The following is a 57,333-nucleotide window of genomic DNA, read 5'->3' on the forward strand; positions in this document are numbered from 1 at the left end:
TGATACTGTATCATATATCTTTTATTATGGCTCATCATATAATAAATAAAAAGCCAAAGGGAAAGGGTAAGAAAAAACAGTATTCTTATGCGATAAACAAAAAAATGGCGATACATCATTGTCGCTATTTTATCCAGCATTATAAAAGAAAAGGCGGTCACCCGCCTGATCTTGAAACTCTCATTTCACAAGATATCTTACCAATCCGCCAAAATCGAAAATGTAAGAGGCTTATGAAATCACAAACGCTAGTATGTTTCAACTACCGCTTTTCTTAATACGATATAATTATAACTCAAAAGTTTATAAATTGCTTGAAAAATCTTCTTTTTGTCATGCATTTTTTTCAGAATACTCTTAATCCTATCAGAATGAGATAAAATAAAACCGCATCCTGTTTGTTTTCATCCTCTTAACTTAATGACATTGTCCGCTGAGGTGGCTTTCATATGGAAAAAGAAGCTTAGACCGTCACTTATATAATATATAGGAAAGGCATCTGTTTTCAGAAGGTAAATTGCCGTGGATGCTCACTTGCTTTTGGGGTTAATCGTAAAAAACGTCCCGGCTGCTTCCGCATGTTTCCTGGAATGTGTGCGCTGTTACGGATACAGCGGGAATCAAGACGAGGCTTCATGACTGCTCAGGGACGGCAGGCGGAATCAAGCTGTATATGCTCACACAGCAAGGTGTGCTATCGATGCGTTATGCGAACGTGCGAAACGAATGAGTGTTTTCGAAGATTTTGTCAGGATTATGTGAAACTGTAGAGAAATGTTACGAAAATGGGATCAGAAGCTACTTTATAATTGATAAAAACGAGCGATTATGCTATATTAGTGTATGTTTAGTCGTAAAGGAGAAACCATGGATACTTATTATGAGGATATTCTAAAAAAGGTGGAAACTCTGATGAAGGATGCGCAGTTTGCCGAAGCATATGCCATTCTGGATGAGGAACTCTCCATGCCGTATATTCCAAGGGAATATGAGGAACCATTGATCGCATACTATAACCAGTGTCGCAGTGAGTGTAAATGGAAAGATACCGCAGTTCGGGAAGAGGACATTGAAACTCTGCTGAAAGGTTCTCTGGAGGAAGCGTTTCTTGCGATTGAACAGCTGAAAAAAAGTAATATTCGTAATCACATGGATGCTGTGGCGGACTATCTGTCTCAAAACCCGCACTATCTGGTTCGTTCTCTGATGATCGAAGCCATGATGGAACAAAACATTACCGATGAGGTCAGTGTGGATATCGACGGTCTTGAGGTTACCTTCTCTCCGTGCAGTCTGGATGCGCCTATGGAAAGCGAGGGGGCACTGGAAGCGGTGAATTATCTGAAGGACTGGTTTGAAAACGACAATCCGACATTTACGATGATGTGTGTGGAAACTTTGGTGAAGGAGGCGTATCTACGTCTGCCCTTCAATATTGAAGAGGATGAGGCACTGCCGCTGGCTGCTGCTGTGACTGCCTATGTGTTTCATGCCTATGAGGAACATGAGGCATGGATGCTCTTTGAGGAAGAAAAAGGTCTTGCACAATACAGGGGTTATGAATTATTATTAAGGAAGCATGAAATGTAATGCTGTGTGCGAAGAGATTGATACGTAGGAGGTATGAACAATGAGTTCAACATGGGAATTAAAAGAAAAATCAACAGGTGAATTAACAGCGACTGTCGAAGGTGATACCTGGAAGGATGCTCAGAAAAAAGCATTCAGAAAACTGGCAAAGAAAGTAAATCTGCCGGGATTCCGTCCGGGTCAGGCTCCTGAGAAACTGGTAAGAAAGCAGATCAGCTCTCAGAATATATTGATGGAAGCAATCGATGAGGTTGCAGGAGATGCATTAAGTGCAGGAATCAAGGAACATGATTTGTGGGTGATTTCCCGTCCGGCACTGGATATCGAAAGCATCGATGAGGATAAGGTAACATTCAAATTCAACGTAACAGTAAAGCCGGAGGTGAAGCTGGGAGCATACAAGGGCCTGGATATCACAAAGGAAGCTGTTGAAGTAAGCGATGCGGATGTTGAAGAGGAAATCACACGTCTGCAGGAGCGTTTTGCGGATCTTGTAGTGAAAGAAGAAGGCAAGGTTGAAAACGGAGATACTGCTGTGATTGACTTTGAAGGCTTCAAGGAAGGTGTTGCATTCGAAGGCGGTAAGGGAGAAGCATACCCGCTCGTAATTGGAAGCGGAAGCTTTATTCCGGGCTTTGAAGAACAGGTTCTGGGCATGGGAATTGAAGAAACAAAGGATATCAATGTAACCTTCCCGGAAGATTATCAGGCAGAGGAGCTTGCAGGTCAGCCGGTTGTCTTTAAGGTGACTGTTCACGAAATCAAATCCAAGGTACTTCCGGAAGCAGATGATGAACTGGTAAAACAGGCAGAAATCGAAAATGTGGAAACACTGGAAGCATTCAAGGAATATTCCCGTAAAAACCTTGAAGAAAGCAAGAAAAACCAGGCGGAGCAGAAATTTGAAAATGAAATTCTGACAGCCGTTACAGAAAATGCCGAGGTGGAAATTCCACAGGTTATGATCGAAGAGGAAACAGACAGCCTTGTGCGTGATTTCGAACAGCGTCTGCAGTCTCAGGGATTCGGTCTGGAGCAGTTCAAGCAGGTAACTGGGCAGACAGATGAAATGATTCGTGAGGAAATGGGCAAGGATGCCTTCAATAAAGTAAAAGTGCGTTTAGTTCTGGAAGCTATTGCAGCGGAAGAAAAGATTGAAATAAGTGAAGAGGATGTCAACAATGAGCTGGAAAATATCGCCAATATGTATCAAATGCCGGTTGAGCAGGTAAAACAGTTGATTTCCAACGATGCGGTGTCGTATGATTTACGTATCCGCAAAGCATTAGAGCTTGTCAAAGAAGCAACGGGCAAGTAATCATGCTGCAAAAGACGCTGGAGCGCGTCTTTTTTGCCTATGGAAAGGAGTGTAGGAATCATGAATGAAAACGATGCAAATCCAATTGTACAGCTTCCTTTGGTCTGTACGCGCGGTGTTGTAGTGTTTCCGAATCAGGAAGTCATCATCGATGTCGGTAGAGAAAAGTCTACGCGTGCAGTAGAAGAAGCACAGGAAAAATACGAAAGTCAGGTCGTTCTGGTAGCACAGCGGGATCTGGCACTGGAAGAGCCTGATGTGAATGACGTATATTCCTATGGTACTCTTTGTCAGATCAAGCATATCCGCAGAATGGATGGTTATCTGCGTGTGAAGTTCAGAGGTATGCAGCGTGTGGAGCTGCATACGATCATCAACGATGATACACTGATGAGTGTAACGGCGGAAGTCAAAACCGATATTGCGCAGGATCCGATGGAAGAGGTTGCTCTGGTAAGAAAAATCGCCAAGCAGTTTGAAGAAATCGAGGCGGTTTCCCAGACCATTCCGAAAGAAATGATCAATGAACTGGCAAAGGGCGTTTCCGCACCTGTGCTTTCTGATCAGATAGCACAGCTGTTTCCTTTTACGCTTGAAAAGCGACAGGAGCTGCTGGAAACATTAGGTGTGAATGAGCGTCTGTACCTGATTCTTCAGGAAATCGAGAGTGAAAAGGAATTATCACAGATTGAGAATAAAATCAATGACAAGGTAAAAACAAGAATTGAGGAAAGTCAGAAGGAATACTACCTGCGGGAGAAGATGCGTGCCATCAAGGAAGAGCTTGGTGATGTGCCGGATACCGATAAGGATGTGGATGCGATTCGCAAGCGTCTGGAAGAAAATCCGTACCCTGACAGCATTAAGGATAAGATCAGAGATGAACTGTCCCGCTATGAAATGCTGCCAGCCGCAAGTGGAGAAACCGGTGTTATCAAAACGTATATCGACTGGATGATGGATCTGCCGTGGTGGCAGGAATCCAGGGACAACGAGGATCTGAATCTGGCAAGTGAGATTCTGGATGCGGATCATTACGGTCTGGAAAAAATCAAGGAGCGTATTCTGGAGTATCTGGCTGTCAAGCAGATGACGAATTCTCTTCGTGCACCGATTATCTGTCTGGTTGGTCCTCCCGGTGTCGGTAAAACATCCCTTGCGAAATCCGTCGCAAGAGCACTCGACCGCAAATTTGTGAAAATATCACTGGGTGGTGTGAAGGATGAATCTGAAATCAGAGGACACCGCAGAACCTATCTGGGAAGTATGCCGGGAAGATTTATTCAGGCAATGAAAAAAGCAGGGACAGTGAATCCTGTCTTCCTGATTGATGAAATCGACAAGATGGCAAGTGATTACAAGGGCGATCCTGCGAGTGCCATGCTGGAGGTATTGGATCCGGAACAGAACTCTCTTTTCTCCGATCACTATATCGAAGAGCCGTATGACTTAAGCAAGGTACTCTTTATCGCAACGGCAAATTATCTGGAGAATATACCAAATGCATTGCGTGACCGTCTGGAAATCATCGAGCTCAGCTCCTATACCGAGCTGGAGAAAATCGAGATTGCCAAGCGTCATCTGGTGCCGAAGCAGATCAAGGAAAACGGTTTGAAAACATCGCAGCTGAAAATCGATGATGAAATGATCAGCTTCCTGATTCGATATTATACAAGAGAAAGCGGTGTTCGACAGCTGGAGCGTGTGATTGCAACCGTCTGCCGTAAGAGTGTGCTGGCAATCCTGAAGGACAATAAGCGCAGTATCAAGGTAACCAAAAAGTTGGTGAAGGAATGGCTCGGTCATGAGAAATTCGAATACGGCAAGCGGGAAACAAAGGATCAGATCGGTACGGTTACCGGCCTGGCATATACCTCCTTCGGAGGCGATGTGCTGCAGGTTGAGGTCAATCATTTTGAAGGTAAGGGAAAACTGGTCATCACCGGTCAGCTAGGGGATGTCATGAAGGAATCCGCAACCATTGCCTATGATTATGTACGCGCCAATGCCAAAAAATACAAAATCCAGCCGGAGGTGTTCGAAAAGAACGATATTCATATCCACGTACCGGAAGGGGCCGTTCCAAAGGATGGACCAAGCGCCGGTGTAACGCTGACAACCGCTCTGGTATCCTCTTTGAGCGATACGCCGGTCAAAGCCAATCTGGCAATGACTGGAGAGGTCACACTGCGTGGAAATGTCCTGCCAATCGGCGGTCTGAAGGAAAAATCCATGGCGGCACATCGTTGTGGAATTACGACAATCGTCATTCCAAAGGCCAATGTCAAGGATTTGGATGATGTACCGGCAACGGTAAAGGAAAGTGTCAACTTCGTACCTGTGGAACGTGTGTCTCAGGTGCTGGATGTTGCCCTGGTTAAATAGCATGATACAATTTCAGAAAGCGGAGCTGGTCATTTCCGCACCGGATAAGAAATCATGGCCGGATACGACACTGCCGGAAATTGTTCTGGCTGGCCGAAGCAATGTCGGCAAAAGCAGCTTCATCAATGCCATGTGCGGACGCAAAAAGCTGGCCTATGTCGGGAATACGCCCGGCAAGACCAGACTGCTGAATTTCTTCAATCTGGATGACAAGTATATGTTTGTAGATGTTCCCGGATACGGCTATGCGAATATCTCGAAAGCACAGCTGATCAAATTCGGACAGATGATGGAGGATTATTTCTCTGAGCGAACGCAGAAAAAAGGTGTTGTGATTCTTGTGGATGCCAGACATAAGCCGACGGATGATGATATGACGATGCTGGAATTTGCCCGTTATTATGAAATCCCTGTTGCAGTTGTGGCAACTAAGTGCGATAAGGTGCCGCCGACCAAGCGCGCCCATCATTTCGCAAACATCCGTAAGACACTGAAGCTGAATGCGGATGAGCCCCTGTTTCCTTTCTCAGCTGTTGAAAAGCAGGGAATGGAGGAAATCTGGAGCTATCTCATACCGCTGTTCACTTCCTGATAAGAAGCACCCGGAGTCTTCTCTAACTAGAGGAGGCTCTTTTTTTAACAGCGTAAAAAAGGAAAGTAAGCGTTGGATATCGAAATTCGCGTAAGATGCGCAAAATCCTATAATAAGTTGTAACTGTAAAGGGAATGTCATATAATGAAGTTAACCATAAATAGGAGCGACCCATGGAGGAGTGCTTATGTATACAGATGATAGCAAAATCTGTCATACTGCCTTGTGATGTGTATGCGGATGGGAAATATGCTGCCCATCATAGAAGGTCCGGTATGCTCCTGCTATGCTATTTTGATCAGGATAGCATACGGGTTGAACATTTCTTGCAGCAACATAGAAATGAAAGCAGTCTGTGTATACCCTATTGTGACATTGATCATATTGATGTGCCAATTTCTCGAATACCTTACGGCAGTCTGTATGGAGTCCGATATCATATCACCTTGAATTTCATCGTATAGCAAACAGATGGGGGAAGCTGCGAGATAGAATCCACTGCATTTTCTTTAATCGACGATTTGCAAACGCTGCTGCGTGAGAAAGGAATACCTCTCTTCGATATCATTGCAATGACAGATATCCTATACGTGCTGTCTCTATTGAAGAACTTCAGGTATAACTGAATGAAAACTATGAACTGTATATGAAAAAGTATGGGATTGGCAATATGAGAATCACAACGAAGTGGAAAGCCTGATACATGCAGATGTACGGTAAAAATATGAAGAAGGAGGAGATGCCATGGAAACGCTACTGGAAATTATTATGGAAATCGTAATGGAAGGAACATTGTATACTGCAGGAAACAAGAAAATTTCTCTCTGGATTCGCGTACCGCTGATCTTGGTATTGCTGCTGTTTTTCGGCTTTATCATTGCGGGCAGCTTTCTGACAGGCATAATCATTGTGAAGAAAGAGGGGTTTTTCAAGGGTCTGATCATGCTTGGTATCTCCGTTCTGATGCTGGGAGCCCTGATAAAACTGATTGTTGATCATAGAAAAAATTGGAAGTAGTCTTTAAAACACCCTAACAGGGGCAAGAAATGTTTTGAAGTGCAAAGGCATGTGATAGCACGCTTTGCGCCTTTTTTGTAGGGATAGTATTTAAAAAATATGAATATATTTGTATATCCATGTAAGGGACATTGGCAGGCAGCTATGCTGCATGGACTTGATAGCCGAAGACAGGAAGCAGGATGTAAGTGTTTGCGTGTGTTCGGGACATCCTTTTGTTGCTGTCACAGTTTTTCAGAATAAAAGAAATATCGCATTTGTTAGAAAGCAGGTTCTTTCTTACTTTAGGGTGTTTGCGAAAGGGAGACTTCAACTTCTATTGATAACTACAATCGTATGGATGTCTCCCTATGTTAAGTTTACCCACAATCGAGAAAGAACCAGAAAGCGATACGATACGTTCTTTTACATTTGCATCGTAGTCTGATTGTTAACAGGTGAATTTTACAGGTATGCACTTGCCGTGAATTGTGAAGACTCTGTATTGATTTAGATTTGCTTGGTTTAGATTTGTTCTGCCAGCTATTGACAGTTTACTGGAATCATATTATTATATATTTAACTAATTAGTTAAATAAAGAAACAGGAGGAATTCTTATGGTGTTCTTGAAAAAATACGGTGCTTATGGTATTCCGGTGTGCTTACTGCTTGTTTCCCTGCTGTTGTATCCACGCCTGCCAAATGAGCTTCCGATGCAGTTCAGCTTGAGCGGTGAGGTAAATCGAACCATGAATAAGGAATTCGCAATTTGGTGTATTCCTGTACTGGAGGCTGTTATTCTTCTGTATACCGATTGCACGGATAACCGTATTGCAGGACTTGCGATTGCAATTCTGCTGACAATCATTCAGCTGGGCATTATGCTGCTGGTTATGAGGTAAGTATATGGATATGTTTAAAGCGATGGCAGATCCGACAAGACGGCGGATTCTGCAGCTGCTGAGTGAAAAAAATCTAAGTGCCGGAGAGATTGCTGAAGAATTCACAATGTCAAAGCCGGCCATATCCAAGCATCTGGATATATTGAAGACCAGTGAGCTAATCACCTGTGAAAAACAGGGACAGTATGTAATTTATGCGATCAACACATCTGCTGTGGAACAGATGTACTGCCGCTTTCTGGATGTGTTTGATGGAATGTCCTTTCATGGAAAGGCGCAGAAGCATGAAAAATGATCGCTGGATGATGCTTTGCTGTGGAGGTATTCTGCTCTGCGTGTGTGTCTCACCATGGCTTCCCTATACGGAATGGGGAATTCTGCTATTCTCTGTCCTCAGTGCTCTTCGGCTGTATTTTGCGAATGATGTGATAACCGGACTCGATCAGGCAAATCCGAAGAACCGTACCGTACAGGAAATGGCTGTGGTATGCATGTTTTTTATTATGATGATGGCGGTAATCGCTGCTTTATATGCATGCGGACAGCTACAGGAAGCTGTAAAAGATAAACTGCAGTTTTCCATGGTGCTGTTTCTGGTACTGGTATATGGAAACGCTGCACCAAAGCTTCCCTTTAATCGTCATCTTGGTCTTCGGCTGCCATGGACGACGGCAGATGAAAATACGTGGCGGTATGCACATCGCATCTGCGGCTATATGAGCTTTCCGACAGCTTTTTTCATGCTGTGCGGATTTGCAATGCACCATACCGGTGTTCAGGCAACTGCTTTTGGGTTTGGCTTTGTCGGGATTCCGGCATTCCTATCCTATCGTTATGATCAGAAACAGAAAAAAGACAGAATCTAAACGGTTTGCAGGTCGGCGAACTGTTTTAGGATTCTGTCATTTCTATATTATTTTTCTTCTACCGCAAGAATCAGCTCTTTCGCATAGGGCAGTGATGCGATCCAGTCGCACACGGTATGCCATTCATCCAGCTTGTGGTTTCTTCTTGCATAATAAATGTTCATCAGCGTTTCATAATTCAGCGTACAGGTACGCATCTGATGGTAGCTGCTCGGCAGCAGCTGAATCATACTGTACCAGGTTTCCTTATCCTTTGTTTCCAGATAGTCTTTCCGCAGATCCTCCAGGACGGAAACGGTATGTGCCAGCGCCTCCTGTGCCTGTGTATTCATACGCTCATGGGAAAAATCATCCAGCGTAAAGGGCTTGCTGGCAATCTTGTGCATGGTGGAGGTGGAGTTGGCCACGGTTGCCACCTTGTATGTATCGTATTCCTTCCACCAGTACAGCGGGGCAGTAAAATCGACAGAAACAAATATCTGACGGATGAATTTACGGTGATCACTGCCTGCACGTGCCAGACGCTGTGCCAGATTCAGATCGTTTGGTCCCATAATGAAGTTTCCCTGTTCATCATAAAAGCTATCCATGCGATTCCAGCTGTTCATCGGATTACGGGCACCGCGAATGGCATTTTCAAAATTCATTACACTTGTTCTTTCAATGGTAATCATGTTAACATCCTCATTTCTTTCCAATCCATTCTATCATATTTTGTCACTTGTGGACAGAAAAAGACCAAGAATTTAAAAACGGCAGTCAGGCTGGCGGAAGCAGTGCAGCCTGGCAAAGAGCAGACCTGCAAGGAATCTGTACAGGCAGGCATACTTTGTGTTTCTGCGGCATACATAATGATAGGAGGCTACGCTATGAAAACAATGAAAATAGAAAAAGAGCTGCAGTTCGCAGATCAGGTCAAGGAGCCGCGTTCCCTGCAGGTACGGGAATCACTGGAATACCATAAGGAAGCAGAGGGCATTCGTGCAGTAGGTCCCCTGCGTGTACAGGGAAGCTATGTGAATGATGAGGGTGAGCTGCAGGAATATGAGGAAGTATTGGATATGGATGTACTTGCACCGAATCACAAGCTGTCACAGGAGCGTTTTTATCTTGATATACAGGAATATCAGAGTGTTCCTGCCAATGGCGGTTTGAATTTGACGATTCTTATGGGAATTCACGGATTGCAGGAGCAGCCGGCACCTGTTCAACAGACGGTTGTTGAACAAGACAATGTGCAGCCGGAGTTTTCAGCATCCCGGCAGCCGGCACCTGCTCAGCCAGAGATGCAGGACAATACCCTGCATACACTTGAACAGCTGTCTGCTACAGGCTCGCAGGAAAATGAAGAAGTGGCACAGGAGGAAGAGACACCACAGGAATCGGACACCACAGCGATGTCGGAATTTGAAGATTTGTTCGAAGACGATGAAACAACGTATACATCCTACCGTATGGTCGTCGCCAGAGGGAATGACTCCTATGGAACCATAGCACAGCGCTATGATGTGAAGGAAGATGCTTTGCGTCTGGCCAATAACAATAAGGAAGTAAACGAACGTACGCTGGTGATTCTTCCCTCTGTCTGAATTTGGCGGACGCATGAGTATATGAAATATGCAAGCAGTTTATGCGGGGACAAAAGCATCAATATAAATGGTGCTTTTGTTTTTTTTTGTATATCTGCGGTTTTCACCAGATGTCTGCCTTCTTTCACGCTCAGGAATATGTGAGGGAATGACTTTGTCGCCGGAATCGTGTGTGCAGTTGGGATATATGGATAGCATAAGCAGCCCCTGTGTATAGGACTTGACAGATTTTCTGTACAGGTTGTGAATGTTTCATTATCGTTAACTCATCCCCATTTTGCGCGCGGAAACACACGGCATGAATGCTGTCTTAAATTTCTTGTTTTATCATAAATTGGATGTTCTTTCACACTACCTGTCACGACATGCCGGTCAAGAGCCTTTACAGGAAGGAAACAGCTCCTTGATCCGATAATCAGCAAGAGATGCCTGTGTGTGGTGTTAAAAGCCTCAGCTGCCCGCAAAACTAAAAAAGAGGTTGAAAACCGCTGGACTTTTGTTTATAATAGAAAAGTAAAATGCGTTAGAAAAGAAGGAGTACCACAGATTTTCAGGTAGAGAGAGCTTTCGGCTGGTGGAAGAAAGTGCTGAAGCTGTGGGAAGGTAGTCTTGGAGCAGATATTCTGAAAGAGAAGTAGGAGTATTCGTGAAGCACGGCGTTAACGTGGTCAAGGCACAGCACAGCTGTGTAAAATAAGGTGGTACCACGTGAAAACGTCCTTTGCGGGACGCTTTTTTTATATTCGGAGGTGATGGTATGCGCTTGGATATGCCCTGTGTGGAAACTGCACATCTGCTGCTTCGTCCTGTAGAAGAAGGGGATGTATGTGATATGTTTGCCTATTACAGCGACCCTTTGGTCATGCGGTATTTATCTCTGCATCCTCATACGGATATAGAAGAGACACTGAACAGTATCCGCAGTTATTTTCTGACCTGGGAAAAGCGCGGTGTACCGCAGGCCTGGGTGATGGTACATAAGCATGATGACAAGGTGATCGGCAATCTGGATATCCATACCATTGATGGGGATATCGGCGAAATCGGTTATCTGATGCATCCGGATTACTGGAATCAGGGCTTGATGAGAGAAGCTGTCAGCGCGCTGGTGAAAGCTGGCTTTGCGCATGTCGGGCTGCGCCGCATGGAAGCCTATGTAGCTGTGGAGCATCCGGCGAGTGCAGCGGTTTTAAAGCATTGCGGCTTTGTACAGGAGGGAATCCTTCGCAAGCTGGCATTGCTGAGTGATGGACGATATCACGATATGGTGTTAATGAGCATTCTGAAAGAAGATATTCTTACAGAAAGCTTCCGTTTGGACAAGTAAAGGAGAAGTGCGTTATGAGAAAAACATTAGATGCGAAATATGATCATCTTCACGTTGAGATGGACCACTACAAAAGCTGGATCGATCACGGCTATTTCACAGCAGGAGATAAGAGCAAGGACCCCTTCTGCATCGTAATACCTCCACCCAATGTAACCGGAAAGCTGCACTTGGGACATGCATGGGATACCACCCTGCAGGATATTGTTTCCCGCTACAAGCGTATGCAGGGCTATGACATGCTGTGGCTGCCGGGCATGGATCATGCCGGGATTGCGACCCAGGCCAAGGTTGACGAGCGTCTGAAATCCGAAGGTATTTCACGATATGATATCGGGCGTGAGAAGTTTCTTGAGCGTGCATGGGAATGGAAGGAGGAGTATGCCTCCACGATTCGCAAGCAGTGGGCAAAGATGGGACTGTCCCTTGACTATTCCAGAGAACGCTTTACGCTGGATGAGGGACTGAGTGATGCGGTACGCAGAGTATTTGTGGACTTATACAATGATGGTCTGATTTATCAGGGAGAGCGTATCATCAACTGGGATCCGCAGGCTAAAACAGCACTTTCCAATATTGAGGTTATTCACAAGGAAATTGAAGGTGCGATGTACTATTTCAAATATAAGGTAGTGGAAACCGGAAAAGAGCTGGTGATTGCGACCACCCGTCCGGAAACCATGTTTGCGGATCAGGCGATTTTTGTACATCCGGAGGATGAACGTTATAAGAACATCGTCGGAATGCACGTTATTAACCCTGCCAATGGGGAAGAACTGCCAATCATGGCGGATGATTATATCGACATGTCCTTTGGTACGGCGGTTATGAAATGTACACCGGCACATGATCCGAATGACTTTGCTCTGGCGAAAAAATATCATCTGGCAATGCCGATCTGTATGCATCCGGATGGTACGATGAATGAAATGGCACACAAGTATGCAGGAATGGACCGTTTTGCTTGCCGTAAGGCACTGGTTGCCGATTTTGAAAAGGATGGTGTTGTGGATCATATCGAACAGCACATGCATCAGGTTGGACATTCGGAAAGAACCGGTGTCATTGTGGAGCCTTATCTTTCTAAGCAGTGGTTTGTCCGTATGGAGCCGCTGGCTGAAGAGGTATTAAAAAATCAGGAAATCGAAGAACAGAAAATTCACTTCTATCCGCAGCGCTTTGAAAAGACCTTCCATCAGTGGCTGGAAAATATCGAGGATTGGTGTATCTCCCGTCAGCTGTGGTGGGGACACCGCATTCCTGCCTGGTATCATAAGGAAACCGGTGAAATCTATGTAGGGATGGAGGATCCGCAGGATTTGGAAAACTGGATTCAGGATGAGGATGTTCTGGATACCTGGTTCTCCAGTGCACTGTGGCCGTTCTCCACGCTGGGCTGGCCGAAGGAGACGGATGATTTGAACCGTTACTTCCCGAATGACGTGCTTGTGACCGGCTATGATATCATTTTCTTCTGGGTTGCCCGTATGGCTTTCCAGACACGCTACTGCATGAAAAACCGTCCGTTTAAGGATGTATTGATTCACGGTCTGGTACGGGATGCGCAGGGACGTAAGATGAGTAAGTCGCTGGGCAACGGTATTGATCCGATGGATGTGATTGCGGATCACGGTGTCGATGCACTGCGCTTCTTTTTGACAACGAATTCCACACCGGGACAGGATTTGCGCTACATCGATGAAAAGGTCGAGGCAAGTGCGAACTTTATCAATAAAATATGGAATGCGAGCCGCTTTGTCCTCATGCAGATTCCAGAGGATATGGAGGTTTCCGACATTGATTTGAGCAATGCCTCCATGATCGACAAATGGATTTTGAAGCGCTTCAATGAGGTGCTGGAAAACGTGACGGCGAATATGGAAAAATATGAGTATGCGCTGGTTGGAAATGAGCTGTACAGCTTTATCTGGGATGATTTCTGCAGCTGGTATATCGAGCTGAGCAAGGCAGGTCTTTCCAGCGATGATGAAACACTGCGCAGGGCAGCACAGTCCACGCTGGTAACGGTGCTGAGCGGTATCGTACGTATGCTGCATCCGTTCATGCCGTTCGTGACAGAGGAAATCTATCTGGCAATTCCGCATACTCAGGAAAGCATCAATCTGGAGGCCTGGCCATGTGCAGTGGATGCGGCGATGAGCGAAGAGGAAATGACAGCGATTCGTCAGCTGATTACAATGATCGAGGCAGTGCGCAGTCTGAAGGTGGATTACAACCTGAAGCCGAGCATGGACATCGAGGTCATCATACGGGACGAAAACGGTAAGAATATGCCAAGTGTTTCCTATATCAATGCCATCCTGCAGAAGATGTGTCATGCGACATGGATCGATGAGGACAGCGCTGTGGAAATGGCAGTTCGTCCGATTCTGAACGGTACGCTGAATGTTCCGCTGGCCGCAATCATCAATGTGGAAGAGGAAATCGAAAAGCTGAGCAAGGAAATCAAACGTCTGCAGCAGGAAATCAAACGCGGAGAGGGCATGCTGAGCAATCCGAATTTCGTAAACAAGGCTCCCGAAGCAAAGGTCAACGCAGAGCGTGAAAAGCTGGAGGGTTACCGCTCCCAGTATGCGATCGTTGAAAAACAGCTGGAGGAAATGAAGAAGAAAGCATAGCTTTTCTATAAACGGGCATCTGCATATTATGATTCGTAAAAAAGCAGATGCCTTTTTCACATTTCTTACGGTACGTAAAGTCTTGCTGAGTGCTTGTTCTGCGCAAGGCTATTCCCTGTACGTATCCTTTCCAATGCATAAAGAAACCGGCAAATTTTGAAGTGCCGGTTTTTACTGTGACCTTATATCGAAATGGACAGTCGCTTTTCCCTTACCAGAATATGAAGTGCATGCAGAACATCCGAATCGTACAGCTGCCGCTCCTGTTCCATGATAGACAGAGCCTGTTCATAGCTGACGGGATTGTTGTAGGAGCGTTTACTCGTAATGGCATCAAACACATCCGCAACTGCAATGATGCGTGCATCCATCCGGATTGCATCTGCGTGCAGACCGCGGGGATATCCGCTTCCATCCATTCGTTCATGGTGCTGCAGGGCTATCTCTGCAATTATTTCTCCATGTAATTCCATCAGCAGCTGCCAGGAAGCCTGGGGATGCAGCTTGATAATGGAAAATTCCTCAGGAGTTAATCGTCCCGGCTTTTGCAGAATTTCAATTGGTGTATAATATTTACCAAGATCATGGAAGGTTGCGGCTGCGCCCAGTGTCAGAATATCATAGCCCGGATCCAGCTGCAATGCAATGGACATGGAAAGACTGCTGACCCGTCGGCTGTGTCCAATCGTATAGATATCCTTCAGTTCGACCTCCCGCAGCTTTTCAAAGCAGGCGTTGGTCGCATTCACCTTTTGATAGGAGCCGCTCGTACTGAACAGCATCAGACGGCAGGGTGTTTTGGAAATTCCGTGAATAGCAGTTGCTTCATAGCTAAACAGTGCGCTGTCATCCTTTTTTAAGGAAAAGACTTCACTGCTGGATTGAAACTGCATTTCTCCCTCCAGCATGTATAATACAAATACTGCATCCCGTTCGTTTTCCTCCCATGTGATACCAATATGGGTATCGCTGCGAATATTATACAGTCCGGTCTGCAGTTGCTGTACGGCATGGATTTCTTCAGCATTCTGGGGACCCTGCTCCCAGAAGCTTTGGTTATGCTTGATTTCTACTGTCATAATGTGCCCTCTTCCGTGTTTAGTAAAAGTATAGCATAAATTTATAAAAGTTAGTATTTTTGTCCGAAATACCTGTAGAAAATAATATTGCATCCCATACGCGGAAATATGGAATTCCATTACTATTACATTGCATAATCGTGGCTACTGAGTGTGTACGTAAATAAAGAAAAACAGAATATACATCAGATCATAACGATCACTTAGTATATGCCACAGAGATACCGATAAATGCACAACTGATGTTCTATCTGCGCTGGAGATGTTTAAGCCTGATATTCAGCCAGCATGCCGGCAGGCTTCTCATCGCTTTCGCAAATAGCTTTTTGCCGGAACAGAAGGTGTTCATCCGATCAGGAATCATCCAAAGACCCCGGCAGGGCAAAGGTACACTTATGAAACATGCAATCCCGACACAATGGCTGTGTTGCTTCGGACGCTCCTTGACTCCCATAAAGGTCATCAAACTGGTATCTATCATTCGCCTTTGGTTATGAAACTTTTCTGTGTCTCACTGCGGATTACGGATTGTCAACATTTGAATGTAGGGAGATGAAATACTCTTTGCTGATTTACATCTGTTACATTTTTACTTATTGCTATTACTATGCATGGGTTGATTGGAAGGGGAGCATCATAATATGGTACGGTAATAGAGAAATGCACAGTCTTTTGAAATAAAAATGAGAGAGAATGTAAAAATATGAAAGAATGTGGTTGACGAAATTGCAAAAAGGGTGTAACCTATGAAACATAGAAGTTGTGATTAGGGAGGATTCGTATATGAATATCGAAATTATAGAAGCATCACAGAAAAAAGAAAAACCGGACTGGAGCAGTGATCTGGGCTTTGGTAAAATCTTTACCGACCATATGTTTACCATGGATTGGACAGCAGAGCAGGGCTGGTGCAATGCCAAGATCGAGCCGTATGCGCCGATCTGCATGGATCCTGCAAGTCTGGTTCTGCATTATGCACAGGAAACCTTTGAGGGGCTGAAGGCCTATAAGACTAAGGATGGCCGGGTGCTGCTGTTTCGCCCGGAAATGAATGCGCGCCGCTTCGCCAATTCCAACCGTCGTCTGTGTATGCCGGAAATGGATGAGGAGATGTTTGTAGAGGCGGTAGCTGCGGTTGTAAATTATGAAAAGGACTGGATTCCGACTGCCGAGGGTACCTCACTTTATATCCGCCCGTTTATGTTTGCGACGGAAGCTGCAGTTGGGGTACATCCAAGCAATGCCTACAAATTCATGATTCTGCTTTCTCCGGTTGGAGCGTATTATCCGGAGGGTGTAAATCCTGTGAAAATCTATGTAGAGGATGAATATGTGCGGGCTACCAAGGGAGGCACCGGATTTACAAAGTGCGGCGGCAACTATGCGGCCAGCATTGCTGCGCAGGTCAAGGCGGAAAAGCTGGGGTATACCCAGGTGCTCTGGCTGGATGGTGTGGAGCGAAAGTATGTCGAGGAAGTCGGAACGATGAACGTCATGTTCAAAATTGATAATAAAATCGTTACGGCACCCTGTGATGGAACAGTATTGCCGGGTGTTACCAGAGATTCCATTCTGCAGCTGTTAACCTCCTGGGGCTATGAGGTGGAGGAACGCCATCTCGCTATTGATGAGCTGATGCAGGCGGGTAAGGAGGGCCGTCTGGAGGAAGCGTTTGGTACCGGAACTGCAGCGGTTATTTCTCCTGTCGGAGAGCTGAATTTCAAAGGGGAAATCACGGTGATCAATGATTTCAAGACCGGAGAGCTGACACAGAAGCTGTACGATACACTGACCGGTATCCAGTGGGGCGATGTTGCGGATACCTATGGCTGGACACGGGAAGTAAAATAATCATACCAGGAATCATCCCAACGGTTGATTCCTTTTTTTGCGCCTTCTTATACAATAGGGATGTTCAAGGATGGATGAGGAGGAGTTTAGAAGGAAGTATTGCGTATACATGTAGTCACTGGTCTATATGATGCAGTATGGTGAGGATAAGAAGCTGTGGCGTATGAAGCGGATACTGCTGTCTCTGGTATCCTTTTTCTCTTATCTGGGTGGTATGATTGCATTTACCATGCTGTCTGTGATTCTGTCGGCCTTTATGACGCTTGCCGTGTGCCGGCTGTTTGGTGCTCAAATCGGCTTTTCCCTGCCGGTTTATGCCGGTCTGCTGTTTGTTTTAGCTTTGTTTGCGACAGCCTTCGCCCTGTTTTTGAATATGCTGTTTGCACAGAAGGTTACAGCCAATATGCTGGGAAGTGCACTTGCTGTTTTGGCATCCATTATCTCGGGTGGCTTTTATGAGGTGGCTCATGAAGGAGGAATTCTGGATACCATTGCATCCATGCTGCTGACCAAGGCTGTTTTACAGCTGAGTGAATCACTGGAGGCAGGGCTGACAGCACAGGTTGTGGAGCATCTGGGTTTTGTTTTGCTGTGGGCAAGTGCCTTGTTTATCGCGACACTCCTTGTGCAGTGGATGCATAAAACAGCCGCAGATTGATTCTTTAACTTAATGACATTGAGACTTAACCTTTTATTTTCCTGTAATTCAATTGTATTACAGGCCACATGTGAAAAATTCACAAAAGCACTATACTTATGTGGTCTTTAATGTAAACACATACAATATTGTTATTTTGCATTGACAAATAGGTATATTAAATATAATAATCTATTTGATAAGATATATTCGATACTCATAATTCGGTGGAGGTGAAAGAAAAATTATAATGTTAATGATATATTATCTTGATGGAGGGAAAATATGAAAAAAATTCTATCAGTTGTATTCTGTTCATTATTAGCATTCTCAATGAATAGTTTTACAGGGGCAAAAGCTGAAGAAAACGACATGCTGTATTTCAAAACTATTAAATCAGAAGTTGCTGATACATATGCAAAGGAAACAGTTTATGATTTTTTGATTGCTGAAAACACAATTAAGCCAATCTTAAATGAGAAAATAACAATGGGACAGGGTATTTATGTTCAGGAGACGAGCAATGAGAGCATCCCAACTTATTATTATCCTATTTATATTGATAATAAGTTAACTTATGTTTATAGAATTTTCGATGATGGAACAGGAAATTATACAGGTATTTTTAGTGAAAATTTTGTAGATGATTTAACTAAATATGCTGGAAATACTCCAGAAGATGCTCCTATTATATCTTTAGACCCACAAAATAACCAGGAGTTGTTTATAAGTGATAATGGAACAACGATTGTAAACAGTAAAACTGGAAGTGTAGAAGCATTTCGAACAAAAGCAGAATTTAGAAGTGCTTCTGCTTTCAAGCCAGTTGATATTTCAGACAAAACCAGCTTTTTCGTCAAACCACAAACTAGAGCTACAAGTTATAATTATATGCTAAATATAAATATTGTTGAAACGCAGGGAAGTACAAACTGGAGTTTTGCTTATGTTACTGCTACAGCCTTGCGCTATAAGGGTAAGAATGTGCGAGTCTCAACAATAACTAATTATTTTAATCTAGGCACACAGACAGCCTTATCAGTTGACAATGCGAAGAAGTATTGTAAAACAAAGGGTGTTACATATGATGGAAGGTACTCAGGCTCTATTATGAATTCTTCTCTTCATGGTTATTTAAGGGGGGGCAATCCGGTACATTGGTCTATGGATGTATCAGGAGGAGGTAATCATGCTTTACTTATTCATGGTATAGAGGGAAGCAGAAGAAGGGTATGGAACCCTTGGTATTCGTACTCTGAATGGTCTGTAGATGCAGTAACTTATAAATCTGCGGGTGGAACAACCATGAAAACACGTGGTTATGGCATGTATTTTTAAAATGAAATTAAAATATTTATTGACTTTCGCTTTCATGATTACATTCACTGGGTGTTCTACACCTCAGGAATCACCTCCGGTTGTTTATTCGGATGCAACTTTGCCATTTGTGTTGCCTGAAGGCATTTTCTATCAAGACAAGATTTATTGGAAAAGTGATGTAGACACTCAAGAAGAAATAAATGGACAAGAATTGGGTGTAATAAAAGAAAGTGTATCACGAGAAGAATTTCCAACAAGTAACCTAAATGTAACAAAATCTGCTAAGAAATATATAGGGGACAAAGTAATAAAAAATGACAACTCATTATTCGTTAAACATGATAATAAAATACTACATTTTATCTATACAGACAAGATGGAACTTGGCGAAGAGATGAATGTATTTGACAGCAATAATTCTGAGGATGCCTCGTATCCACCACATTTTATTTATAATGGTATGCGTTATTTACCAGCAGCAGTAACTGAACCAGATATCTTTGAAGCGATTCCAGATTCATTTCAGTATGTTGGTAAGATGAAAGAAGAGATTGCTGTATATGCTAGCAGAAACTATACAGGGGTTCACATTAAGAGAAATACAAAAATGTATATTGGAAAGAACCAAAATCGGTTTATGCTTTTACAACATCCGAATGGATTTATTGAACTTTATGAATGTATAGCATATAGGGAATTGAATAATCAAAGAATTTACTAAAAAACTCACGGCTCTATCGTGAGTTTTTTAGTAAATTAACATTATGATAGAAAGCAATAGCAATTTTCACCTAAGCTTATCTATATACCATATGTCATAAGAAACAATACTATGTAAAATGTTTATACCTTTTATTTAAAAAGTTTCTGCTTTTTATGGCATTTTATGAATGCTTCGAAATCAATAAAATCAACAGACTCTAATCATAAAGAGCAATTCAATGTAGAATGCAGAAAATCAGTATTGGATAAACGAGACTGTTTTCTCCATGCAGTTCAAATCACAGGAACAGGGTGATTTTTTTGACTTTAACCAATCCTACAGGTAACGGTCCATCAGCTCTCCTTGATTTTATCCTTTAAACCGTCGCTAAAGACAATTTGATACCCCTTAACACTGATGGCATCTGTACCATTCTCCGGTTTCTGGATATCATCGTACACCCAGATGGCATTGACCTGAATGTTTTCTTCCTTCTGCAGGCGGTTGATCAGCTTTACGCCTTCCTCATGGCTCATCGTATACAGCGTTGTGGAAAGGATGTCCGCTATGCCGCTGTTGTCTGTGATTACCGTAACAGAACGGCTGTGCCGAGCCGGCATCAATGTATCAGGGTCAATGATATGATGCATGATCTTACCCTTATACGTATAATAGCGCTGGTAATCACCGCTGGTCACAAAGGATGTGTCGCCCTTGGATTTTACAGAGATTAAAGAATCGGTGGACTGTGCTTTCAGATTTGGAATCTGGATGCCGACGGACCAGGCTTCGTTATCCGGTTTATCGCCAATCAGACGGATATTACCACCGCCGTTGATAATGGCATGCTGAAGCCCGTCCTTTTGCAGCTGATCGGCAATAAGCTCCACGGCATAACCCTTGGCAACACCGCCGACATCCAGAGATACATCACGATCGTCGATATATACCGTGCTGTTTTTTTCGTCGATCTGTACATGCTTCCAGCCGCTGTGCTTTGCGGCTGAGCGCAGCTCCTTCATGGACGGGATACTGCTTTCCTTATTCTTCTGGTTTGCCAGCGTTCCCGCCTCACGGTAATCATGCCATATGTTTAACACACTGCCCATCGTGATATCAAACTGATGGTCGCTGATGGTATCGTAGGCTTTTGCCAGCTTTAGAAGATCCAGAATGACAGGCTCGACCTCGACCGGCTGCCTGCCGGCATTGTCATTGATGGTTTTGATGTTATTCACGCCGTCATAGCTGTTGTATTTGTCAAACAGCCGGTCGTAATAGCGAAACTGCTTTTTCAGCTCGGCACTATAGCTGTTGAAGGCAGCTTCATTCTCCGTATAGGCGGTAAAGCTCACCACGGTATCAAAACCGATATCCGTTGCCGTCATGGAATATTTATGGAGTGCCTTTTCACTGCAGCCGCTCAGCAGCAGCGCACCCAGCAGAATGCTTAGTATTTTTTTCATGTTATCACCGTTTGACATTATACCATTATTTCCACGAATTTAAACCGGGATGCATAAGAAAACTTTATCATTTCCTACAAGAGCGAAGCATTCGTTTTCAGTAACAATTTAACATTTTTACAAAAGTCCTTACCTGTATGGAAAGCGAAGGAAACCGGAGGGAAACTACCAGAAAAATCCTTAAGAAAATGTTAAATTTCCGCTTTTTATCATGGTATGAAAATGCTATAATAAAACCGGTATGTAAAATGTGTCAGCACATTCACATATGATATGGAAGAAGTAAGAGAAAGGTAAGGTGACTGTGATGTCATTGTTTAAAGGACCGATGCGTCAGCACATTCCGGGCCATAAGGAACTCAGCGACCATGTAGACATCATGGAAGTGAAAGCCGGCAGCAAGGTATTTATCCCTTTGATCTGCGGGCCTTCTGTGAATCTGGAAATACTGGTTAAGGAAGGTGACCATGTTTCCATTGGTACAAAAGTTGCCCAGTGCAATGAACGTAATGTTGTTCCTATTTTTGCAAGTGTTTCCGGTACTGTGGCAGGTACGCAGAAGCTTATGCATTCTTCCCTGAAGCCGGTGGAGCATCTTGTTATTGAAAACGATGGATTGTATGAGCGTGTACGTTCGTTTGAACCGCTTGATTATAAGAGCGCTGATCGTACAGCGCTGATCGATTTCATGATGAATGCGGGAATCATCGGTCTGGGTGGTGCAGGCTTCCCTGCATATATCAAGTACAAATTTGCAAAGGATGTAAAGAAGCTGATCATCAATGCGGTGGAATGTGAACCGTTCATCACTGCGGACTATAAGATGATTCAGGCGCACAAGGAAGAATTTGTTACCGGTGTGGCAGCCATGAAGAAAATGGCGATGGCACCGGAGGCAGTGATCGCAATCAAGAAGACGCATCCGGATCTGATTCAGTTTGTGGAAGAAGCAGTCAAGGGCATGGAGGGCTTCAGCGTAGCGGCTGTGCCGGATGTGTACCCGATGGGCTGGGAGCGTGTTTTGGTGCGTGAAATCATGCATGCAGAATATGAAAAGCTGCCGGGTGAGGTTGGTGCCATTGTCAATAATGCGACAACGGCGATTGCATTTGGCGATGCACTGCTAACAGGAACGCCAATCGTATCCAAGACGCTGACCGTATCCGGAAATGCGATAAAGAAGCCGGTCAACGTACAGGTTCCGGTTGGTGTACCGGTATCAGAAATTGTAGCGGCATGCGGCGGCTATACCTGTGAGGACGTAAGGCTGATTGCCGGAGGTCCGATGATGGGGAAAACGATCGTCAACGACAAATTCGTGATCGACCGCAATATGAATGCATTGACCATTCTGGAAAACAAGCCGTTTGACAGTATTGCCTGTCTGCGCTGCGGGAAATGCTCTGACCACTGTCCTGCAGGACTGCAGCCGGTGCGTATTGCACAGGCGGTAAAAACAAACGATAAGAAAGCCATGGAGAAGCTATGTGCCATGGATTGTATCGAGTGCGGTCTTTGTACATACATCTGTCCGTCCCGTCTGGATGTGACGGAGAATGTTCGCCGTGCAAAGCGTCAGCTGATGCTGGCTAAGAAGTAAGGGAGGGTATTTTATGAAATTTACATTCCATGCATCACCGAACTTACGTCAGAAGCAGAGCACACAGCAGATTATGCTGGAGCTGATGATCGGGTTACTTGTGGTGTTTGCATTTTCACTAATTTATTATAATCAGGCATATAGCTTTGATCATATGCTGCAGGCGATCAAGCTGCTTGCGGTATCCCTGCTTGTCGCATTTGTGACTGAGCTTGCCTGGGCATTCTTTATGAAGAAGGATCAGAAATTTGATCTGCCGTATATCAGGAAGTTTATGGGAGGCTCCTTTGGATGGATCACAGCGATCATCTTAACGCTGATGTGTCCCATCAGTATCCGCCCCTATGCGCTGGGAGTCTCCACCTTCTTCGCTATCTTCTTTGCGAAGCTGTTGTTTGGAGGCTTTGGAAACAATATCTTCAATCCGGCTGCTGTGGGAAGAGCCATCGTCTTTGCGACCTTCATGGGGGCAACGACGGATGTCATCACCTCAGCAACACCGACAACCGTTATCGCGAGCGAGTTTAACTGGCTGGTGACAAATCCGGAAATGATCAAGGATATGATGAGTGAGATCGGCGGTATCGGAAAGCTGCTTACCGGCTGGTATCCGGGTGCGATCGGTGAAACAAGCGCAATCATCATTCTACTGGTCGGTGTTGTATTATCCATTCGCCGCGTTATTGACTGGAGAGTTCCTGCTGTGTATCTGGGAAGCATCTTTGTTCTGGCGGCCGGTATCGCACTGCTGCGCGGTGTAGGAAGCTATGACGGCATTCCGGGCTTTCTCTGGTATCCGCTGGTTCATGTATTGACCGGTGGTGTTGTCTTTGGGGCAGTGTTTATGCTGACCGATCCGGTGACCTCTCCAACGAGTGCACAGGGGCGCTGCATCTTTGCGCTTGGAGCTGCCATCATCACCGTGCTAATCCGTGTAAAGGCAAATCTGCCGGAGGGCTGTCTGTATTCCATTCTGATGATGAATATGCTGACACCGATGATTGAAAAAGGGCTGGAAGGAAAACAGCTGGCTCTGCGCAAAAAAGCGACAATCATCTTCAGTATTGTTGCAGTTGTCGGTATGGGAAGCGTACTGCTTGCCGGAAGCGTTATTGAAGCAAAGGAGCCGGCTCCTGCTGTTATGCTGAATACTGCGGACAAGGATGTCAATAAATTTGAAGCCAAGCTGAGTGGAAAGACAGAAAACAGTGATGGCACCGTGACCTATCATGTGGAATCACAGGGGTACGCATCCACAGAGGATCCAACCATCTATAACAAATTCGATATCACCGTGAAGGATGATAAAATCGTCACGGTTGTACCGACGGAAATCAATGATACACCGTATCAGGGTGATAAAATTGACAATCCTGCATTCCTGGATCAGTTTATCGGACAGGATTTGAAAAAGGATGTCGAGGTAGAAAAAAATGATGCGGTAACAGAAGCTACGTTCTCTTCCAAATCAACGGTACGCGCCGTTGAAGAGGTACGTAAGGCTCTGGGATATTAGGAGGTAAGAATATGAAAAAGATACTACATCTGACTGTCTTCTTAGCTCTGATTGCTGCCCTGGCCGGAGGAGCGCTGGCGTTTGCCAATAACATGACGGCTCCTGTCATCGCTGCCAATGAGCTGGCTGCGGAAAAGGAGACGCTGAAGGAAATCTATCCGGATGTGAGTGATGATGCATTTGTAAAGGTGAAAGACAATGCTTCCAAAACCATTGAGAAAATATTCGAGGTGGAAGGAAAGGGCTATATCTTCAAAATGAAGGTAACCGGATATAAGGACGGTACCAGCTATTTGGTGGCTCTGAACAAGGATGGAAGCGTGTATGACTATGTTGCGATTTCCAATGGAGATACACAGGGGCTCGGCTCCAAGGTAACGGAGAAGCCGTTTCGTGAATCTTTAAAGGGAAAGGATGCAGCAGGTGAAGAGATTCTGGATGATACGATTACCGGAGCAACGGTTTCCAGTAAGCCGGTTATTGAAGGAATCCGTGAAGCAGCCAAATATCAGGCTGAGAATCTGAAGTAGGAGGTGGATGAAGAATGAACCGTAAAGAGAATTTTACAGCAGGATTCATCCGTGAAAATCCTGTATTCTCCCTGTATCTGGGACTTTGTTCCACCCTGGCCATTACGACCACGCTGAACAATGCCATCGGTATGGGAGTTGCTGTTATCGTAGTATTGATCATGTCCAATGTGATCATTTCCCTGATTCGTAATATTACACCATCGGAAATCCGTATTCCGGTGTATATCGTTATCATTGCAACGCTTGTAAAAATCATTCAGATGCTGATTAAGGCATATGCGCCGAGTCTGGATTCTGCGCTGGGTGTCTTCATCCCGCTGATTGTTGTAAACTGTATTATTCTGGGCCGTGCGGAAGCCTTTGCCAGCAAAAACGGTGTGTTTGATTCTGCACTTGACGGACTTGGCATGGGACTTGGGTACACCGTATCCATCATCCTGATGTCCGCAATCCGTCAGATTATCGCAACGGGAATCCTGTCCTTTGACAATCCGTTCGATGCTGCACAGAATATTTTCTCAATCCGTATTATTCCGGAAGACTTTGCAATCTCCATGTTCTCTCAGCCGTTTGGTGCATTCTGTACGTTTGCATGTCTGGCTGCGGGACTGGCTGCCTATAAGTCTCACCAGCAGAATAAGGCGAAGAAGCTGGAAAAGGAGGCGAAATAAACGATGAACTGGAGCAATTTATTTGTGATGCTGATTACGTTTGTCTTCATTAACAACGTCGTCCTGAATCAGTTCCTTGGTATGTGCCCGTTTATGGGGGTATCCAAGAAGAGCAGCTCTGCCATCGGTATGGGTGCTGCCGTTACCTTTGTAATCGTAGCTGCATCATTAGTTACCTATGGTTTGTATTATATGGTACTGGATCCGCTGGGACTTCAGTATATGGATTTGATCACGTTCATTCTGGTCATTGCCGCACTGGTTCAGCTGGTCGAAATGATCATTAAGAAGCTGAGTCCTTCCCTGTATAAGGCACTTGGTGTCTACCTGCCGCTGATCACGACAAACTGTGTCGTATTGAATGTGACACTGAATAACATCACCAGCGGTTATAACTTCGCGGAGATGCTGACATATTCCATTGCGATTCCTGTTGGTTTCACGATGGTGCTGTACATCTTCTCTACAATACGTGAGCGTCTGGATGCCTGTGATACGCCGCTTTCCTGGAAAGGAAATCCGATTGCCCTGATCGTTGCAGCAATCATGGCACTTGCCTTCAGCGGACTGATGGGTCTGGTTTAATATGAAGGCATTACTTCCCGTCCTGTATCTGGGGGCACTCGGTGCAGTTTATGCGCTGGTGTTTTACTTCAATCACAAAACACCGCTTCCCAAGGGATGTGAGGATTTGAAAGCACAGTGCAAGGGCTGTCATGATCATTCCTGCTGCAACAACCCTGCACATGAGGAATAGAAAGGGGTCGTCACATGGTAACTGCAATCGTTATGATGCTTGTTCTGGGGGCAATTCTTGGTCTTGGGCTGGGAATTGCGGACAGATTCTTAAGCGTTGAAGTCGATGAGCGTATTGAAAAGGTCAGCAGCATGCTGCCAAACTACAACTGCGGCAGCTGCGGGTATGCGGGCTGCAGCGGACTTGCCGAGGCACTGGTAGAGGGTGAAGTCACTGTTGTCGGTACCTGCAAGCCTTGTAAACCGGATCAGAAAGCAGCCATCGCTGAATATCTGAACACAACACCGGGACCGGATGGTACCTGTGTTAAGGTAAAAGCTTAATCAATGAAGTCAAGGAGTATTCTTTCGCAATGAAGGATGCTCCTTTCATATTTTAAGGAAAATACGGTGAACAGAGAATTACATATGGTTGAAAGTGTGCTATAATGAAAAAACAATCGAATGGCAGGAGGATCGGTTTATGTATGAAAGAATGTTGAATAAGCAGGAGCAGCCTCAGTATAACGAAATGTGTATGCACTGCAAGGAATGTGGGGAGCTGTTTGCCGGTTTGAATACATGGCTCATGGAAACATTTGCAACGCAGCAGGAGATTACCTTTCCCTATGGTAACCATTACGGCTGGGGAATTGCGCATCGTAAGCGTAACAAGCTGATGTGCAATGTGTTTCCGGAAGCGGGTGCTTTTACCGTCATGCTGCGGTTATCGGATACACAATTTGCATCGGTATATGAGCAGCTGCAGCCTTATGCAAAGGAATATGTTGATAACAGATATCCCTGTGGCAACGGCGGCTGGATACACTATCGTGTATGTGAGGAAGCTCATATGGAAGATATTCAGCGACTGCTCTTTCTTCGCTGTGACTAAAGATACAGTAGTATGGAAGTAAGGAGTGAGAAAGTTGAAAACATGGGGATATATGGTTCTTCTGTTTAGTATCTGTATCCTTGGCGGCTGCAAGGATACAGAGGCTGAGACCGTCCAGGGGAAAATAGTGAAAGCGGAAAGCAGTGAGCAGCTGCTTATGGTAAACGGACAGCTGTATTACAATACGAAAAAAACCGATAATGAAAGTCTGCGCTGCGGTATGATGGATGGAGAAATCGACAGCATGGTAGGGCGGACAGAAATACCGAAAAAGGATAATCAATCCAACTTCGCTACCGGTATCAGCTATCAGATAGGGGATCAGGAGATAGAGCTGGCTATGGATGGGAGCTGGGTCATATTCAAACTTTGGAAGCCAGTTGTTCCATTGGATATAGAGGAATAAAAAGCGAACGTATACACCACTGGGCAGAAGGACTGCCAAGCTTCTATAGTTTCACATCTGCCGAAATAGGAGGAATGAAAATGCTTCGTCCATATTGCGGTAAGGAAATGAAAGCAGGGTTTGTACAGGCCGCTTCCAATAGTATTTTCTCTGAAAAAAAGCACCTTGTGAGGATGCAGCCTGCAAATGATCAGGAGGTGCTGCTGGCAGAGCAAACCTTGTATCCCGCTGCTATAGCTGCATATTACTGCACAGGCATATTACTGCACAGTCTGTCACCGGGTTATTATGAATGGCGAAGAAAGATTATAATACAAAAATAAGTGAATTACAATGTAGTCAGTTACGTTTATAGAGAGGAGTGTGAGAAATGTTATCCTTAAAAAAAGTGCTGTTAACGGCAATTGCATCCTTTCTGGCATTTGCAATCCTTGCAGGTATATTTGCCGATTTATTACTGCTTATGCTTGGTCTGACAGGAGAGAGTTTTGATATGTATAGAATTCAGATCTGCCTTGCATTTTTATGTTCCGTAATGGTAACATGTACCTATATCATTATCCGTAAAATTTATGAGCTTTCTCTGGATTTCAGTCGATGGAAGAATAAGGATAAGATGCCGTTTTAGCACGATATGAAAACATTACTCTTTTTCCATGTCTAGTCATAATGAAGACAGATAGGATACTATACGAATGTTAAAGAGGTGATGACGGCATGGAAAGCTTTCAGGAATGGCTGGATTTTGTATTGGACATGCCATTACCTGACGATAGCGCTGCAGTGAATTTCAATTTATGTGAACAGGAAGAAAAAATCTAATCAATCGAATTCGCAGGTACAGGAGGCTTTGATCCACAGGATGATGACTAGTAAGGAGATTTTTGTAACACGTGAGGCATTGTCCGGCTGAAAACAGGTCCTTACGGAAATGATTATAAGGCTTTAAGCATATCTATCCTGCGGCTGATATACGGAAACACTGAAGGCATATACCGGAATCGGTATCGGTTTTGTGGTTGGAGATATCTACATACTGTATCAAAATGAAGCTCAATGTCATATAACAACAGGTAATAGAGTTTACACCATGCAGAAAGGTGCATACTATATCATGGTGATGAATATGACAGTTATGGTACGTCCCTGGGATGTAGAGGATGCGATGGAGCTGCACAGCTTGTCCATGCATCCGTATTATTTAAAAAAAAGAGTCTGGAAATTCCTGTATCCGGATACCTTTCTTAATGCCGTATCAACGATTCATTTTTATCAGCATGCAGATCCGCAGCGGTATTTATTTCGTGCGGTGGAGCTGGATGGCAGTGTTTGCGGCTTTCTGGAATGTGAAAAAAAGACCAGCAGCAGTGCGGAGCTGTCCTATTGGCTGGGTGTACATTACTGGCATAAGGGAATCATGCAGCAGGCGGTTCGTGCTTTGTGCGAGGAGGCCTTTGATACGCTGCAGGTGCTCTCCATTTATGCACTGGTTGAAAAACGCAACACCGCTTCCATGCATGTGCTGGAGGCAAATGGATTTCAAAGAGAGGAATTCGGAAAGCTGTACATGTTTAAAAAGTATAAGTAGGACATGTGTGTTGTATTCTTTTACAGGCTGTGTATGAGAAAATGTAAACGGATGAAATAGTGTAGGCAAGAGGATAAAGAGCGTTTGAATTTCCAAGCGTGTGACATCCTCTTTTTTTGTATCTCTTCGGTATGCGGAAGCTGATTAAATCGTGTGCTTCCTTCTGTATATATCGAAATGAAAGGAATTGTAAATCAATTAAGAATATTGAAAAACATTTCAAAAAAAGATATATTTTGGAAATAAAATCATGTATAATAAGAAGGTATATGAAAGAGGAGTGAAGCTATGGCAGTTGAAGATCTGATCATACCAAAATATTATGAAAACAAGCTGGATATCATATCCACGGAAATCGCCATCAAATATGTCAAGGACCTGTTTGAACGTCGTCTGGCGCATCATTTGAATCTGATGCGTATATCCGCACCCTTGTATGTTTCCAAAAGCAGCGGATTGAATGATGATTTGAACGGTACAGAACGTCCGGTTGCGTTTGATATCATGGAAATTGAGGGTGAGGACTATCAGATTGTTCATTCTCTTGCGAAATGGAAGCGCATGGCTTTGAAGCGGTACAATCTGAATGTAGGTAAAGGAATCTATACCGATATGAATGCAATCCGACGGGATGAGGTGCTGGATAATCTGCATTCCTGCTATGTCGATCAGTGGGACTGGGAAAAGATAATCAGCCGGGAGAACCGGACGATGGAGTTTCTGAAAATGACTGTACGTAATATTATGAAGGCATTGAAGGAAACGGAGAAGGAGCTGGATATCGTTTATGAAAATCTCATGCCGTTTATTCAGGAGGATGTGTATTTCATCACTGCACAGGAGCTGGAGGACCGCTTTCCTGATCTGACACCAAAAGAGCGCGAGTATGAGATTGTAAAGCAGCATAGAACTGTCTTCCTGATGAAAATCGGAGATACCCTGAACAGCGGGGAAAAGCATGACGGACGTGCCCCGGATTATGATGACTGGGCATTAAACGGTGATATCCTTCTGTATTATCCGGTGCTGGATACCGTACTGGAAATAAGCAGTATGGGGATCCGCGTGGATGCTAAAGCATTGGCAGAGCAGTTGAAAAAAGCAGACTGTGAGGAGCGTAAGAATCTGCCGTTTCACAAAATGCTGTTGCAGGATGAGCTGCCGTTAACCATTGGCGGAGGTATTGGTCAGTCCAGAATTTGTTTGATTTTATTAAACAAAGCACATATCGGAGAAGTACAGGTTTCCCAGTGGAGCGATGCCATGCGGGAGGAATGTGAAAAGCATAATATCGTATTGTTATAGGACATGAAGGTGTCCTATTTTTTATTCTGCAAGGATTGCTGTCTTCACGACATGAAAAAAACATTGTATAATGAATATAGACATAAGAAATTGGGAATTTCTTGATAGGGAATATATAATATTTTGATTGCGAAAGGAGAATGACGGGCATACAGTTGTCTGTCGTAGTTGGGGTATGGAAAAGAGATTGGAAAAAAGGCTTGATGAAATATCAAACTATTTACTATCGCATGGGAAGGCAAGTGTTAAGGAACTATCCGACTACTTTGGAGTGACAATGGAAACCATTCGTAAAGATTTGGAGTTCTTACAGAGAAAAGGCATTTTATTTCGTACGCACGGCGGTGCTGTTTTACGTAATTCATTTACCGATGTACCCATTGATGTTCGAACACAGGAAAAAATTGAGATAAAAAAGGCAATCTGTATGGAAGTGATCAACTTTATTCACGATGACGATGTTGTTTTTGTTGACCCCAGCTCTACAGCACTTCCGCTTGGGAAGCTCTTTAGCTTTCGCAAGAATTTACTGATTATCACGAACTGTTTTGAAATGATGAATGAATTAAAGGAAAGCAGAAATGAGGTAGTCTTTCTCGGTGGGAAGTATTCACGAAGCGGAAATCGTACAGAGGGGCAGTTTGTATCCGATATGGCGAGTCGGTTTTCTTATGATGCTGCGATTTTTGGAACGGATGGCTGTCTTGGATTTGATGGTCCCGGGACACAGACAGAAGATGCAATGTTTTTAAATGAAATCATATTGCGAAGAAGTAAATGTAAAATCTTGATTACGCTGGCAGTTAAGTTTGAACGAACATCACGTTATCAATATGGCGTGTTTCAGGATTTCGATGCTCTGGTTACAGATAAGATTGATCGTGATCTTAATCATAAGTTAAAGATTGGTAAGATCATAGAAGTTAACCGTTTTGATACTGAATAAAGAAATACGGGCATGTCTGATGATATGTCTTTTTTTTATGTGCTTGTAAATTTTTGAAACAAAACAATTCGGAAGTGATATAAATTTTGAATCAATAGTAAAAAGATTTGATTTCAGAATTAAAAAGAAATCTATTGACTAATATACTGTAAAATATACAATGTAATTGTAAATGGAAACGATTTCATAAAAACAGATTTAATTAAAAACTTTTGAAACAAAAAGGAGGAGTCAAAATGAAACATATCGTTATTGGAGCGCATGGGAATCTGGCAGAGGCCTTTTTAGAAACTGTTCGGATGATAGCCGGAACAGAACAGACGTCCTGTATTCATGCCATCGGAATGAAGGAGAATATGGATCCGCAGGCATTTATCAAAAAGGCAGAGGAGCTGATCGATGAGGATCGAGATGGTGAATATTTGCTGTTGGCGGATTTATTCGGAGCAAGTCCCTGCAACAGTCTGCTTATGGCATTTCAGCATTGCCGCTACCGTCTGGTAACCGGCTTGAATCTGGGAATGGTCTTAGAAGTATTATTTCAATTCGATGATATGTCTTTGGAAGAAGCGGCAGAGCACATGGTAGAAATAGGGAAAGGAGGTATTCAGAATGTGATTTTGCCTGCATAAGGGATGGAAGACGTATGCATACATTAGAAAAAAGGAGAGGAAAAAATGACATTATTACAAGCAATCTTACTTGCGATGCTGTATTGGCTGGCAGCAGGTGAAATCTTTGTACCGTTCACCTACTGCTTCTGTGATTTAATGCTTATCTCACTGCTTACCGGTGTTATTTTGGGGGATCCGGTAAAGGGCTGTATTGTTGGTGGAACTATTCAGCCGCTGTATCTGGCACTCACTGCCGTTGGAGGCGCTATGCCGGTGGACAAAGAAGCGGCCGGTATTGTGACGACGGCCATGGTCATAACGGCAGGCATATCGCTGGATCAGGGTCTGGTGATTTCTTCGGCAGCTGCACTGATCATGGCGCAGCTGCACACAGTAAAGCGTTTGGCTATGGTTTGGACGGTACATCATGCGGATAAAGCAGTGGAAACCGGAAATGTAAAAGAGCTTACCCGTACCTCACTGCTTTACGGACCACTCATTCGTGCGGTGATTTTCCTGGTGCCGATGACCATCGTATTGAAATACGGCGTAAACAGTCTGGGTGTTCTGATGAACGGCCTTCCGGATTGGGCAAACAACATGTTCTCTCTGGCAGGCGGACTGCTGCCTGCACTCGGATTTGCCATGGTCATTCTGGTCATCGGAAAGGGACAGCTAATACCGTTCTTTATCGCAGGCTTCTTCTTTGCTCAATATTCCGGTCTGGGAGCGGTACCGGGCTGTCTGCTTGGTATTTTTATTGCCTGGCTCTATACGATTTTTACAAAAAAGGAAACAGACAATGGAAGCCTGTTTGCGGATTTACTCAATCTCAAAAATGCGGAATCCAAGGCAACACATATTCTTAGCAGGAAAACCTTGAAAAAGGTTTGGTTCAACTGGCGCCTGCATGTCTGCCATGTGGATAATGTTGAGCGTTTACAGGCAATGGGGATGTGTTTAACCATGGCACCGGCATTGGAAGAGCTGTATCCGGATGACAAGGAAGAACAAATCAAAGGATTGAAACGACATATGCAGTTCTTTATCACAGAAAATATGATTGGTGGTATCATTCCCGGTATTATTACATCACTGGAAGAGCAAAGAGCGATACAAAAGCGGGATCAGGTGCCTGAAGATCAGCTGATTTCCGAAGATCTGATCAACAGTGTTAAAAACGGCATGATGGGGCCTTTTGCCGGTGTTGGTGATACCCTGAATTATGCGACATTGAAGCCACTTATCTCCACCTTCTTTATGGGCTTTGCGCAGCAGGGGATGCTGTGGGCACCCATTGTAGATGATATTCTACTCTATGTCATTCTCGTATCGGAAGGTAAATTCATGTTCAACATGGGCTATAAGCTGGGAACCGATTCAGCAATGAATATACTGCAAAATAATGCAGTGCAGAAAATCGTAACCTTCTTCTCTATTGTCGGATTGTTTGTGATGGGTACTATGGCAGCACAAAACGTCAATGTAGCTGTTATCTATGAAATTCCATACGGGGCAAAGGATATGATCAGTATTCAGGAGCTGCTGTTTAATCCGATTGCCCCGGGTATACTCTCACTTCTTGCAGTCTTTGGTGTTTACGCTTATCTGAAGAAAGGCGGCACCGTGTTAAAGGTTACGCTGGTACTGCTGGTAATTGCCATCGCACTTGGAGGTCTGGGTATTCTGGGTGTGTAATTCAAAAAGGAGGAAGCAGAATTGACTATGAAAAAATTTATCAATCAGCCGGAGCGCTTTATTGATGAAATGCTGTACGGGCTGTATGCGGCACATCCGTCGTATTATACGTGTGTGAATGAGGATGCGCATTGCCTGATAACCAAGCATAAAATTGCAGGAAAGGTAGGAATCGCAACAGGTGGAGGAAGCGGTCATCTTCCGCTGTTTCTGGGATATGTCGGTAAAGGAATGCTGGATGGCTGCAGTGTAGGTGATGTCTTTCAATCACCAAGCTCAGAACAGATGCTTGACGTCACAAAAGCCATTGATTCCGGAGCGGGAGTTCTCTATATCTTTGGAAATTATAACGGGGATATCTTTAATTTTCAGATGGCTGCGGAAATGGCAGAGATGGAGGAGGATATTGAAGTATGTCTGTCGATTGCCGGTGAGGATGTGGCAAGCGGTCCACGTGCAAAGGAACAGGAAAAAAATATTCGTCGAGGTGTTGCAGGCATTTTCTTTGTGTATAAATGTGCAGGTGCAGCTGCTGCGGAAATGCTGCCACTGGATGAGGTGTATCGGATTGCGGAAAAAACAAAGCTACTCGTGGCAACCATGGGTGTTGCTTTGAGCCCCTGCACTGTCCCAAGAATCGGTCATCCCAGCTTTACGATAGCGGATGATGAAATGGAAATCGGTATGGGAATTCATGGAGAAGCAGGGCTTCGCAGAGGAAAGATTTGCTCGGCGGATGATATCGTAAAGGAAATTGTACCGCCTGTCATGCAGGATTTGCAGCTGCGGCATGATGATGAGGTGTGTGTATTGATCAACGGTCTGGGAGCTACTCCATTAGAAGAACAGTATCTGATTACTGGGCTGGTACACCGTTTGCTAAAAGATGCGGGAATACGAGTTCATAGAACGTATGTCGGAGAATATGCGACATCACTGGAAATGACCGGCTTGTCTATCTCTTTACTGAAGGTTGATGAGGAACTGAAGCGATTGATGGATGCTGCGGCAGATACCCCGATGTTTAAACAGTTTGGAGAGTCAAAATGAAAACAGAGGGTATAAAGCGTGTATTCCACGCATGGAATTTGATATTTCAGGAGCATGTAGAGCAATTGACTGCGCTGGATTCTGCTGGTGGAGATGGAGATCTCGGTGTTGTTATGCGCGATGGATTTCGCATTGCGGATGAATTTGTCACGGATAGTGATGAACATGATATTGGTAAAATGATATATATGGCAGGAAAAAAATTTAACAGCATCGCCTCATCTTCCATGGGGACACTCATTTCCAGCGGCTTTATGAAGATTGGAAAACAGCTGAAAGGAAAAGAAGAACTGAAGGATGCTGAGCTTGCGGTATTGTTTCAGGCAATGATAGAAGGTGTCATGACACTCGGCGGTGCAAAAGAGGGGGAGAAAACATTTCTTGATGCGCTTTGTCCGGCACAGCGTGCCTATGCTGAGCATGTAGATGAAGGGAAAGCAAGAGCCTTGCAATGTGCTGTCACTGCTGCAAGAGAAGGTGTGGAGAAAGCTAAAATGATGCAGGCAAGGCATGGAAGGCTGGCATTCCGTCAGGAAAATTCCATTGGTATGGTCGATCCGGGAAGTGTAGTTGCTGCATTGTATGTGGAAGGAATACAACAGGGGCTCCGTGATGAAGAATAAGAAACTGCTGTTCGTTAAGCTGACAGGGCTCACACTTGCAATTTACTGGTTTATCAGCAAGGGGGGGACACAATCTGTAGACACCTCTTTCGGATCGCAGGAAAAACGAGAAGCATTTGATATGTTTGATGTTGCATCATCCTGGATGATCTGGCTGGTTATAGCATATCTAGTCTTCGTTGCTCTGCGCAATCTGTATTCGAAAAATGTTAGAAAACCAAAAAGCAATATGCAGAAAAAATATGCAAAATTAAGGAGATAGGCTTATGAAGCTGCAGGAATACCGTTTTTTAAGCGGAGATGGCGAGGATGAGCTATATGGTTGCGCATGGCTTCCAGATGGCCCGGTGAAAGGTTATATACAAATTTTACACGACCTATATGATCATATTGAGCGCTATATGCATCTGCTTCAGTTTTTTGCCGAACATGGTTATGCAGCCTTTGGACACGATTTGGTTGGTCATGGAAGGTCTGTATATAGAAACGGTCCCGGTCAAATCAGTGCAAGACATACCTATAGACACTTTATCGAGGATGCGGAAACAATGTTTTATCTGGTTGTTAAGGATGCCATGCCAAAGAAGGAACAGAAGAAGTCCTATATTCATGCATTGATCGGCTTTGGTTTCGGCAGTATGCTGGCAAAGCAGTATGCAATCATGACAAGCAATTGCAATGCATTGATCTTATGCGGTGACTACGGTTTTCCCTCTCTGTATAGAAAGGCAATGAACATATATGCAAAGGAATGTCGCAAAAAAGCGGATACGGAACCGGCTGAAAAAACGGAAGACTATATTCTCTCCCATTATGGCATTGATAATATGGATACCTTTCTTGAAGAGAGAGTATCAAAGCCTCGTGAACAGAAAAAACTGAAACGTGACGCCTGCTGTCAGCTTTCTTACTCTATGCAGTATATGTTAAACAGAATTACACTGTGTTCTCTGTATATGACGGAAGACTGGATTTCACAGCTTCCCGAATATCTTCCGATTTTATTTATGAGCGGGTATGAGGATGTGTTTTCCAATTATACCCGTGAGTTGGATGTCGTCATACGGAAATTAAACTATGCCGGTGCAGAGAATATCTTTTATAAATATTATGAACACAAGAAGCATGAGTTGCTGTTTGAAGATGCTGCAGTGAATGTCATGCAGGACATGCTTAAGCTGATTCGGCGTCTGGAAGAACATAGCATAGAAAGGAAGGAATGAAATTATGTTGGTATCAATGTTGGAAATCTTAGAAAAGGCGAAGGAAGGGGGATATGGTGTTCTGGCACCGAATGTTTTTAATGAAGACTCTGTCAGAGTTTGTATAGAAGCAGCTGTTGAGCTGGATTCACCTCTTATTATTGATGTTTTGCCGGATAATCATAAGGATATTGTTTCCTTTGGGAAACTGATTTGTTCAATGGCGAATGAGGTACGGATACCGATTGCACTGAATCTGGATCACGGAGATAGCTTCGAAGCCTGTGTAAAAGCGATTTATGGCGGATTTACAGGTGTTATGGTGGACCGCAGTGCATTGAGCTTTGAGGAAAATGCACGGCAGGTCGCGGAGTTTAAGAATATCTGTGCACCTCTTGGCATCACAGTGGAAGCGGAATTTGGACAGATTGCGGATGGTTGTGACTACGAAGAAAAGCGCGATGAATATCTGACAGATCCTGTGAAAGCAAAAGAGTTTGTTGAGAAATCAGGCTGTGACTGTCTAGCGGTATCCATTGGTGAAGCACACGGAGAGTATACCGGAAAGGGACCGGATATTGATTTTGAGCGATTAAAGGAAATAAAGAACCTGGTGGATGTACCTCTGGTATTCCATGGCGGCTCATTCTCAGGGTTTGAAAATATTGCGGAATGCTGCCGAATTGGTACACAGAAGGTGAACATGGGGACTGATGCTTATAATTATGGACTGGATTGTCTGTTCCATGACGGGCGTTATCAGAACGGAGAGAATATTGGCGCAAGAATGGCAGGCGATATTATGTGGGCAGGCTATAAGGAGCGCGTGATGGATTATATGAAGGTAACAGGTTCTGTCGGTAAAAACTGGATCAAAATTGAAAACTAAGGAACGGTGATGAAAAATGGCACGCATAGGTTTAGTCAGAATAGACAGTCGTTTGATACATGGGCAGGTATGTACGCAGTGGCTGTACAGGACGAATAGTAAAAAGGTGTATATTGTTGATGATGAAGGTGCGAGCAATTCCTTTTTGTCCAGCATTTATAAAATGGCATGTCCGGTAGGTGTTGAACTGGAAACGATATCGACAGAGGAAGCCGGAAAGAGATGGCAGCAGGATCGGTTAGGTGATCTGGAACCGATTTTCGTCCTGTTTAAAAATATGCCGATGGCCTACAAGGCTTATAAGGCAGGCTTTCGCTATGCTACCCTGCAGGTAGGTGGAATTGGCGGTGGTGTTGGACGAAAAAATATTGTCGGACCGATTTCGTTTGATGATAACGATGCAAAAATGCTGGATGAAATGTTCCAGGATGGATTGGAGGCTTATTTCCAGCCGGTACCGGATAATCAAAAGGTATCCTGGATTGATGTAAAGGCTAAGCATTACCCGAATTTATAAAGGAGATTATGATGAAAGATGTATACATAAGAAAGCCAAATGATAAGGAACGCAGGCTCTTGGAATCCTGTCCGATTTGGGAACATGAGCCTGCTCAATGGGATGCGGAATATGATGAACGTTGTGAAACATGTCTGATAATCGAAGGAACAGCAGTTGTGAGTGGCAGTGACGGCCAGTCCTATGCGTTCACAAGGGGGGATCTTGTGACCTTTCGTCCGAATATGAGCTGTGTATGGAAGGTACTGGAGAAAATCCGTAAGCATTATCTATTTGATATGGATACAGACGAACATAGTGCTTCGTCATAATGGAGAACAGATGAATCTGTAAAAAAGAAGTAATAGCCCCTTACAAGAGGAAATTTACTTCTTTTTTTCAACAATGATGCCCGCACCCTGAAGCATATAAGAATTAATGAAAGGTCAAACACAATGCAAAAAACGATTCCTGTTTGGGTATATGACTGAATTGAGGATGTCTTTCTTACATGTTGGAAAGCTATACGTATGATGGCTTGTGAGAACCATTGCAATGTGGTATAGTATCTATATGCTTTTATAGTAATGTAAGAGGAGATGAAGCAGTATGCAGAAATCACAAAAGCTTACCGCATCGATTTTACTGGTTGCCTGTATCGCCTATAGCCTGTTTTTTCCTGATTCTGTCAATACGGCATTGGTCTTTGTTTTGTATACCTGTATGCTCATGTATCTTTTCAGCAAACGGGAGCTGCCGGTTCTCTCCCGTATGAAAATCATGATAGCAGCATTTATGTTCAGTATGCTGATGACGGCAGTGTGTATTGCTGCGGCAGAGCTGCTTCGCGGCTATTTCCTTTTTGATGGTGTGTTGATGGGCTGTCTGATGTTTCTGGCTATGGGAGCTGTCATCCAGACCTTATTTTTGATTTTGCAGGAATTTCTGCCGGATGTGGTACAGGTCGTGCTGCTGGTGCTGGCGGGCCTTTATCTGATTAACATCGGGGTCTTGAGTGCAATGATGTTTTCTACATTATCCGATATCGGGTTAACAGACGCGAATACGGAGTATATATTGCCCTGGGATCTGCTGGGCATCGCATTGTGTATTGTGCTTGCTGAGGGGGTACTGTTTGCAGGAATTCACAGGCTGCGCCTGTATTTTCAGAGCCGATAACAGCATGTGATCATTAGGAGAACAGGTACTGCTGATTCTTTCTCTCAGGATATGGAAATCGTGAAAAAAACAGCTGCGCCGTACATGGAAAAGGATGAATTCGTTTTGCAGTTCAACTGTGTATCAAAGATTTCATCTGTTTTTCGTATAAGAAAAGCAGGAAGAAAATAAACCTGCTTAATATAGAATTGAAAAAAATAATTGAGATAATGAAATTGTATCCACAGAAAAGAGTATCCGCAATAGGTTTGATTTCCATGACAGAAAGCCAGGATGTATACTTAAGTTTTTTCTTACTTTAGCAACAGGGAGAATTCAACTTCTATTGATAAAACCAATCGTGTTGAAGCCTCCCGTTTTAAGCTTACCCGCAATCGGGAAAGAAGCTAACATTATTCCAGTCTTCTTTTATGCAGATACTGGACCATTCCTCAGGTAAGAAGAAAGAACCCCATATCAGCATATACGGATACAGGGATGGGGAAAGCTTTTAGGATACAGGCATCTATGCGAACTTCTGTAAAGCTGTTGTTTCTGCCTTCATCCTTTTAGTGCTTTTTCTGTGTAATCAGATGTTCGTCGATCAGTTTTTGAATCTGTGCCGGTTCCGGATCGATATAAATGGTTTTGTAATTTGACAGGGAAACAAAGCTGCCCTTGTTTCCGGGAATCTTTTTCAACTGGCGAATCGTGCAGTAATTCACAGGAACACTGGAGGAATAGCGGGCGTTGCTGTACCAGGCGGCAAGCATGGCGGCATTGCGCAGAAGCTCCTCATCCGGCTGCTCACAGGTGATTACCACATGGGCTCCATGCACATCCTTGGTATGCAGCCACATATCGCTTTTTTTTCCCAGACGCCAGGTAACGTAATCATTTTGCAGATTGTTTTTACCAACATAGATATATACGTCATCGAATGCAAAGGTCTCATAATGTGGAAGCTCCTGCTTCTTTTTCTTTCGTATGCGGGTTTTAACAGCCTTGACATAGCCCTGTCGTGCCAGCTCCTCCCGAATTTCCATAGCATCCTGTACGGTCGCCTGTTCCAGCTGGACCTCCATGGATTCAAAGTAGCGGATTTCCTTTTCGCATAGGGCAAGCTGTTCCTGAAGGATAGCCTGTGCCCGCTTGCTCTTGTGGTATTTCTGATAATAGCGGTTGGCATTTCCCTTGATATCAAAGCGCATGTCCAACGGAATATGGATATCCTTACCAGTTTCAAAAGAGGGGAGTGTGACGGTTTCCCTGCGCTCGATACTTCCCATGTAGGCAAACAGTAAATCACCGTATTCCCTGTATTTATCGCAATCCATTGCCTCCTCCAGCGTCTGCTGCAGTTTTGGGTATTTTGAAGTATTCTTATGCAGCTCCTTGCGCACGGCACGAAACAGATCACCACTCTGCTGCTTGATGCGAACCTTTTCCTCCTTCTGGAAAAAGAGCAGATCCATACCCTTCATCAGCGGATACTGCCGTGCTTCCACCTCCAGATGTGTCAAAGGTATGCAGTGAAACTGGGTTTTGTCCTGCACGTCACTCAGATACAGTGTATCGGATGTACGAATCTGTTCCAGAATTTCATCGAAGTTTTCACCCTGCGCCATACGATACTGCACTTCTCTGGAAAGCAGCGGAGAAAACCCGTGAAACTGTTTGGTAAAGGATTCACTTGGATCTATTTTTTCATAATGATAGGGATCCTGCTTTCCGGTATGCGGTGCAGGCAGCTGATAAAGCGCTCCCGGATGAATGGTGCGGCGGTTGTTTTCAAACGGCGGAATGCGTTTTAAGGCATCCAGAATATGCCCCTCCTCATCCATCAGAATCATATTTGCATATTTCCCCATGAGTTCGATATAAAGATGCCGGTCATGGATATCACCAAGCTCGTCCCTTGCCTCGATCACCATATGCAAAATGCGATCCAGACCGACCTGATTCAGAGAACGAAGGATTCCTCCGTCAATCTGCTTTCGCAGCAGCATGAGAAAATTCCCCGGTGTCTCCATCGTGGTATATGATTCCTGAGTCAGATTGATACGGTTGTATACGCTGTGTAAGGAAATCATCAATCGTCGTGTTCCCTTTGGTGTCCGTATTGTAAACAGCATCTCGGTATCGCTGATCTGTTGCAGCTTTGTTAGCTTGGCAGGCAGAAAGCTCTGCAGCTCTTTCTGTACCTGATGAAGCAGTAATCCATCTAATGCCATAAAATCACCTCGCTACTCCATTATATCATACCAAAAGGGCATGCTGAGCGCTAACTTTCATATGTTTGCGGCTGAAAAATAGAGAATTGAGCATTATACTATAGGAAGAGACACATGTGCAGCTGCTTTATGGAATAGCGAAGCTTGAATACAATCATAAAATCGAAATTGCTTTTCTATCTTGTGAGGTTTTCTATTTCTTATACTGCTCTAATTTTTTTTAAGCTTTGTCTGCGAACTGTTTTTTTGATTCGAAGTGAATTCTTGCGTGATATGTGTGACTGTTTCCAAAATGGAATCTGTGTTTCTTCTTTCTCCAGATAGGATTTTCTTTATAATCTGTATTTTGACAGAATATATGCTACACTGTAAATACAAAAAAAGGAGAGGTCGGTCTATGAGAAACTATATAAATAATACATTGCATTCACATCTAATTCATCCGCAAAAGCCCCGGCCTTTCGGTAGTTCAACCGCTTGCTAGAAGCGTTTTTTCTTATGCTTTCATTCATTCCTTACAGTTATTAAATAGCTTTCAGCAGCTGAACACCGCTTGTCGGCGGTAAGGACTGCCTTGTTTTTGTCGCATCCATTCCTGCGTATGATACGAAACAGCAGGAACCTCTATATGCTAAATAGGTTCATAAAAAGCAAAACATTTGTCCAGATAAGGGAATTCACTAATGCTTTTTATGACTGTTAAGTGAAAAGATCAAGAAATGTGCAATCTTTTTTACGATTATAGCTAAAAAGTAGTTAATTTATTCAAAAAGCCTAAAAAAAACAGAAACACGTTTGACATACCCTGCCTGCACTAGTAAAATAAATGTAAGAATAGTAAGGGGTGTGCTCATGAAAAAAGGTTTATTGATTATTATCAGCGGACCAAGCGGTGTAGGCAAAGGAACTGTGCGTAATTGCTTTATGAATGATGAATCCTTAAAGCTGGCGTATTCCATTTCCATGACAACCAGATCACCAAGACAGGGTGAACAAGATGGCGTTGATTACATATTTACAACAAAGGAAGAATTTGAACAGGCAATCCATGACGGCGAGCTTTTGGAATGGGCAGAATTTGTAGGGAACTATTATGGTACTCCGATGTCACAGGTAGAGAAGCTGCGCAAGGAAGGCAAGAATGTATTGCTGGAAATCGAGGTACAGGGCGCTACACAGGTACGTGAAAAATGTCCGGAGGCGCTGACCATCTTCATTATTCCGCCAAGCATGGAGGAATTGGAAAAACGGATACGGGGCAGAAGAAGTGAGCCGGAGGAAATTGTACAGCAGCGTTTAGCCAAGGCAAGTAAGGAAATCAAAATGGTTAATAATTACAAGTACATCGTATGCAATGATGATCCGCAGCTGGCAGCGGATATGATTTCCACAATTATTAAGCGTCATATGGAGATTGACGAATAAACACACGATACAGTGTGTTTTTTATTGAATGAAAAACACAGCGTTTAATTTTCTGTGTTTTCTTCTTTAAAAGGGGAGTTTATCTAAAAGGGGAGTTTATCATCTTTCATCAGACCTTTTTTTCTTGCCAGCTCATGAATCCATTGCTTTACCGGCAGCTTCCATTGTTCTTTTGGGGAAGGGATATTTTTCAGAAGTGATTTTGGTGACATCCCCAACTGCTTTGCCAATTGAATATGCCGGGTATTTACGGCAGCGTTTCTTTGCCTCTGCCCAGGCCCTATCTTTCTCTGTTGTATTTGCCATATTGATCTCCTTTTGAATAAAGCATAGCACAGTGCTCGATACAATGACAAGGAAAGAATGAGTTTCAGATATTTCAGATATTTAGAGGTTATTAAAAAATAATTTTATGGAAATCCGTCATATTCCACATGCACAAAAAGAGTATAGCGGTGACATTCGAAAACACCAATCGCATTCCCTGTATCATGGGCAAGCATTGCTTTTTGAAAGACATAATACGGTTTTCCAAAAGCAGACACGTGGATGCTGTTCATGTATACGGATGGATCCTTTGTGATTAGGAATGCTCGAAGCTTCATGGCACCGCTATACGTGCAGCATGTATATACCAGGAAGATAGCGATGATGATCCACAAAATGCGTTTCTTTTTCATATCTATCCTTTCTGTAAGTTCCGCATGGATGCTTACTTAGCTGTTAACAGTATAGCACAGATGACATAGAGAGTATTGAATGTCATGGAATCGTAAAAGGTTTGTAAGAAAAGAATAAGAGTAAAAGGAATGGCTATAAGAAAAGCAGCTGTCTCATGACAGCCGCCTATCTTTTTTTCTTATACGATACCCTGATCAATCATGGAATCAGCAACCTTGATGAAGCCTGCAATATTTGCTCCGGCCATATAGTTTTTACCAAGACCGTATTCCATAGCAGTATCAGACACTGTATGGAAGATGTTTTCCATGATGTCCTTCAGCTTGGCATCCACCTCTTCAAAGGTCCAGGACAGACGAGCGGAGTTCTGTGACATCTCCAGTCCTGAGGTTGCGACACCGCCTGCATTGCTTGCCTTGCCCGGAGCATACAGAACATTATTTGCCTGTAATACCTCAATGGCATCCGGTGTTGTCGGCATGTTGGCACCCTCGCATACAGCGATACAGCCGTTTTTGATCAGCGTCTCCGCATCCTTCTTATGCAGCTCATTTTGTGTCGCACAAGGCAATGCGATGTCACATGGGGTATTCCAGATGCTTTCTGACGCATGGAAAGTCGCACCGGCAACCGCATCTGCATATTCCCTGATACGTCCGCGTTTTACTTCCTTGATTTCCTTCATCACATCCAGATTCACACCGTTTTCATCAACGATATAACCGCTGGAATCGCTCATGGCAATTACCGTTGCCCCCAGCTGTGTTGCTTTTTCCGCAGCATAGATGGCTACGTTTCCGCTTCCGCTGACAACGACTTTCTTGCCCTGGAAGGATGTGCCGTTCGCCTGCAGCATGGCCTCTGTGAAATAGCACAGACCATAGCCGGTTGCCTGTGTTCTGGCAAGAGAACCACCCCAGTTTAAGCCCTTTCCGGTCAGAACACCGGTGAACTCATTACGAATGCGCTTGTATTGTCCGAACATATAACCGATTTCACGTCCACCGACACCGATATCACCTGCAGGAACATCAGTATCCGGTCCGATATACTTGCACAGCTCTGTCATGAAGCTCTGGCAGAAGCGCATGATTTCCGCATCGCTTTTTCCCTTCGGATCAAAGTCGCTTCCACCTTTTCCTCCGCCCATTGGAAGACCGGTCAAAGAGTTTTTGAATATCTGTTCAAAGCCCAGAAACTTGATAATAGAGATATTTACACTCGGGTGGAAACGAAGTCCGCCCTTGTAAGGTCCGATTGCAGAATTGAATTCCACACGGAATCCTCTGTTTACCTGCAGCTTACCGCTGTCATCAACCCAGGGTACACGGAAGATGATCTGGCGCTCCGGTTCGACGATTCTTTCGAATACGCCTTTTTCGATATATTCCGGATGTTTACCTGCGACTTTTTCCAGTGACAGCAGGACTTCATCAACAGCCTGAATGAATTCTGCGTCATTCGGATTGCGTTTGACGACTGCTTCTTTAACATAATCTAGCTTAGCCATAGTAATTTCCTCCTTTAGCCTGTTTATATTATATACGCAAACCTTCAAAATGAAAATAAAAAAATGAATTTTTTCATTTGAATGAAAATATATTCATAAGAGATGAAAAATAGAACCGCGTTTCATCGTCTTTTTATGACGGTGTTTTTTCAGTATGCATACTATACTGAGAAACAGGTGATGAACTATGAAGCTATGTGATGCAGCAGTGGGAAAAACCATGGTCGTTACGAACGTCCATATGTGTAAAAAAGAGAAGGACCGCCTGTTTTATCTTGGGATATATCCGGGTATGCAGATACGCAAGCTGCGCAGTGCGCCAATGCAGGATCCGTGTCTGTATTTTGCGGCAGGTAATCAGCTGATTCTGCGTAATAAGGATGCGGCTTGTATCGAAGGGGAGGTGCTGGAATGAACTATCATGTGGCCTTTGTCGGAAATCCGAACGTGGGAAAGAGTGCGTGGATCAATGCGCTCAGCAATGCGGATTTCAAGGTTGGAAACTGGCCGGGGGTTACCGTTGAAAAAAAAGAAGCCAATGTATGCTGGGGAGGAGACAGCTATCATATTATAGACCTTCCGGGTACCTATTCCTTGACGAATAATGGCAATGAGGAAAGCATAACGGCAGCATATCTTCAAAGTCAGCAGGTCGATTTGATCGTCAATGTGCTGGATGCGACCAATCTTCAGCGAAATCTCATGCTGACGCTGTTTCTGCGTGAGCTGCAGATTCCCATGCTGTTGATTTTCAATTTCATGGATGAGGTTAAAGACTATGGTATTCATATCGATACAGCAGCCCTTTCAAGGCGCCTTGGAATGGAGATACTGGCGTATTCCGCCTTTGACCGCAGACATTATCGTGAGGTGCGTCAGGCAATTCAAAGGCAGGTGGAACAAAGGACGGTGTTTTACCATCCGTTGCTGAATGAGGAAGAAGATGAAATCTATACATCGTTGTATACGTATATCGAGCAGCATGTACCATCGCATGCAGAGGCTGATGCACGCCTGCTGCATCATCTTGCCATGGGCTGTATGCGGGAGGACATGCTTGTCATGAAGCAACTGGAGGCCTGGCATATGGATCCGGTAGTGCTGCAGAAGCTGTGTCGGGATATGAACGAAGAGAATGTGCGCGCAGGGTATTGCCGTGCTGTGGAATCCCTGATGCACAATGTGGTACAGGATCCGAAAAAGCGATATGCGAAAAGTGAACGTATCGATGCTTTCGTATTGCATAAATGGCTGGGGCTTCCGCTGTTTCTGGTGGTCTTTTCCTTCCTTCTGCTCTTTGTATTTCAGGCGTCTGCGCCGCTTAATGCCTATATCGACTATCTGCTGCAGGATGTACTGGCACGCTATGTTTCCTTTGCTCTGCAATGGGCGCCGAGCGTCGTGCGGCAGTTTCTGCTGCAGGGAATATTGGCAGGGGTCGGCGGTGTGCTTGTCTTTGTGCCGCTGATGGCGCTTCTGTATTTCGTTTTATCGCTATTGGAGGAAAGCGGCTATATGGCGCGAATTGCCTTTCTGCTGGATCGTCTGATGAATACCTTTCACCTCAGCGGAAAAAGCTTTGTCTCCCTCATGCTGGGGTTCGGCTGCAATGTCCCTGCCATTTATGCGACCCGGACACTCGATAATGAACAGCAGAAGCGGCTGACTGCCTTGCTTGTGCCGTTTATGTCCTGTGGTGCCAGGCTGCCGGTATATGTACTGTTTGCTTCCGCCTTTTTCCCTGATAAGGCGGCACTGATGATGCTGAGTATCTATGGAATCGGAATCCTGCTTGCCCTGGTTTTAGCGCTGCTTGCATCCCGCTTTCCGATTTTTCACGATGATGCGATGATGGTGCTGGAGCTGCCACCCTATCGGCTTCCTTCTCTGCGCGTCGTGCTTCACAAGGTGAAGGAGGAAGTAAAAAGCTATGTGCGAAAGGCATGCGGTATCGTTTTATGGGCGATGGTGATTTTGTGGGGGCTTACCTATTTTCCAAGCGGAAATGTAGAAACCAGCTATCTAGCGCAGGGCGCAAGGCTTGTGCAGCCGATATTTGCTCCGCTGGGATTTGGTGATCGCTGGGAGTGTGTGGCGGCACTGCCCGGGGGCATCATCGCCAAGGAAACGATTGTCGGCTTCTTTGATACGGTCCTGCAGACACCGCCGTCCAATGCTGGCGCGACAATCAATGCAGCAAAGGATATACGCGAAATCCTGCATCGAGGGGGAAGTGCCTTGAAGGAAAGTGCAACCTTTTTTCTGCATACCGATGTATCGGTAAAGCCGCAAAATGACGCACAGGTATCGCATATCCGCCGCTTGTGGACCACTCCTGATGCCGGTATCCGCGCGTTCAGTTTTATGGTGTATGTCCTGCTCAGCATTCCCTGTATCATGACGCTGCAGGCAGTATATCATGAATACGGGAAAAAACTGCTTCTGCTTTCTCTGGCCGTCATGCTGCTCGTGCCTTATCTTGCCTCTTTGTTTATCTTTCAGTTTTTTTCTCTGTTTCTATAGCAGCTGTATGGAAAACCTGTACTTATGTGAATATGTAATGTTTCTTCGTGTGTAGGCAGCGAATGTAGGAGCTTTCAAACATGACTGCAAGATATCCTTCATTTTGAAAGCTCTTTATATATTCTTTGTAGGTGAGTAAGAACCTGATATGTGAGGATTTCCATTTTTCTTCGCTTCCTGTATAATAGAAACAAAAGGAAAGAGGTACTGGCCTATGAAACTATTGTTTAAACAGCGTATGTTTTCCTGGTTTGATAGCTATGATATATATGATGAAGCAGGAAACAGCGTATATACAGTGGAGGGGAAGATGTCCTGGGGACACAGACTTGTCATTTATAATGCGTATAAGGAGGAAATCGGCGAAATCAAGGAAGAGGTGTTTACCTTTCTGCCACGCTTTCGTATGTATATGAACGACGAATGCTTTGGCATGATTGAAAAGGAGCTTTCCTTTTTCAAACCGAAATCTCATCTCTCCTGCAATGACTGGGCAATCTATGGTGATTTAATGGAATGGGAATATGATGTTATCAGTGAACGTGAGGGTCTGATCATGCATGCCAGTAAGGAGCTCTTTCATTTTACGGATACCTACGTGCTGAATATTCAGCAGGAAGGTCATGCTCTGCTCGCTTTGATGATTGTCCTTGCCATTGATGCGGCTAAATACTCACATAATGGATGATGCTCTGCTTATGAAATGAACTTATGCATATACTGACGAAACCACGGCTGTAGGAAAGCCGCAGCGGATGGAAAGGGAAATATATTGAGGAAAAGAAGAGAAGCAGTGAGCTTCCAGTAGTAAATGCAGCCAGATTATCTGAGATTCCTTTTATTTTTCTTATCCTTTTTCATACGATTGAAAACGCTTTCTTGCGTTTTCGTCGTGGTTTCTTCTCTACCCAGGTAACAATACCATCCTTCTGCAAATGATAATCGTATGGTTCATATGCACTCCTGTTATCCGCAATCTTTTTATCTCTGAGGGGGTCGTTGTTTTCGTTAAATGATTGTATTTGTGTATCGAGAAATTGTTTCTGGCTTTCAAATAAAAACGTAGGAAACATCGGTTCCGCCATTCTGGTAGTAAGCACCTTAAAGAATAACTTTGATGTTGATGAACTTTGCGATGAATGAACACACGTCCATGGATTATCACCTTGAAGAAAGGCAGTCAAGGAACATATGGAATGCCTCCATCCGTCCAGAACCAAGGCATTTTTCAAAATCTCATCCGGAGCAGTCAGGATAGAATATCCAAATGAATCTGCTGTAGATAAAAACGGTTTGATATCTTTACTGGAGGTTATGATGATTGCGTGCTCCAGGCTGGGTCTTTGATGGCTTTTTATATAAGGAATGACAGAACAATAAAACATCGTCTTTTTAAAATTGGTCTGACGCCTTAAATTTGTGTAGATCATATCAGCAGCCTCTTCACATTTCATAACTCCTGTTTGTTCTGTGACATAGGTGCTCACCATGGTATTTATATCCTCTTTATATGTTTCTTTATCCTGAGCATTTGCACTTTGGTATGGCTCCTTTGCGATGAGCTCCGTATAAAGCTGTAAAGCCCATTCTCTGCGGGCAGATCGCAGCTTTTCAAATGTTTTCTGATTTATTTTATATAAATCCACATCACAAACGACATTGGCTCGAGGGATTCCCTCTGTTTTGGTAATCGCCTGTTCTTCAGCCCCCTGAAATTGAATTACGTTTTGTGAAATCGCACGCAGGGTATTACCTTTCTTTTGTGGAAACGTTATTGTATTTGTAAGCAATCCTTCTGCATACATATCTGCCTCTTTTTCTAAAGCATGGTTCTGATTGACAGATTTTCCCAGCTGTCTTTGAGAAACGGGGATGGTGTTGTGGGAGCGCTGTATGATATGACCAAACTCATGAGCAAGTGTTGCCGGATTTTGATCTTTTATATAAATATGATGATTTTGTAGAAAGGCATTTGCATGCATTTTTTCTGGTTGTGGCGAATTATATGATATGGCAATACGGCTAAGATCAATTTGTGCCTGTTCTTCCGCATTGCTTCTTATTCTGTCCGCTACGGTCTGTGGTTTTGTTTTTGAACGCTTTGTTTTTATATGCTTCAATGTGCATCTCCCTTTCAAAGAATAGCTTCTGAAAAAACGATAACACTATTTTATAGGATTTACAAGATTATGGGATAAACGGTAAAAAATTGGGATAGATGGTTGAAAAGGAATGGAATTTATGCGCATTCTGTTTCAAAATGAAGAAAAAAAGACTATAATAAATATCGTATAGGTAAAATTTTAAAGGAGATTCCCCATGGCTAGAGTAAATGAACAGTTTTTAGAAGCATATGAACCTCTTTCAATGAAAGAGCTGAAGGATCCCATCATATTTGTTGTAGATATGATTGAGGGCTTTGTACATGAAGGAGCATTGCATGATGAAGCGATCAATGCAGTCACTGTGCATATAGAAGCACTGATCAAGGATGCACAGCAGCGGGTTATTTTTATTGCAGATTCCCATCCGCCAAAGACGCGTGAATTTAATTCCTATCCGACCCATTGTGTCATCGGAACTACGGAGAGCGAGGTCATTCAGGAATTGAAGCCGCATGTACAGGAGCTGATGCGCAAAAATTCCACGAATACCTTTACGTGTCCGGATTTTCAAAGCTTTTTAACGGAGCGTATGGACAGCTATCGTGATATCGTCATCACCGGCTGCTGTACCGATATCTGCATTCTGCAGTTTGCGTTATGTCTGAATGCATGGCTGAATGAGCATAATAAGACAGACCAGCGGATCATCATACCGCTGAGCTGTGTGGATACCTATCATATCGAGGGGATTCATGATGCTGTATCCTGCAATGAATTCAGTATCCGCAACATGGAGGCAAACGGTATCTGTATCGTTTCCTCACTGGAAAGAGAGGATTGATTATGAAAAGTCTGGATTATAAATTTGATTTTCGTGATGAGCGGAACCTTAGTCTGGTCATGGATTTTTATGAGCTGACTATGAGTCAGTGCTACTTCAATTCCGATCATAAGGATCGCATCGTTACCTTTGACCTGTTCTATCGCAGAAATCCGGACAGCGGCGGCTATGCGGTGTTTGCGGGGCTGGAGGAAATTATCGGATATATCCAGAATCTGCATTTTGAGGATAGTGATATTGCATACCTGCGTTCGCTGAACCGCTTTAATGATGAATTTCTGGAATATCTGCGGCATTTCATTTTTACCGGTGATATCTTTGCGGTGAAGGAAGGAACACCGGTGTTCCCGTATGAACCGCTGATTCGCGTAAAGGCGAAGATTATCGAAGCACAGCTGCTGGAAACGGCAATGCTGCTGTGTGTCAATCATCAGACCCTGATTGCAACAAAGGCAAAGCGTATCGTCAAAGCAGCGCAGGGCAGAGCCATTATGGAGTTTGGTGCCCGTCGCGCGCATAACTTTGATGCAGCGAATTATGGTGCCAGAGCTGCCTTTATCGGCGGTGTGGCAGGTACGGCAACCACCTATGCCGGACAAAAATTCGGTATGCCGGTTCTGGGAACCATGGCACATTCCTTTGTACAGTCCTTTGATTGTGAATATGATGCATTTCTGGCATATGCAAAAACGTATCCCGACAGCTGTACGGTGCTGCTGGATACCTATAATACCTTAAAAAGCGGTCTGGTGAATGCGATTCGTGTGGCGAAGGAATATCTGGAGCCAAACGGCTATCGTCTGCAGGGTGTGCGCATCGACAGCGGGGATATGGCGTATTTATCCAAGAAAATCCGCACGGCACTGGATGCGGCAGGAATGGAGGACTGTAATATCGTAATTTCGAACTCCCTGGATGAATATCTCATCCAGTCCCTGATATCACAGGGGGCGCAGATCAACAGCATGGGGGTTGGCGAAAATCTGGTTTGCAGTAAATCCGCGCCGGTATTCGGCGGTGTGTATAAAATGAGCTCTATTTTTGACGGGGATACCATGATACCGAAAATCAAGGTTAGTGAAAATGTTGAAAAGGTAACAAATCCCGGCTATAAGGACCTCTACCGTATTTATGATAAGGAAAGCGGCAAGGCTGTTGGGGATCTTATGACCATACACAAAGAGAGCCTTGATCCGAATCGTGATCTGACCATCTATCACCAGATGAACAGCTGGAAAAACAAGACGATTCCAGGCGGCAGCTATGTTTTGCGTGATTTACTGGAGCCGATCTTTCTAAACGGGGAGCTGGTGTATGAGGTTCCGGATCTGCAGGAAATCCGTGCGTACAGTGAACAGGAATTTTCCTGTATGTGGGATGAGATTCTGCGCTTTGAATATCCGCAGACCTACTATGTCGATCTCAGCAAGCAGCTGCTGGATCTGAAGCTGAAGATGCTGGAGGATGTAAAGCATGCAGGATAAGCTGAAGCGCCGTGAGATTCTGCTGAAGAGAATTCTGTATATCTGTGCGGCTGTTTATATTGTTACACTGCTGTATGCGTTTTATCACAATTATACGGTCAGGGATATGAATGCACTCGGTATGACCTTCGTCGCTGTGCTGACGCCCCTGATTGTACCGGCTGCCTTCAAGCTGCTGCATTTCAAGCCGGTGTATGAAATCTACATCGTGTCTACGATCTTTACGTATTTTGCCTCCCTGATTGGAAGCAGCTATCACTGGTATTCCTACCTTGGCTTTGATAAGGTCCTGCATTTTTCCAGCGGCTGGTTCATCACAACGCTGGCGGTGATTCTGTATTTCTATCTGAAAAAGACGAATGAATTTCCGGATAAGAAGGATTATCATGTATTTCTCGTCTTTATCAATGCTGTGAATATCGCTGTCGGTGAAATCTGGGAATTCTATGAATATGCCATGCTGATTTTCTTCAACAATGACTGCATCAATCATTATTCACAGGGCGTGCATGATACGATTACCGATGTCCTGTGTGCCACGGTGGCAGGGATTCTGCTTACGCTGCTGATTATGCGCTATCACAAAACAGGAAAGGGAAATTTCTTCACCAATGTCTATGAGAAATTTTATGAGCGCAACATTGCGGGGAAATAGACAGGATCTGACAATATTCGGTTAACCGGGGTATAACATGGTGCTGCATCACAAATATGATGACAAAAAATGGAAGCGGATGAAGGCTTCTGTTTTTTTTAGCTGCCATATGGAAAATGCCTGATGAAAAGGAATTGCACAGCATACGAGTTCCCTGTATAATAGAATAAGGTAAGGAGAGATCGCTATGAAATGTAAGCAATGTGGTGCAGAAATTGAAAACAGCAGATGCTGTCCGTACTGCGGCAGTGAGAATGCGGATTATGATGCAGCAGCGGATGCAATACAGCAGGATGAAGCAAGACAGAATATACCCGGACAGGGGAGAGGACGCGAGGTTTATGACAGTGATAAGAGTAAAATGGTTACATTTTTGTTAGCCCTGTTCAGCGGTCCCCTGGGGCTTCATAATTTTTATACAGGAAGATGGGGACGTGCATTGTTCTACATGGTAACCATGGGATTTCTTATGTTTGGCTGGCTCTATGACCTGTTTATGATCGCAACCAATAAGTTTAAGGATGCAAACGGTGATTATATTGTACGATAGGAGGATGCGCTAATGGGATTCAGTGATCTTTTGATGGGGCAGTTTATCGATGTAATTGAAAATGATAAGGATATGAGTCACCTGATCGTTTTGAAATATCAGAGAAACGGCCGTGATAATGAAATCAAGCAGGGGGCAAGGCTGATTGTCAGAGAAAGTCAGGCTGCGGTGTTTATGAGCAAGGGAGAGCTGGCGGATGTGTTTTCCGCAGGCTCCTATACGCTGAATACGGAGAATATGCCGATTCTATCCACACTGCAAAGCTGGAAATACGGCTTTCGATCACCGATAATCAGTGATTTGTTTTTTGTCAGCTTAAAGGCACTGACAGATAATAAATGGGGAACGAGAAATCCGTTTATCATAGAGGATCCAACCTTCGGCGTGGTTCGGGTACGCGGCTTTGGAACATTCTCGCTGCGGGTCGTAGATGTTGAAAAATTCATGCGGGAGCTGGTCGGCGTTCAGATGATTTATCAGACAGATGATGTGATCGAGTTTGTTCGTTCGATCGTGATTGAAAGCCTGATTGATGTGATCGCCGAAGAAAAAATCCGTGTTGTTGAGCTGGCAAGCAAGCTGCGCGAGATATCCGAAGCTGCCAGAGACAGTGCGAACGAGAAAATGGAAACGATGGGAATCAGCCTGCTGATGATCAATATTGAAAATATCTCACTGCCTGAGGAGGTTGAGAAATTTATTGATGAGCAGTCCGGAATCAATCTTGTTAGCGGGAATATGCAGAATTTTCAGCAGTGGCAGCAGTCGCGTGCAATGCGGGATGCAGCGCAGCAAAGCCAGGGTATTGCGGGTATCGGTGCAGGCTTTGCCTTTGCCCAGCAGATGAATACCACGGCTGCACAGCCTCAGGAGCCGGTTGTTAAGGAAGTGATCCGTATCAAATGTCCCAACTGCGGAGAGCTGAACAAGGAGGATGCGAAATTCTGCTGTGAATGCGGAACGTCCCTCATCACGAAGAAATACTGCCCGCAGTGCGGCGGGGAAGTGGAGACCGACAGTAAGTTCTGCAGTACATGCGGACAGAAGCTGTAAACGAAGAAAGCGTTGACAGAAGTCTAGCGCAGAACCATAGAAGAAAAGGAGTGTTTTTCACTTTAATTTTCTAATTTCCTTTGTTCGACAACATTTCAAGACATTACATATGATTTAGCAGTTTTGTTATATTATGTAAGCCTTAACAATTGACATATTATGGAAATGTGGTATACTATTCTTAAAGATAGGTGGAGGAAAGATAAGGAGGGGTTAACCTATGAAATCAATTAGAAAACGACTAGCAGTAATCGTAGCATGTGCATTTATGTTAATGACCAGTGTTGGTGTTGTTAATGCGAATGTAAATCGTGTTAAAACGTATAGATATGATGATAATATCTATATAGGTGCTACAAACTTCCACAAATACACATATAAAAATGTTCCAGATGACGCAAGAGAAAGCGGTCGCGATAAGTCTAAAATCGGTGGAGACTGGAACTATACCAGATATCAAGTAGTTATTTATTATAAGAGTAAATTAGGTAACTACTAGATAATAACATAATATCTTTTTTCCATTGATCTTGATAGCTAGACATTTTTCTAGCTATCTTTTTACTAATTTGATTTAAATTTATTATTAGAGTATAATCATGTCTAAAAGAAAGGATGATAATCATGATACAACTTAAAGATATAACAATAGAAACAAGACATTCAATATTAACCAAAACTGACTATTTATTTGAAGATAGTTGTGTCTATGGTATAGTAGCAGAAAATGGTTCTGGTAAAACAACATTGTTTAGAACTATGATGAATCTTTTACAACCTAAATCAGGGAAAATACTTTTTGAAGATAAATCAATCGAGCAAATGCTTGGATGCATTTTCTATTTTGAAAGTGTCGAATGGCTAGACAAAAATCTAAATGGTTTGGACTATTTGAGATTTGTAAGAAGTTTATGGAAATCAAATGTACAAATATCAGATATTATAAATTTATGGAATATGGAAGAATATATTAAAATCCCAATAAGTAAATATTCACTTGGAATGAAACAGCGTCTTGTTATTGCAATGTATTTTGTTAGTGATGCAAAGTACATGATTATGGACGAAATAACAAATGGATTAGATGAAGAAAATCGAAAACACTTCTTCAAACTTATAAGTGATCTTAAATCTAAGGGAAAGACTATATTATTATCCTCACACTATAAAGATGAAATTATCGAAGTATGTGATAAAGTACTGCAAATAAAGCAAAATCAACTTTGTGAGGTATCATCATGAAATATCATAGTTTTATATTGAAAAAAATTGAAAAAAATTGGCTAAATCTAATCCCCTTTGTATTGGTAACAGCATTTATAATTTTTATTTATGTTAATTATAGAATAAGCGCATTTACTGATATAAATGATCCTGAATATTCTGGAATAAATGAAATAGAAAGAATAAAAAAAGATATACCTACCTTTCAGGATGAAATTGCAAAATTTGATGAAACAAGTGAAGATTACAAGATTAGCAAAGAAAACTTAAATATGGCTGAAAACAGATTAAAATATCTTCAGCAAAAAGTGGATGCAGTGACAAATAATAATTGGACAGAGTATTATAAGAACAATTTGGAGTTAACAAACATAACAATGGCTGTTGTGTTAGAAGATATTGAATATTATGATGAAGATATGGTTGAAGTCTTAAAATTGGATCAAAACTATGCAAAATATATGATAGAAAACAAATTGTCTTTTGATGATCGTTTTAAACCTTCACAAGGTATTTCTTATACTGCGAAGATAATGAATGACATCTTTCCATTTATTTTATCGATTTTGCTGATTTATATTATGTCTTCAGTATACTGTTCAACTATAATTGAGAATATGGATATTCAAAAATTAATACCTATATTAAAGTTTAAAAAGCAAGGTATACGTCTGTTAACAGGAGCATTTATAGGGGGATTCATCACAATTTTTATTGTAATAGTGTCATCTTTATGTGGTGCTTTAGGTAATGTGCTAGGTTCTCTACAGACACCCGTATTAACCTATTCACAACAAGGAGTGGAAACTTATACTTCTCTATCTTCTGTTTTACCTCAATTCCTTATACTACTTTTATTATCAATATTCTTTATTGTTAATTTTGTTTCCGTTATTTCTATACTTGCACGTAAGAATATGAAATGCTTACTTATTTCATTAGTTATCATTATAGGATGCATCTTGATAACAAGTGAAGTTGTTCCAATTCGCCCTATTCTACATATTTTGCCAACTACTTATATAAATGCATTCAAAGTTGTAACAGGAGAATTATGCTATATAACAAATAACTCTTATATCAATATATTATATGGCATACTTTCGCTTACAATAAGTAATATCATATTATTCATACTGTATTATTATTTGCCTAAATTATCCAGAGGAGTGGCTACAAGATGATTATTTATGCAAAATTTTTATTTAAAAGACTACTTTGTAGAAAATCAAATATATTTGTAGTCATTTTATCTATATTACTTCTTTCTGGAATTCTATTAATGAATATGAGATCACAAGACGAGTTACGCAAGACATTTGATATACAAATTGAGACAAATCAGCTAGAGATAAAAAAATATGAAAATAAAATAGCAAATGAACCTTCTGATTCTAAAAAGAGATCAGAATATGAAGCACAGATTGATTTTCTTGAATCTAACAGTCAAGCATATGAAAATATGATTGATTACTATGATACAGAAGATTGGTCACAATTCTATAATAGTTATATAAATGTTTTAGAAGATCAAATAAATATTATAGTGCCAACAAGTGATGAACAAAGCAGTAAGGACATTAATCCAATGTCAAATTATTACGCTGAACAGTTAGTATATATCAAATATCTAAATGAACATAATTTGGTATACGAAGAAAAATCTTTTCCTGTCTTTGGTTTGTCTTTTCTTACTTATGTAACAAAAGGTATCTCTCCTATCATTATCTTGATTTGTTGTATATACATATTGGCACAGCTTTTCACTATAGATTATAAAAAGGATATTAATATACACTTATTATATCCTATCAGTAGAGTAGAAAAATTTCTCATCAGGATTTTTGTTGGTATATTTACAA

General features: G+C 43.3%; 60 protein-coding genes, 1 pseudogene and 1 other annotated feature (1 of these 62 only partly in view). Of the genes and pseudogenes, 53 read left to right on the plus strand and 8 right to left on the minus strand.

Translation table 11 applies throughout. The features are described from left to right. The 9 genes and pseudogenes from ACESPQ_RS12695 to ACESPQ_RS12735 form a co-directional block, all read left to right on the plus strand. Nucleotides 1–278: pseudogene (locus ACESPQ_RS12695) on the plus strand (hypothetical protein); the annotation flags it as partial. Between the two features lie 589 nt (nt 279–867). Continuing rightward, nucleotides 868–1,590: a DUF3196 family protein gene (locus tag ACESPQ_RS12700; protein WP_008727539.1), complete on the plus strand. Its 723-nt coding sequence runs from the start codon at nt 868–870 to the stop codon at nt 1,588–1,590. A gap of 40 nt (nt 1,591–1,630) precedes the next feature. Then, a complete protein-coding gene (gene tig / locus ACESPQ_RS12705) occupies nt 1,631–2,908 on the plus strand; it encodes a trigger factor (protein WP_002608564.1) in 1,278 nt (425 codons plus the stop codon). A gap of 60 nt (nt 2,909–2,968) precedes the next feature. Beyond that, nucleotides 2,969–5,293, plus strand: coding sequence for an endopeptidase La (gene lon, locus ACESPQ_RS12710; protein WP_002608565.1), 2,325 nt, complete (start codon nt 2,969–2,971; stop codon nt 5,291–5,293). A gap of 1 nt (nt 5,294) precedes the next feature. After that, on the plus strand, nt 5,295–5,885 hold the full coding sequence (gene yihA / locus ACESPQ_RS12715; protein ID WP_109770364.1) for a ribosome biogenesis GTP-binding protein YihA/YsxC: 591 nt from the start codon (nt 5,295–5,297) through the stop codon (nt 5,883–5,885). Between the two features lie 744 nt (nt 5,886–6,629). After that, nucleotides 6,630–6,902 carry a hypothetical protein gene (locus tag ACESPQ_RS12720; protein WP_257271167.1) on the plus strand — a complete coding sequence of 91 codons (273 nt, stop codon included), beginning with the start codon at nt 6,630–6,632 and terminating at the stop codon, nt 6,900–6,902. Nucleotides 6,903–7,499: 597 nt separating this feature from the next. Continuing rightward, a complete protein-coding gene (locus ACESPQ_RS12725; protein ID WP_008819469.1) occupies nt 7,500–7,784 on the plus strand; it encodes a DUF1648 domain-containing protein in 285 nt (94 codons plus the stop codon). Nucleotides 7,785–7,788: 4 nt separating this feature from the next. Continuing rightward, the gene (locus ACESPQ_RS12730) at nt 7,789–8,079 is read left to right on the plus strand and encodes an autorepressor SdpR family transcription factor (protein WP_008819468.1); all 291 of its coding nucleotides are present in this window, start codon (nt 7,789–7,791) and stop codon (nt 8,077–8,079) included. Next, entirely contained in the window at nt 8,069–8,650 is a 582-nt protein-coding gene (locus tag ACESPQ_RS12735) for an SdpI family protein (RefSeq protein WP_002608571.1), read from the plus strand. Before ACESPQ_RS12730 ends, ACESPQ_RS12735 begins: the two co-directional genes overlap by 11 nt. Nucleotides 8,651–8,697: 47 nt before the next feature. Here ACESPQ_RS12735 and ACESPQ_RS12740 read toward each other — a convergent pair whose 3' ends face one another. Then, nucleotides 8,698–9,324, minus strand: a complete 627-nt coding sequence (locus ACESPQ_RS12740; RefSeq protein ID WP_002608572.1) for a hypothetical protein — start codon at nt 9,322–9,324, stop codon at nt 8,698–8,700. 195 nt (nt 9,325–9,519) lie between these two features. Here ACESPQ_RS12740 and ACESPQ_RS12745 point away from each other — a divergent pair, with 195 nt between their 5' ends. From ACESPQ_RS12745 to ACESPQ_RS12755, 3 genes are all read left to right on the plus strand, one after another. Further along, complete coding sequence (locus tag ACESPQ_RS12745) at nt 9,520–10,239, plus strand: hypothetical protein (RefSeq protein ID WP_008819466.1); 720 nt, start codon at nt 9,520–9,522, stop codon at nt 10,237–10,239. A gap of 514 nt (nt 10,240–10,753) precedes the next feature. After that, nucleotides 10,754–10,964 (plus strand) — a binding site (T-box leader). 32 nt (nt 10,965–10,996) lie between these two features. Continuing rightward, a complete protein-coding gene (locus ACESPQ_RS12750) occupies nt 10,997–11,566 on the plus strand; it encodes a GNAT family N-acetyltransferase (protein WP_002608574.1) in 570 nt (189 codons plus the stop codon). Nucleotides 11,567–11,580: 14 nt separating this feature from the next. Next, the gene (locus tag ACESPQ_RS12755) at nt 11,581–14,205 is read left to right on the plus strand and encodes a valine--tRNA ligase (RefSeq protein ID WP_118002302.1); all 2,625 of its coding nucleotides are present in this window, start codon (nt 11,581–11,583) and stop codon (nt 14,203–14,205) included. Nucleotides 14,206–14,387: 182 nt separating this feature from the next. Here the strand turns inward: ACESPQ_RS12755 and ACESPQ_RS12760 are convergent, their stop codons facing one another. Continuing rightward, entirely contained in the window at nt 14,388–15,284 is an 897-nt protein-coding gene (locus ACESPQ_RS12760; RefSeq protein WP_373144441.1) for an HD-GYP domain-containing protein, read from the minus strand. 783 nt (nt 15,285–16,067) lie between these two features. Between ACESPQ_RS12760 and ACESPQ_RS12765 the strand changes: the two genes are divergently transcribed. From ACESPQ_RS12765 to ACESPQ_RS12780, 4 genes are all read left to right on the plus strand, one after another. Next, nucleotides 16,068–17,135 carry a branched-chain amino acid aminotransferase gene (locus tag ACESPQ_RS12765; protein ID WP_002608577.1) on the plus strand — a complete coding sequence of 356 codons (1,068 nt, stop codon included), beginning with the start codon at nt 16,068–16,070 and terminating at the stop codon, nt 17,133–17,135. 163 nt (nt 17,136–17,298) lie between these two features. After that, complete coding sequence (locus tag ACESPQ_RS12770) at nt 17,299–17,793, plus strand: hypothetical protein (protein WP_217780455.1); 495 nt, start codon at nt 17,299–17,301, stop codon at nt 17,791–17,793. 264 nt (nt 17,794–18,057) lie between these two features. Continuing rightward, nucleotides 18,058–19,110 carry a hypothetical protein gene (locus ACESPQ_RS12775; protein ID WP_373144442.1) on the plus strand — a complete coding sequence of 351 codons (1,053 nt, stop codon included), beginning with the start codon at nt 18,058–18,060 and terminating at the stop codon, nt 19,108–19,110. Nucleotide 19,111: 1 nt separating this feature from the next. Further along, entirely contained in the window at nt 19,112–19,813 is a 702-nt protein-coding gene (locus ACESPQ_RS12780) for a hypothetical protein (RefSeq protein WP_233105628.1), read from the plus strand. Nucleotides 19,814–20,148: 335 nt separating this feature from the next. On the opposite strand, the gene ACESPQ_RS12785 is transcribed toward ACESPQ_RS12780, so the two are convergent. Further along, nucleotides 20,149–21,261 carry an FAD:protein FMN transferase gene (locus tag ACESPQ_RS12785; protein ID WP_181392530.1) on the minus strand — a complete coding sequence of 371 codons (1,113 nt, stop codon included), beginning with the start codon at nt 21,259–21,261 and terminating at the stop codon, nt 20,149–20,151. A 307-nt stretch (nt 21,262–21,568) separates the two neighbouring features. Between ACESPQ_RS12785 and ACESPQ_RS12790 the strand changes: the two genes are divergently transcribed. From ACESPQ_RS12790 to ACESPQ_RS12905, 24 genes are all read left to right on the plus strand, one after another. Continuing rightward, on the plus strand, nt 21,569–22,861 hold the full coding sequence (locus ACESPQ_RS12790; RefSeq protein ID WP_002608582.1) for an RnfABCDGE type electron transport complex subunit C: 1,293 nt from the start codon (nt 21,569–21,571) through the stop codon (nt 22,859–22,861). A 13-nt stretch (nt 22,862–22,874) separates the two neighbouring features. Continuing rightward, nucleotides 22,875–24,377, plus strand: coding sequence for an RnfABCDGE type electron transport complex subunit D (locus tag ACESPQ_RS12795; protein ID WP_055200622.1), 1,503 nt, complete (start codon nt 22,875–22,877; stop codon nt 24,375–24,377). A gap of 11 nt (nt 24,378–24,388) precedes the next feature. Then, nucleotides 24,389–24,907 carry an FMN-binding protein gene (locus ACESPQ_RS12800; RefSeq protein ID WP_002608584.1) on the plus strand — a complete coding sequence of 173 codons (519 nt, stop codon included), beginning with the start codon at nt 24,389–24,391 and terminating at the stop codon, nt 24,905–24,907. A gap of 14 nt (nt 24,908–24,921) precedes the next feature. After that, on the plus strand, nt 24,922–25,581 hold the full coding sequence (gene rsxE / locus ACESPQ_RS12805; protein WP_002608585.1) for an electron transport complex subunit RsxE: 660 nt from the start codon (nt 24,922–24,924) through the stop codon (nt 25,579–25,581). A 3-nt stretch (nt 25,582–25,584) separates the two neighbouring features. Beyond that, entirely contained in the window at nt 25,585–26,166 is a 582-nt protein-coding gene (locus ACESPQ_RS12810; protein WP_002608586.1) for an electron transport complex protein RnfA, read from the plus strand. A 1-nt stretch (nt 26,167) separates the two neighbouring features. Further along, nucleotides 26,168–26,338, plus strand: coding sequence for a hypothetical protein (locus tag ACESPQ_RS12815; RefSeq protein ID WP_009272898.1), 171 nt, complete (start codon nt 26,168–26,170; stop codon nt 26,336–26,338). Nucleotides 26,339–26,352: 14 nt separating this feature from the next. Beyond that, nucleotides 26,353–26,661: a (Fe-S)-binding protein gene (locus ACESPQ_RS12820; RefSeq protein ID WP_002608587.1), complete on the plus strand. Its 309-nt coding sequence runs from the start codon at nt 26,353–26,355 to the stop codon at nt 26,659–26,661. A 139-nt stretch (nt 26,662–26,800) separates the two neighbouring features. Further along, nucleotides 26,801–27,211, plus strand: a complete 411-nt coding sequence (locus tag ACESPQ_RS12825; protein ID WP_002608588.1) for a DUF3788 family protein — start codon at nt 26,801–26,803, stop codon at nt 27,209–27,211. Between the two features lie 25 nt (nt 27,212–27,236). Further along, the gene (locus tag ACESPQ_RS12830; protein WP_373144443.1) at nt 27,237–27,617 is read left to right on the plus strand and encodes a hypothetical protein; all 381 of its coding nucleotides are present in this window, start codon (nt 27,237–27,239) and stop codon (nt 27,615–27,617) included. A gap of 80 nt (nt 27,618–27,697) precedes the next feature. Continuing rightward, nucleotides 27,698–27,940: a PF20097 family protein gene (locus ACESPQ_RS12835; RefSeq protein ID WP_373144444.1), complete on the plus strand. Its 243-nt coding sequence runs from the start codon at nt 27,698–27,700 to the stop codon at nt 27,938–27,940. A gap of 47 nt (nt 27,941–27,987) precedes the next feature. After that, complete coding sequence (locus ACESPQ_RS12840; protein ID WP_002608591.1) at nt 27,988–28,245, plus strand: hypothetical protein; 258 nt, start codon at nt 27,988–27,990, stop codon at nt 28,243–28,245. A gap of 462 nt (nt 28,246–28,707) precedes the next feature. Continuing rightward, a complete protein-coding gene (locus tag ACESPQ_RS12845) occupies nt 28,708–29,205 on the plus strand; it encodes a GNAT family N-acetyltransferase (RefSeq protein WP_002608593.1) in 498 nt (165 codons plus the stop codon). Nucleotides 29,206–29,493: 288 nt separating this feature from the next. Further along, nucleotides 29,494–30,510, plus strand: coding sequence for an aspartate--ammonia ligase (asnA, locus tag ACESPQ_RS12850; RefSeq protein WP_002608594.1), 1,017 nt, complete (start codon nt 29,494–29,496; stop codon nt 30,508–30,510). A gap of 175 nt (nt 30,511–30,685) precedes the next feature. Further along, nucleotides 30,686–31,456, plus strand: a complete 771-nt coding sequence (locus ACESPQ_RS12855; protein ID WP_257333299.1) for a DeoR/GlpR family DNA-binding transcription regulator — start codon at nt 30,686–30,688, stop codon at nt 31,454–31,456. Nucleotides 31,457–31,692: 236 nt separating this feature from the next. Continuing rightward, on the plus strand, nt 31,693–32,088 hold the full coding sequence (locus ACESPQ_RS12860) for a PTS sugar transporter subunit IIA (protein ID WP_008819449.1): 396 nt from the start codon (nt 31,693–31,695) through the stop codon (nt 32,086–32,088). A 45-nt stretch (nt 32,089–32,133) separates the two neighbouring features. After that, on the plus strand, nt 32,134–33,768 hold the full coding sequence (locus ACESPQ_RS12865) for a PTS system mannose/fructose/sorbose family transporter subunit IID (protein WP_008819448.1): 1,635 nt from the start codon (nt 32,134–32,136) through the stop codon (nt 33,766–33,768). 27 nt (nt 33,769–33,795) lie between these two features. Then, nucleotides 33,796–34,818 (plus strand): dihydroxyacetone kinase subunit DhaK, encoded by a 1,023-nt coding sequence (locus tag ACESPQ_RS12870; protein WP_021420248.1) that lies wholly within the window; start codon nt 33,796–33,798, stop codon nt 34,816–34,818. Beyond that, a complete protein-coding gene (locus tag ACESPQ_RS12875; RefSeq protein WP_008819446.1) occupies nt 34,815–35,441 on the plus strand; it encodes a dihydroxyacetone kinase family protein in 627 nt (208 codons plus the stop codon). The genes ACESPQ_RS12870 and ACESPQ_RS12875 overlap by 4 nt, the downstream gene beginning before the upstream one ends. Further along, the gene (locus tag ACESPQ_RS12880) at nt 35,431–35,703 is read left to right on the plus strand and encodes a hypothetical protein (RefSeq protein ID WP_109770354.1); all 273 of its coding nucleotides are present in this window, start codon (nt 35,431–35,433) and stop codon (nt 35,701–35,703) included. Before ACESPQ_RS12875 ends, ACESPQ_RS12880 begins: the two co-directional genes overlap by 11 nt. A 4-nt stretch (nt 35,704–35,707) precedes the next feature. Beyond that, nucleotides 35,708–36,664 (plus strand): serine aminopeptidase domain-containing protein, encoded by a 957-nt coding sequence (locus ACESPQ_RS12885; protein WP_008819444.1) that lies wholly within the window; start codon nt 35,708–35,710, stop codon nt 36,662–36,664. Nucleotides 36,665–36,668: 4 nt separating this feature from the next. Further along, nucleotides 36,669–37,532, plus strand: a complete 864-nt coding sequence (locus ACESPQ_RS12890) for a class II fructose-bisphosphate aldolase (RefSeq protein ID WP_008819443.1) — start codon at nt 36,669–36,671, stop codon at nt 37,530–37,532. 16 nt (nt 37,533–37,548) lie between these two features. Further along, nucleotides 37,549–38,049 (plus strand): PTS system mannose/fructose/N-acetylgalactosamine-transporter subunit IIB, encoded by a 501-nt coding sequence (locus ACESPQ_RS12895; RefSeq protein WP_002608603.1) that lies wholly within the window; start codon nt 37,549–37,551, stop codon nt 38,047–38,049. Between the two features lie 11 nt (nt 38,050–38,060). Beyond that, the gene (locus ACESPQ_RS12900; protein WP_008727557.1) at nt 38,061–38,360 is read left to right on the plus strand and encodes a cupin domain-containing protein; all 300 of its coding nucleotides are present in this window, start codon (nt 38,061–38,063) and stop codon (nt 38,358–38,360) included. 277 nt (nt 38,361–38,637) lie between these two features. Continuing rightward, nucleotides 38,638–39,207 carry a hypothetical protein gene (locus ACESPQ_RS12905; RefSeq protein ID WP_109770353.1) on the plus strand — a complete coding sequence of 190 codons (570 nt, stop codon included), beginning with the start codon at nt 38,638–38,640 and terminating at the stop codon, nt 39,205–39,207. Between the two features lie 548 nt (nt 39,208–39,755). Here ACESPQ_RS12905 and ACESPQ_RS12910 read toward each other — a convergent pair. After that, complete coding sequence (locus ACESPQ_RS12910; RefSeq protein ID WP_373144448.1) at nt 39,756–41,420, minus strand: Rqc2 family fibronectin-binding protein; 1,665 nt, start codon at nt 41,418–41,420, stop codon at nt 39,756–39,758. A gap of 852 nt (nt 41,421–42,272) precedes the next feature. On the opposite strand from ACESPQ_RS12910, the gene gmk reads away from it, so the two are divergent. Further along, nucleotides 42,273–42,845: a guanylate kinase gene (gene gmk, locus ACESPQ_RS12915; RefSeq protein WP_002608607.1), complete on the plus strand. Its 573-nt coding sequence runs from the start codon at nt 42,273–42,275 to the stop codon at nt 42,843–42,845. Nucleotides 42,846–42,977: 132 nt separating this feature from the next. Here the strand turns inward: gmk and ACESPQ_RS12920 are convergent, their stop codons facing one another. The 3 genes from ACESPQ_RS12920 to gdhA form a co-directional block, all read right to left on the minus strand. Continuing rightward, nucleotides 42,978–43,151 (minus strand): hypothetical protein, encoded by a 174-nt coding sequence (locus tag ACESPQ_RS12920; protein ID WP_257327323.1) that lies wholly within the window; start codon nt 43,149–43,151, stop codon nt 42,978–42,980. Between the two features lie 104 nt (nt 43,152–43,255). Next, entirely contained in the window at nt 43,256–43,525 is a 270-nt protein-coding gene (locus tag ACESPQ_RS12925; protein ID WP_257339357.1) for a hypothetical protein, read from the minus strand. Nucleotides 43,526–43,704: 179 nt separating this feature from the next. Continuing rightward, nucleotides 43,705–45,036 carry an NADP-specific glutamate dehydrogenase gene (gdhA, locus tag ACESPQ_RS12930; protein ID WP_373144449.1) on the minus strand — a complete coding sequence of 444 codons (1,332 nt, stop codon included), beginning with the start codon at nt 45,034–45,036 and terminating at the stop codon, nt 43,705–43,707. A 187-nt stretch (nt 45,037–45,223) separates the two neighbouring features. Here gdhA and ACESPQ_RS12935 point away from each other — a divergent pair, with 187 nt between their 5' ends. From ACESPQ_RS12935 to ACESPQ_RS12945, 3 genes are all read left to right on the plus strand, one after another. Beyond that, complete coding sequence (locus ACESPQ_RS12935; protein ID WP_009269328.1) at nt 45,224–45,451, plus strand: FeoA family protein; 228 nt, start codon at nt 45,224–45,226, stop codon at nt 45,449–45,451. Beyond that, nucleotides 45,448–47,559, plus strand: a complete 2,112-nt coding sequence (feoB, locus tag ACESPQ_RS12940; protein ID WP_373144450.1) for a ferrous iron transport protein B — start codon at nt 45,448–45,450, stop codon at nt 47,557–47,559. The genes ACESPQ_RS12935 and feoB overlap by 4 nt, the downstream gene beginning before the upstream one ends. Nucleotides 47,560–47,773: 214 nt before the next feature. Further along, nucleotides 47,774–48,247 (plus strand): LURP-one-related/scramblase family protein, encoded by a 474-nt coding sequence (locus ACESPQ_RS12945; protein ID WP_002608613.1) that lies wholly within the window; start codon nt 47,774–47,776, stop codon nt 48,245–48,247. A 169-nt stretch (nt 48,248–48,416) separates the two neighbouring features. Here the strand turns inward: ACESPQ_RS12945 and ACESPQ_RS12950 are convergent, their stop codons facing one another. Next, nucleotides 48,417–49,679 carry a DUF4157 domain-containing protein gene (locus ACESPQ_RS12950; RefSeq protein WP_257333311.1) on the minus strand — a complete coding sequence of 421 codons (1,263 nt, stop codon included), beginning with the start codon at nt 49,677–49,679 and terminating at the stop codon, nt 48,417–48,419. A gap of 199 nt (nt 49,680–49,878) precedes the next feature. On the opposite strand from ACESPQ_RS12950, the gene ACESPQ_RS12955 reads away from it, so the two are divergent. The 9 genes from ACESPQ_RS12955 to ACESPQ_RS12995 form a co-directional block, all read left to right on the plus strand. Next, nucleotides 49,879–50,505 (plus strand): cysteine hydrolase family protein, encoded by a 627-nt coding sequence (locus ACESPQ_RS12955; protein ID WP_002608615.1) that lies wholly within the window; start codon nt 49,879–49,881, stop codon nt 50,503–50,505. Nucleotides 50,506–50,507: 2 nt separating this feature from the next. Continuing rightward, a complete protein-coding gene (locus ACESPQ_RS12960; protein ID WP_373144451.1) occupies nt 50,508–51,989 on the plus strand; it encodes a nicotinate phosphoribosyltransferase in 1,482 nt (493 codons plus the stop codon). Continuing rightward, a complete protein-coding gene (locus tag ACESPQ_RS12965) occupies nt 51,979–52,644 on the plus strand; it encodes a hypothetical protein (RefSeq protein ID WP_044905150.1) in 666 nt (221 codons plus the stop codon). Before ACESPQ_RS12960 ends, ACESPQ_RS12965 begins: the two co-directional genes overlap by 11 nt. A 187-nt stretch (nt 52,645–52,831) precedes the next feature. Beyond that, nucleotides 52,832–53,194 carry a TM2 domain-containing protein gene (locus ACESPQ_RS12970; RefSeq protein WP_008819431.1) on the plus strand — a complete coding sequence of 121 codons (363 nt, stop codon included), beginning with the start codon at nt 52,832–52,834 and terminating at the stop codon, nt 53,192–53,194. Between the two features lie 12 nt (nt 53,195–53,206). Continuing rightward, complete coding sequence (locus tag ACESPQ_RS12975; protein WP_009269326.1) at nt 53,207–54,247, plus strand: SPFH domain-containing protein; 1,041 nt, start codon at nt 53,207–53,209, stop codon at nt 54,245–54,247. 220 nt (nt 54,248–54,467) lie between these two features. Further along, entirely contained in the window at nt 54,468–54,746 is a 279-nt protein-coding gene (locus ACESPQ_RS12980) for a hypothetical protein (RefSeq protein ID WP_109770348.1), read from the plus strand. A gap of 125 nt (nt 54,747–54,871) precedes the next feature. Continuing rightward, nucleotides 54,872–55,489: an ATP-binding cassette domain-containing protein gene (locus ACESPQ_RS12985; protein WP_373144452.1), complete on the plus strand. Its 618-nt coding sequence runs from the start codon at nt 54,872–54,874 to the stop codon at nt 55,487–55,489. Then, nucleotides 55,486–56,655 (plus strand): hypothetical protein, encoded by a 1,170-nt coding sequence (locus ACESPQ_RS12990; RefSeq protein WP_373144453.1) that lies wholly within the window; start codon nt 55,486–55,488, stop codon nt 56,653–56,655. Before ACESPQ_RS12985 ends, ACESPQ_RS12990 begins: the two co-directional genes overlap by 4 nt. Next, nucleotides 56,652–57,333: the 5' portion of an ABC transporter permease gene (locus tag ACESPQ_RS12995; protein ID WP_118002288.1), read on the plus strand. Its footprint extends 500 nt past the window's final position; 682 of the gene's 1,182 nt are visible here — the first part of the coding sequence; the start codon lies at nt 56,652–56,654; its stop codon lies beyond the right edge, outside the window. The genes ACESPQ_RS12990 and ACESPQ_RS12995 overlap by 4 nt, the downstream gene beginning before the upstream one ends.

Source organism: Clostridium sp. HGF2, from assembly GCF_964240115.1.
Taxonomy (GTDB): domain Bacteria; phylum Bacillota_I; class Bacilli_A; order Erysipelotrichales; family Erysipelotrichaceae; genus Clostridium_AQ; species Clostridium_AQ innocuum.

Bases quoted from the DNA above. Each gene is read 5' to 3' on its own strand.
- ACESPQ_RS12700 (WP_008727539.1), top strand. From the start codon at position 868: ATGGATACTTATTATGAGGATATTCTAAAAAAGGTGGAAACTCTGATG.
- ACESPQ_RS12910 (WP_373144448.1), bottom strand. From the start codon at position 41,420: ATGGCATTAGATGGATTACTGCTTCATCAGGTACAGAAAGAGCTGCAG.
- ACESPQ_RS12770 (WP_217780455.1), top strand. From the start codon at position 17,299: ATGAAGCGGATACTGCTGTCTCTGGTATCCTTTTTCTCTTATCTGGGT.
- ACESPQ_RS12980 (WP_109770348.1), top strand. From the start codon at position 54,468: ATGAAATCAATTAGAAAACGACTAGCAGTAATCGTAGCATGTGCATTT.
- ACESPQ_RS12765 (WP_002608577.1), top strand. From the start codon at position 16,068: ATGAATATCGAAATTATAGAAGCATCACAGAAAAAAGAAAAACCGGAC.
- ACESPQ_RS12875 (WP_008819446.1), top strand. From the start codon at position 34,815: ATGAAAACAGAGGGTATAAAGCGTGTATTCCACGCATGGAATTTGATA.
- ACESPQ_RS12920 (WP_257327323.1), bottom strand. From the start codon at position 43,151: ATGGCAAATACAACAGAGAAAGATAGGGCCTGGGCAGAGGCAAAGAAA.
- ACESPQ_RS12750 (WP_002608574.1), top strand. From the start codon at position 10,997: ATGCGCTTGGATATGCCCTGTGTGGAAACTGCACATCTGCTGCTTCGT.
- ACESPQ_RS12845 (WP_002608593.1), top strand. From the start codon at position 28,708: ATGCAGAAAGGTGCATACTATATCATGGTGATGAATATGACAGTTATG.
- ACESPQ_RS12985 (WP_373144452.1), top strand. From the start codon at position 54,872: ATGATACAACTTAAAGATATAACAATAGAAACAAGACATTCAATATTA.
- lon (WP_002608565.1), top strand. From the start codon at position 2,969: ATGAATGAAAACGATGCAAATCCAATTGTACAGCTTCCTTTGGTCTGT.
- ACESPQ_RS12955 (WP_002608615.1), top strand. From the start codon at position 49,879: ATGGCTAGAGTAAATGAACAGTTTTTAGAAGCATATGAACCTCTTTCA.
- ACESPQ_RS12720 (WP_257271167.1), top strand. From the start codon at position 6,630: ATGGAAACGCTACTGGAAATTATTATGGAAATCGTAATGGAAGGAACA.
- ACESPQ_RS12760 (WP_373144441.1), bottom strand. From the start codon at position 15,284: ATGACAGTAGAAATCAAGCATAACCAAAGCTTCTGGGAGCAGGGTCCC.
- ACESPQ_RS12900 (WP_008727557.1), top strand. From the start codon at position 38,061: ATGAAAGATGTATACATAAGAAAGCCAAATGATAAGGAACGCAGGCTC.
- ACESPQ_RS12880 (WP_109770354.1), top strand. From the start codon at position 35,431: ATGAAGAATAAGAAACTGCTGTTCGTTAAGCTGACAGGGCTCACACTT.
- ACESPQ_RS12935 (WP_009269328.1), top strand. From the start codon at position 45,224: ATGAAGCTATGTGATGCAGCAGTGGGAAAAACCATGGTCGTTACGAAC.
- asnA (WP_002608594.1), top strand. From the start codon at position 29,494: ATGGCAGTTGAAGATCTGATCATACCAAAATATTATGAAAACAAGCTG.
- ACESPQ_RS12960 (WP_373144451.1), top strand. From the start codon at position 50,508: ATGAAAAGTCTGGATTATAAATTTGATTTTCGTGATGAGCGGAACCTT.
- ACESPQ_RS12835 (WP_373144444.1), top strand. From the start codon at position 27,698: ATGCTTCGTCCATATTGCGGTAAGGAAATGAAAGCAGGGTTTGTACAG.
- ACESPQ_RS12870 (WP_021420248.1), top strand. From the start codon at position 33,796: ATGAAAAAATTTATCAATCAGCCGGAGCGCTTTATTGATGAAATGCTG.
- ACESPQ_RS12975 (WP_009269326.1), top strand. From the start codon at position 53,207: ATGGGATTCAGTGATCTTTTGATGGGGCAGTTTATCGATGTAATTGAA.
- ACESPQ_RS12820 (WP_002608587.1), top strand. From the start codon at position 26,353: ATGGTAACTGCAATCGTTATGATGCTTGTTCTGGGGGCAATTCTTGGT.
- ACESPQ_RS12795 (WP_055200622.1), top strand. From the start codon at position 22,875: ATGAAATTTACATTCCATGCATCACCGAACTTACGTCAGAAGCAGAGC.
- ACESPQ_RS12745 (WP_008819466.1), top strand. From the start codon at position 9,520: ATGAAAACAATGAAAATAGAAAAAGAGCTGCAGTTCGCAGATCAGGTC.
- gdhA (WP_373144449.1), bottom strand. From the start codon at position 45,036: ATGGCTAAGCTAGATTATGTTAAAGAAGCAGTCGTCAAACGCAATCCG.
- ACESPQ_RS12755 (WP_118002302.1), top strand. From the start codon at position 11,581: ATGAGAAAAACATTAGATGCGAAATATGATCATCTTCACGTTGAGATG.
- ACESPQ_RS12735 (WP_002608571.1), top strand. From the start codon at position 8,069: ATGAAAAATGATCGCTGGATGATGCTTTGCTGTGGAGGTATTCTGCTC.
- ACESPQ_RS12725 (WP_008819469.1), top strand. From the start codon at position 7,500: ATGGTGTTCTTGAAAAAATACGGTGCTTATGGTATTCCGGTGTGCTTA.
- ACESPQ_RS12790 (WP_002608582.1), top strand. From the start codon at position 21,569: ATGTCATTGTTTAAAGGACCGATGCGTCAGCACATTCCGGGCCATAAG.
- ACESPQ_RS12730 (WP_008819468.1), top strand. From the start codon at position 7,789: ATGGATATGTTTAAAGCGATGGCAGATCCGACAAGACGGCGGATTCTG.
- gmk (WP_002608607.1), top strand. From the start codon at position 42,273: ATGAAAAAAGGTTTATTGATTATTATCAGCGGACCAAGCGGTGTAGGC.
- ACESPQ_RS12840 (WP_002608591.1), top strand. From the start codon at position 27,988: ATGTTATCCTTAAAAAAAGTGCTGTTAACGGCAATTGCATCCTTTCTG.
- ACESPQ_RS12990 (WP_373144453.1), top strand. From the start codon at position 55,486: ATGAAATATCATAGTTTTATATTGAAAAAAATTGAAAAAAATTGGCTA.
- ACESPQ_RS12800 (WP_002608584.1), top strand. From the start codon at position 24,389: ATGAAAAAGATACTACATCTGACTGTCTTCTTAGCTCTGATTGCTGCC.
- ACESPQ_RS12860 (WP_008819449.1), top strand. From the start codon at position 31,693: ATGAAACATATCGTTATTGGAGCGCATGGGAATCTGGCAGAGGCCTTT.
- ACESPQ_RS12890 (WP_008819443.1), top strand. From the start codon at position 36,669: ATGTTGGTATCAATGTTGGAAATCTTAGAAAAGGCGAAGGAAGGGGGA.
- rsxE (WP_002608585.1), top strand. From the start codon at position 24,922: ATGAACCGTAAAGAGAATTTTACAGCAGGATTCATCCGTGAAAATCCT.
- ACESPQ_RS12825 (WP_002608588.1), top strand. From the start codon at position 26,801: ATGTATGAAAGAATGTTGAATAAGCAGGAGCAGCCTCAGTATAACGAA.
- ACESPQ_RS12865 (WP_008819448.1), top strand. From the start codon at position 32,134: ATGACATTATTACAAGCAATCTTACTTGCGATGCTGTATTGGCTGGCA.
- ACESPQ_RS12885 (WP_008819444.1), top strand. From the start codon at position 35,708: ATGAAGCTGCAGGAATACCGTTTTTTAAGCGGAGATGGCGAGGATGAG.
- ACESPQ_RS12905 (WP_109770353.1), top strand. From the start codon at position 38,638: ATGCAGAAATCACAAAAGCTTACCGCATCGATTTTACTGGTTGCCTGT.
- yihA (WP_109770364.1), top strand. From the start codon at position 5,295: ATGATACAATTTCAGAAAGCGGAGCTGGTCATTTCCGCACCGGATAAG.
- tig (WP_002608564.1), top strand. From the start codon at position 1,631: ATGAGTTCAACATGGGAATTAAAAGAAAAATCAACAGGTGAATTAACA.
- feoB (WP_373144450.1), top strand. From the start codon at position 45,448: ATGAACTATCATGTGGCCTTTGTCGGAAATCCGAACGTGGGAAAGAGT.
- ACESPQ_RS12815 (WP_009272898.1), top strand. From the start codon at position 26,168: ATGAAGGCATTACTTCCCGTCCTGTATCTGGGGGCACTCGGTGCAGTT.
- ACESPQ_RS12780 (WP_233105628.1), top strand. From the start codon at position 19,112: ATGAAATTAAAATATTTATTGACTTTCGCTTTCATGATTACATTCACT.
- ACESPQ_RS12965 (WP_044905150.1), top strand. From the start codon at position 51,979: ATGCAGGATAAGCTGAAGCGCCGTGAGATTCTGCTGAAGAGAATTCTG.
- ACESPQ_RS12970 (WP_008819431.1), top strand. From the start codon at position 52,832: ATGAAATGTAAGCAATGTGGTGCAGAAATTGAAAACAGCAGATGCTGT.
- ACESPQ_RS12895 (WP_002608603.1), top strand. From the start codon at position 37,549: ATGGCACGCATAGGTTTAGTCAGAATAGACAGTCGTTTGATACATGGG.
- ACESPQ_RS12855 (WP_257333299.1), top strand. From the start codon at position 30,686: ATGGAAAAGAGATTGGAAAAAAGGCTTGATGAAATATCAAACTATTTA.
- ACESPQ_RS12740 (WP_002608572.1), bottom strand. From the start codon at position 9,324: ATGATTACCATTGAAAGAACAAGTGTAATGAATTTTGAAAATGCCATT.
- ACESPQ_RS12775 (WP_373144442.1), top strand. From the start codon at position 18,058: ATGAAAAAAATTCTATCAGTTGTATTCTGTTCATTATTAGCATTCTCA.
- ACESPQ_RS12925 (WP_257339357.1), bottom strand. From the start codon at position 43,525: ATGAAAAAGAAACGCATTTTGTGGATCATCATCGCTATCTTCCTGGTA.
- ACESPQ_RS12785 (WP_181392530.1), bottom strand. From the start codon at position 21,261: ATGAAAAAAATACTAAGCATTCTGCTGGGTGCGCTGCTGCTGAGCGGC.
- ACESPQ_RS12810 (WP_002608586.1), top strand. From the start codon at position 25,585: ATGAACTGGAGCAATTTATTTGTGATGCTGATTACGTTTGTCTTCATT.
- ACESPQ_RS12945 (WP_002608613.1), top strand. From the start codon at position 47,774: ATGAAACTATTGTTTAAACAGCGTATGTTTTCCTGGTTTGATAGCTAT.